Genomic DNA, 57,671 nt, shown 5'->3' with positions numbered 1-57,671 from the left:
ATAAAGCTAAAAATGCAGCTCAAGCACGCTGGAATAAATCTGCAAGTAATGCTCAAGCATCAACTATGCAACGAAAAGTAAATGCTCAAGCAGCTCTAGAGAAGAGCCTGAGTATTACTCAAGTCATGCTTGAACCATGCCCTTCATCTGGCTTTGTTGCACAAACCTAGCCTATAAGGTTTATTCAGTCCTATAATTTCAAAATGAATAAACCTACTCCTAAAACTTATCGTACAACCAACTGGTCTTCCTATAATCGCGCTCTCATTAATCGGGGCAACATTTCCATTTGGTTTGATCCAAACACTCAGTGGTATGCACAACCACAAAACAAGCAAGGTCGAAATCAAACTTACTCCGATACGGCTATTCAATGCTGTTTAATGATCAAATCTTTATTTAGACTCTCTTTACGCATGGTCACGGGTTTTGTTCAAAGTCTGATTAAACTTTGTGGATTAAATTGGACCGCACCAGATTACAGTACGCTTTGTCGAAGACAAAAACATATTGATATTGCGATTAGCTATCAAAAAAGTAGTGATGGGCTACATCTACTCGTCGACTCAACTGGCTTAAAGTTTCTAGGTGAAGGTGAGTGGAAACGTAAGAAACATGGACCTGAATATCGTCGCCAATGGCGTAAGCTTCATATTGGCATCGATGCTGAAACCTTGCAAATACGTGCAGTACAGCTTACTACAAATAATGTGAGCGATTCGCAAGTACTCGGTGATTTACTTGCTCAAATTCCCTTAGATGAACGAATTGATTCGGTCTATACCGATGGTGCTTATGACACGAAGCACTGCAGACAAGTCATTCTAGATCGAGATGGCTTTGTTGCATAAATATGTAAGCATCTGATTTAAATAGATTTAATTTTGAATCAAAAAACAATCAGAACTTTTAAAATCATATAGTTATGAAATCTTTGTGCAACAAAGCAGTTATGCGTAAAACATTAGAAAAAATTGCAAAACAAAAAAAGGTATTGGCTAAATCTGTTTTATCAGCTGCAAAACAACTTGGTTTGACACAGGACCAGCTTGCTATCGTTCTCAATTTAGATTCAGTGGAAACTTTAAATTCGCTTGAGTTAGATCCCGATTCAAGTCAGGGAGAACTCGCAATTATTTTAATTCGTATTGCGATATCATTAGATGCTCTAACAGGTGGAGAGGCTAAATGGATGCAACATTTTATGAATGTCACCCAATAAATTGTTGAGTTGTATTCCAATAGAACAGATTCAGAACCCTCAGGGATTGACCTCTGTTTTACAATTGGTGGAAGGCCTTCAGACTAAACTTTAAGATAAGCAAAGTATTACAGAAAAATTTGAAAGTGATAGTCCTCTCCAATAATTCAAATGCGAGGTATAAGAATCCCCTCTTCTTTTCAAGATGTATATGTCTGACCTAATTCCGTCAATAATACAGTCAGCAAAGCTGAATGGCCTAGATCCGTATGCCTATTTAAATGATGTGCTGAAAAGGCCGCCGACACATAAATGACCCAAATAGAAGAATTACTAACACACCGCTGGAAACCTGAACCGAATTAAAAAATAGCTATGGGGTTCAGCGGACGCTTACGTATTAGATTCCTTTAGATTTTAAATATCTAATTAGACTTCTTTAATCTAATAGGATCTAATCAGCCCATTAAGCACCTCATTACCGATCAACTAGCACAGTTAATAACTCCATTATTTTGTAGTTTAATACGTATATATAGACATAAGATACAATATTATGGATTTAAAATTCAAAAAACCTGAAGAGGTTGTTACTTCATTATGTGAAAGGCTTCGCAAAGAACGACTTTATCTGGAAATGACTCAGGCAGACGTCGCTACACGTGCTGGTGTTAGTGTGAATACAGTATCTAATCTGGAAGCTGGTCGAAATGTTTCATTTGAAAATTTAGTACGTGTTGCCATGGTATTAGGCCGATTAAAAGATTTAGAGGAACTCTTTAAACCTCATTTAAACAGTGTAAATGACATTCTCCGCTATGAGAGCAATACGGCTCGCCAACGTATCAAAAGGAAATAAGTCCATGCTCAAAAAACTTAATGTTTACTACAATGGATGGGGTGAATATTGGCTTTGGGGTACACTGGTCTCCTCAACCGCAATCACAGGTCGGCCATTAATCGCCTTTGAATACAGTGCAGAAGCGATCAGTAAAGGTTTAGAACTTTCCTCTTACCTACTCCCGTTAAAAGGTGACCCATTAAGAACGAACTTTCCTGCACATCAAATGGGATTGCCAGGTCCTATATATGATGCCTTGCCCGATGGTTGGGGCATGCTTCTTATGGATCGCTTATTTAAAAAAAATGGATTTAATCCTGCACGGATTGGGCCATTAGAAAGACTCACGTATATTAATACACATGCGATGGGAGCATTATCCTTTGAACCTTCAGCAACTGAGTTAGCATTAACTGAAAATATCCCACTGATTAAACTCGCTCAAGAAGTTCAGGAAGTTCTCAAAGGAGAAGGTGCAGAATTTTTACAGCATTTATTAATTATGGGTGGATCTCCACAAGGTGCAAGGCCAAAAGCGCTCATCTATCGTGATCCTGTCACCAATGAATTCTCAACAGTTAGCTCACATCAACATGAAGCTTGGCTGATCAAATTTCCCGCTCAGCAAGAGCATCCTGAAGTTTGTGCAATTGAAGCTGTTTATGCAGAATGTTTGCGTCATTGTCATATTGATACCCCTGACACTCAATATTTTACTCTTCCGAATGGATTAACCGCATTTGCATCAAAGAGATTTGACCGCCACGATGGCATGCGTATCCCTATGCAAAGTTTAGCGGCCTTCACCGGAGCTGATTTTAAATCACCAGGGAGTTTAGACTACAGTAACTTTCTTCGCGCTGCACACTTTTGCACCAATGATGTTCGCGAAAAAGCAATTGCATTCAAGCGAGCTGTTTTCAATGTAGTCTTCAATAATCGAGATGATCATTGCAAAAACTTTTCATTTCTGATGTCCCAAAATGGGCAATGGAAACTCTCCCCTGCCTATGATGTTACTTTCTGTGAAGGGCCAGGTGGATATCATGGGTGAGGCACTGGATATTCCCCGACAAGCTCTTGTAAAACTTGGTACTCAGGAAGCGGAACTTTCTGCCCAAGAAGTCGATGAAATTATTAGTTCGATTTGTAAGGTTGCAATCCGATTCAGCAATATCGCTCATGATCTATTACCTGGACAAATTCAAACAGAGACTATCCAAATGATCCAAAATAGGATTGAGCATAATATCAATTTATTGCACTAAATAGCTTTTACAAAGCTGAACCGTACCGGGTTTGTCGGAGACCAAACTTTCTGAGATGAGACGCATTGCTTCGCAAGACGTAGCGAAGCGTAGTGATCCGATGAAAAACCTAAATATACCCCTGAAATCAGAGATAGAGCGGTTCAATTATTGATTGAATTTGAAAAAGATTATCCATCGAATTGGGCTGCGATTGCGCCTAAAATTGGTTGCACTCCTGAAACTTTACGAGTTTGGTATCAAAAATATTTAGATCAACAAAATTCAATTAAAGTACAGCAACTTCCATATCAAGAACGTATTAAACAGCCCGAACGTGAAAATAAAGAAGTGCAACGTGCGAATGAAATTCTCCTTAAAGCAGCCACTTTTTTCGCCCAGGTGGAGCTCGAACGCCCACACAAATAATGCTGGATTTCATCCATAACAATAAAGACTTATATGGCGTTGAGGCGATTTGTAAGATTTTTCCGATCGCAGCTTCTACCTATTAATTTAATTAAAAATGGGGGTATTACCCCTAGATCTAGTTGATGGGAAGCTTCGCTTCGCAAGGGAACATCAAACTAAGCGAGATCTACATGATTTGCATCATGCTGAATAAATTAAACGAATTTGGAAAGAAAGCTCCGGACGTTATGGCATTTTAAAAACATCAGACAGCCTATCTAAGAGATTATTTATTGGTCTACTATGATAAGACTAACCCGTTAAGCTAGGGTCTGTTGAGAATTACCGAGAGTTAATTAAACTCGCGCACAATTGAATCATGGCTTCAAAACTCGTATCTGTTTTACAACTACGCATCGCTATACGTTTAAATTCTTTTAACTTACAGAAATAGTTTTCAATGAGATGACGCCATTTATACATAATCGTATCAAATGCTCTCATTACTTTTCGATTAGATTTAGGTGGGATCACCACTTTCACTTTACGTTCATTGAGTTCTTGGATGAGCCAATCTGCATCAAATGCTTTATCAGCCAGTAATGCTTGAAAATCAACATCTTCAATTAAAGGTTTGGTTTCTACTAAATCGTGATATTGACCAGGCATTAATCGAAATTTAATAAGGTTGCCTAGACTATCCACTAAGGCAAGAATTTTACAGGTCATTCCACCTCGAGATTTACCTATAGACTGTTTGAAAGTCCCCCTTTTGCACCTTGCCCATGTCGATGAACTTTAACAATCGTTCCATCAATCATGGCGTATTCCAAATCAACATCTTCATTTACAGATGCAAAAATAGTTTCAAATACACCAGCTTTCACCCAATCACGGTATCTTTTAAAGACGGTATTCCATTTACCAAAATGAGCAGGTAGATCACGCCATGGACTGCCTGTACGGGCAATCCATAGGAATGCTTCTAAAAATAATCGATTATCTTTTCCACTACGACCTCGATCGGTCACTTTACCTAGGCAAAAAGGTTCCATTTTTGCCCATTGGGCATCAGTAAGTATGTATCTATCCATAGTACTATTATAAATTAATCAGTAGCCTTTGTTAATTCTCAACAAGCCCTAGGTGTTTAGTCCCAGATTTTAATGGTGCAATATTCTCAGATAAATGGAAGGAAGCACTATGGGACAAGTTCTACACAGCAGCGCCACAACGACACAGGCAGTGCGTCGAGCAATACAAAATAGTCAAGAGAGCTTAAGAACGCTAGCCAAGCGTTACGGCATCAATCAAAAGACCGTCGCAAAATGGAAGAAACGTACTTCAGTAGATGATCTTACAACCGGCCCAAAGAATCCTCGCTCAAGCGTGTTATCGCCTGAAGATGAGGCGGCAATTGTTGCTTTTCGAAAACGCACTTTGTTGCCGCTAGACGATTGCCTTTATGCATTGCAGCCGAGTATTCCTTATCTGACACGCTCGTCGTTACACCGCTGCTTACAGCGGCATGGTATTTCACGACTGCCTGAGGTACAAGGTGATCGCCCTGTCAGGAAGCGCTTCAAGAGCTACCCCATTGGTTACTTTCATATCGACATCGCTGAGATGCAAACAGCACAGGGTAAGCTTTATCTCTTCGTTGCCATTGATCGCACTTCCAAGTTTGCGTTCACTGAATTGCATACTAAAGCCAGTAAGATGGCAGCCGCGGAGTTCATGCGCAATCTGGTTAAGGCTGTGCCCTATAGAATCCATACGGTGCTAACAGATAACGGCATCCAGTTCACGAACCGCACCTGTGATCGCTACGCCTCTGAGCACATCTTTGATCGGGTTTGTACTGAATGTGGCATTGAACATCGTCTTACCAAGGTTAAGCATCCATGGACCAATGGACAGGTCGAGAGGATGAACCGAACGATTAAAGAAGCTACTGTCAAACGGTTCCATTACGACGATCACACTCAGCTATGCATTCACCTTGCTGATTTTATTGCTGCATACAACTTCGGCCGCAGACTCAAAACACTCAGGGGCCTGACTCCCTACGAATTCATCTGCAAACAGTGGACAGATGAACCTGAACTTTTTAAAATTGATCCGATCCATCAAATGCCGGGACTAAACACCTAGGTGGCCTAACTTAAATAAAAAAAGTCTCCGACAAACCCGGTACAGTTCAGTACTCTGGATTATGATGAAAATGATTTAATCGATTCTCCCTTGTCTCAAATTTTACAAGAGGATAATGCAAAATCAACAACTACTTGAACACCCATTCTCATTCAAGTTGGACACTTTAATAAACTTATTCAGGAATTAAAGTGTCGCTGGACAAGAATCAAAAACTTGCCTACTTCTTTACCTCTCTTTTTACGCATAGATTCACTTTCTAGATTAAAAACATGGGATCGATGAACAATGCGATCTAATAATGCCTCCCCAACCGTTTGGTTTTCAAAATGATTTAGCCATATATTTGTTTCATATTGGCTTGTGATCAGAAGTGAACCATTATCGCTATGTTTATCTATCTCACTTATTCAGAGTATCAAACTAAGCATCCAATGCAGTTTGCTTGAGATTGCATCATTGTATTTCATTCAAATTAGCAGCTCTAATTCATTCAAACAGCTGATTAACCAAAAAGTTTTAAAGATATTACATCGTGGTAGAAGTCAGATATTATAATATTGATAACTATACTAAAATTAATTTCATTAACCAGTAAAAATAGAATTGTCTTATGGAACAAAAGAGTACTGATTTCGCAGCCTCCTACTTAATGGCAAATCAAACTTTAGAAAACCAAAATCTAAGAGATGCACAGCACTCTGCTTTTGTAAATTTTTCAGATAACCAAGCACAAATAAGTGGTAATACATTTGGAGGTGCAGGTTACTTTGCTGAAACCCACCATGCAGCGAGTTATAATGTTAATCAAGCGAATCAATCAGGTGACGATGTTGCGAACTTAGTCAATAGTCGTGAGTTTGGTTCAGTCGATATTCAAACTACTTCGGGTATGGCATTTAATCCTAAATACTTTTCTACGCCTGAACAAAGCTATGCCGCTGGAGCAGAATTATTTACTGATGAATCCGGTACACTAGTCGCAAAATATGCTGGTCAGCAGATTATTGTACCAAGTGATCAGTTAGTCCAAGTCCAACAAATACATCAAACTCAAATTGATCAAGCCCAAGTCAATGGACAAATTGAACAAGTCAATGCGTTAAATCAGATTACCTTTACAGATCGTATCACTGATACCAATGGTGTTAGCTCAACGCCTCTTAGCTATACCGAAGCACAACAGGGAACAAGTGAGTTTCGTCAGGGTATGATGCCAGAATACGCTCAACAAAGTTCTACTATAGACCATACCGTAGATTTTATGGGTAATGCCTTGATGGCAACTGCTTTTGTCAGTGTATTTGAGCTTGCTCCTGCGATTACTCGTACTTTAAAACAAGTAGGTTCTGGCGAATTACAGTTAAATAATGCAGGGGCAACTTTACTTAAGGATTTAAAAAGTAATCAAACATTAACACATATTCAACAAGGGACAGGAAAAGCCGTCACCGCAGGTGGGTTAACTTTTGTGACTCATATTGATGCAGGTTTATCAGCTTTTATCGTAACCTTTACATGGGATGTGAAACAAATTTATCAGCGTTATCAAAATGGTGACATTAATCGTGAAACCATGATGTCCGCAATTAAACAAGCGGGTTTAAATCGTGGGATTTTGACTTTAGTTACGGTGGCGGCGGTATCAGTTGCAGGAACAGTCGGCATTTTAGTCCCGATTTTGGCACAATGGCTAGTAAGTAATGTTAGAGAGCGTCAGCAGTTTGAGCATGGTTTAAAAGATATTGTAAATGGATGGATGCGTAGCGTAAATGAAACAGCACAAATCACCGCACGGCAATGGCAAATTGCTTATTCAGGACATCAACTTGCAATTACACATCAGCAAGAACAACAAGGGAAAAATATGAATCATCAACAACAATTAAATCATGATATTCATGATTTTAATCACACTATTCAAAATGATGATTTTACCCAAGAAATAAAAACCATTGCTACAAATTATGAACCATTGGCACTGGATTATTTACAGGCACAAAATCTATTGATTGCTGAACAGGCAAAAAGTCACCCTGAATTACAGGACTGTATAGAACGCTTTTTGATTGAGAATCAGAATAATCGAATGGTGATTGAAAATGCCGCTTTAGATGCGATGCAATTATTGCAGTATGACAATCAAAAGGTCACTCCTTTATCATTTTTGGATAAATTAAAATTAAAAGTATTTTCACAAGATGTTCTCGAGTACCAAGCCAATGAACCGATTAGAACATTATTTACTGCTCAACTAGCTGCTTTACGCATGCTAAAAGGGTTACAAAGTGAACAACGTCTATCAGTTGAATTTATAGCATTTATTCAATCTCAATTACATGGGATTACAGACAAGCTTCTACAGCAAGAACAAACTCGTTTAAACGATCTTGAACAAGTTTATCAATCAATGTCTTTGGCTTATACCTCACTTAGACAGCGTATTATCCAACATGAAGCTCGCATTGAACGCCTAGAAAAACATGAAAAATTACAAGATTGGTTGCAGCTTTCTCATATCCAAAAAATTCAGGGACTAAGCTATAAACAAATGCCTGAATCCTTGCGTTTATGCACTGCAATCAATGAATTTATTCATAAAACCGAAGGTGTTTGGGGGTGGAAAGATTTAGAATTTTTACAGGCTTTTTTAAATCAAGTCGGTTTGGAAGATATCGACCCTCAAGACTTTATACAAGATCTCTATATGCAATCGAACTTAAAAAATAGATTGTTCCACCAATTAAAAAAAATCAATCAGAAAGATTCTTTTGCAACGGCACAACAGCCCTCAGTTTTATTATTTGATGAATTATATTCCAACAGTATTCATGATTTTAGTCTTGAGCAAATTGTTAACTTAGACAATCTCTCCCTCTTTACGACAGGTAAGCAAAGTTCTGCATGGGATCTAGCTTTACTTATATTATGGCATTTAAAAACAGCAGGAATTACCCCCTATAGACTAACCTCAATCGATAAACAAAAACAGAATTGGTTAGCTGCTTTGGGACAGCTGCAACAGTTAATAGATGAACGCATCTTATCATCAGCTTTACAACCACAAATCAATCAGGTGAAAGCTAATATTTTAACCTTTAAATTATCTGTACCTTTGATTGGGAAATTTAGTGTCGGAAAATCTACTTTGCTCAATACATGGCTAGAGCAGAATATCCAGCTTACTGATTTAGGGGCATGCACTTCGTATCCGACAGAGTTTCACTATAGTGAATATGATAAACAAAAGGTAGTTGTGGTCACCGAGCAAGACAATATAAACAATACTCACCGAGAAGAATACACCCTAGATATTTATCAGCAGTTGCTATGTAACGGCACTTTAGAACAACAAAATATTTTATGGGTCGAAATTCATTTACATAATGCTGCTTTAGCTAGACATCCAGATTTAGTTATTGTGGACACCCCTGGGCTTGAATCAAATGTTGGCTCACATGAAGAAGCTCTAATCCGTTACTCAGGCACAGCCAATAGTAGTTTTATTTTATGTGTTGCTCGTACTCATTTGGGCGAAGCTGAACGCCAATTCGTATTACGCCAATATACGATGGGGAAACCAGTTTCTTTACTCGTTTGTCAGGAAGATTTAATCAGTAGCCAAGAACGGTTAGCAGTTCGACAAGCTATTGCGCAACAGTCAGCGATTGATGAAGAATATTCACTAGTTCGTGGCTGTTCCGCCCATGAAAATGATTTAAAAGGTTTAGTTGATTTATTCAATCATATTGAGGAACAAAAAGAAGAGCTGTTTGAGCAAAGTTTAAAACATCAAGTTCAAACTTTAATTTTTTTAGCAAAACAGAATCTGGAACAACAATTAGCTACAGATACATCAAGAGAAACTTTATACCAACAAAAACAAGCTATACATGACTCACAACAACGAGTGAGAGAAGAGTATGAACGAGAAAAAGTAGTGTTATTACGTTTAGTTGAAAGTCATATCCGTACCGAGGTGATCAGCACTATAGATACTATGTTGAATGCACGTAAACCACACTATTATAGTGTTGCACAAAGTGGAGAAAGCACATTACAAGCTTTAATTCAGGCAGATGTACAAAATACCTTTCAACTGGCGACTGAGCAATCTTTATATCCGGTAATAGAGCGCTCTGCAAAAAAACTCAATGCGACTATTCCAATTAATCAGAATACTTCACTTGTATCTTATTTACCGAATATACATGCAACGGATGAGAGTAATACTAACACAGCAATGGTTGTCGGTGGTGCAACTGGTATCGTTGCGTCTATGGCATTAGGATTGACATTACCTTTCTTAATCATTCCTGGTATTTTTGGTGGTATGTTCTTTGCAGAAAAACGTAAGCAAGAGCAATTACGTTTTGAGATCGATAATGTTATTGCCAATGTACTAAATAATCTAAATCAACAAGTAGCTATACAGTTACGAGAGATCGTAGAGAGTCATCTTGAAAAAATTCATCAAACGATTCAAGAGCGTTTACAGGCAGAGTCAGACAATATCATCAAAATTGAACAGCAACTTGAAACAGATACTGTCACACGTCTTAAATTACAAAAACGAGTTACTGAAGTCTGTAAGCAATTAGAAATTTTATTTAAGGGAAAATAAAATTCTTGAATATCAAATAATTTTAATATTTTTTTTTAATCATTAAGGCTTATTAAATTTTAGTGATTTAACAAGCCTTAATTTAAAAACACTAAGAACATTATAGTTTTATAAAATAGATCAATCGTAGTAAAATGGCTCCATAATTTGTTCCTTGTTTGGAATATTTAGATTATTAATAAAATTACTATTATTTATGCATGATAGTATATTAACATTATTAATATCGAAACTTATTTCACCACCCATCCCTGTTGTTATTCCATATAATTTATTATTTTCAGGTCCAAAATACCCAAACATAAATCCAATAGAATACCCTTCAATTTCTTCATTATAATTGTATTTAATAAAATTACTATCAGTATTATTTTTATAATTTTTATTATAATCTACCAAAATAGTATCATTTTTATATATATTTATTTTATATGTATCTTTGTTTCTTGAAATTTTCATAAATCCTGCTGGGCTTGTATTACACAATAATAATATCTGATCATTATTTTTAACCGATTGTAGATAAGAAATTTTAGCTTGTTCTTCTGTGTGATTCATATTTATTTTATCTGATAATATCTCAGCATTTATGGGGTCAATATTTCTCATTTTTTTTAACCAATAGTCCATTTTTTTGAATTCTTTTATTTTTTCGTAATAACTTATTAAGAATTTTATAGAATCAATATTTCCTAAATGAGCTGATTTTTTATACCAAAGAAGTGCATTATTTACATCTTTTAACGCATAGTATGAATTTGCTATATCAATAATATATTGGGCATACTGTTCATTTACTGGCTTTTTATATAAATCAAAAGCTTTTTTCTCATTACCTTTTATTTCATAATAAGAAGCTAAAGTAATTTGTGCAAAAATATCACCTTTTTCTTCAGCTTTAATTAACCATAAGACTTTATTTTCAAAATCATTCTTATATTTTTTTATATTTTCATAAATTTCATGATTTTTCTCATCCTGAACTAACTTTTGATACCAGAAAATTACATTTTTGAATTGACCTTTTTCCTTATCAATAGAAATTAATGCTTTAATAGCTTCCTTATTATCTTTATTAGCTAATTTGATATATAAAGTAATAGCTTGTTCAAGCAGATTGTTATCATTTTTAGCTTTATAGATTTTTGCTAAAGCAAACATTGCTTCAGAATTATCCATATCAACTAATTTTTTATACCAATATATTGCTTTATCCATAGATAAGCTATCTGCTTTCAGTTCATAATATTTCCCTAAAGCCAACATTGCATCAATATTACCTTGAGAAGCAGATTTTTCATACCAATATTCATGGAAAAGAGTGTATTTACCAAGATTATATTGAACTTTTTGATTTGAAAAAGTTGAAATAAAAATATATGTAGCTAAAATTATGAATATAAATCCAATAATTATATTAAAATACTTTAATTTAAACTCTGCATCCTTTTGTCTATAATCAAGTAGAATTGGATCTATAAATACCCTAAAATATAATATTTTTCTCAATTTATTAATATTGTTTTCTGTTTTATTTTTTTTAATAAATTGAATAACATTTTTATTATGTATACCTTGATTAAAATAATCAATAACTGCTTTATTATAGATAGAGTTTCCAGTATTAGTATTACAATAAAACTTATAAGCCTTTTCATAATCAATACTTATACCATAACCAAAAGTATAACAAATTGCTAATAAATATTGGGCATCTTCGTTTTTTTCACTAATAGCTTGCGATTGTAAAAAATTTAAGAATCTCAGGTCATTGTTATAACGGATAGCGTTATAACAATAGTTAAATACATTACTTGCATCTTTTACCTTCCCAATTTTGAGTAATTCTGTAATTTTAAATTGTGCTTCAATATTGAGTTTTTCAGCATATCTAATTAACCAGTCATATGCTAAATTAAAATCATCTGTTGCTGAAAAATACATGTAATCGATTGCAGATTCAATCTCCTGATTTTTTTCTAAAAAGAGAGCATACTTATACTGTAATACTTTTGATTTAGAGCGGTCAGTCAACTGTTTGAATTCATTTTTTACATACTCTACCCCTATTAAAGATTGCGTGTATAACCATTCTAAAGAACGTGAACCTACGGTATGAGGATTAAGTAGTAAATAAATATTTTCGTTCGTATTTTGGGAATCAGAATTCTTTAATAAATGCTCTATAAGCATTACATGATATTGAGTAGAATGCTCTATATCTTGAAATAAATTTTCTGATATTTTAGCCATTTCACTTAACAATTCAGTATGTAAAGTAATTGTAATATTTTTATTAAGTTCCTTTTCTTCAATAATATCGTTTAGTTGGGTTATGTCTTTTTGTTTATTTTTAACATTATTTAAAAGATCAACTTCTATTTTCAAGTTTTTAGTTTTACTCTCATTATTAGAAAGTATGGTCTGTATTAAATTGTCTAAGTTTTCCAAAACATAGTAATGTATAGGTTTATTTATTTCATTTAACCACTGCTGAATATTATCACCTGCAATACGTTCTCCCTCTAACTTCATTATCGGTGCAGCCCATGCCATAAGTCCCGCAATTTTAATATTTCTACTTTTTAAATTTTTTCTAACACTTTTTAATATCGGTTCAATATCACTGCGATTGACCAAATCCGACTGGGTAAGTACAACAAAAATAGGTTCTTTTGGTGTGATTTTTTGCAAGAACTGTAAATCTTCATCACGAATCGTACCATTCTTAGCATTGACCAACCATATAAGATAATCTGCTTTACTTAACTGATTGATTGCCAATTTCTCATCACTATGATGATGATGTTCTGCATCTGCCTTGCTATAACCAGGAGTATCCAAAAAAGCGATATGTTCCCATTTTAGTTGTGAAATCCCCAAATGAACATATTGGATCAATTCAGCGAGTTGAATGTCATTTTGCGTACGATTATCCCCGACAAAATGGCGTAACTGCCCTAGTTGTTCAGATTTCAAACTGATATGGTGATTCAATAAATTAAGGGCATGCGTCTGCTCTTGCTGGCTAGCACTCAGATAAGTTGCAACTGCTGTACATGGCTCCAAAGCTTCGGGTAGAGCTTCAATTGCAAGCAAGCTATTAATAAATCTAGATTTTCCAGCACTAAAACCACCACCTACACCAATAATAGTTTTCTCTGTGATTTGTTTTTGTTGTGTTTTTTGTTCAATCTGCTGTATTAAGAGTATTATCTCTTGATAATAATCAAGATAATTTATAGGGTCGAGTTGAGCAATCAATGGCAATAATTTTTTAATCTCTACTCTAATATTTTGTTTAGGTGTAGTCGATGCCGATAATAACGTATAAATGGTTTCTAAGGTGTGGTGTTGCATTGTAAATTCCTAAGCTTCCAATTTATACAGATTCAGTGTTTAAAGTATTTTCAAAATTTTGAGTAAATTTTTCAAATTGCTTAATTTTGTTTTTTAACAGGGTGATTTCTTTACGGCTATTTGCTTGTAATTCAGCAATCATCTTGAGTTCAGATGCATTAAATTTTTCATCATCAAGTAAAGTTTGTGTGAGTAATGACAATTGCTGTTTCAATTCATCAAGATGTTTTTGTCCATTTGATTGAGTACGCTTGAACAATTGTTTGAGTTGATCATTAGGGTGTTGTAATGCAATCTGTGTATCAGTCTGCTGTAATTGTTGATTTAACTGGGAATAAGATAAATTTGATGGCAAGTTGGTGTTTTGCTGCAATAAAACCGTATTCTTCCATATCCAAGTTGGTAAGCCGATTTCTAAAGTGATTAAACTAGCTAAATCAACCTTGATATTCTTTTTTCCAATTAACATTTTTTCAAGACTGGTTAAATCATCAATCTCTAAGGAAATACGCGTATGGAAATTATTTACAGCCACTAAGCTAAATTGATCTCGATAACCAATGATGTAAGGGATTTTTGTACAAAGTTGTAATAAAGTTTGCCATTCAGATAAATGAGTATCTATTTTTAAATTATTCAAAAGTTGTTCTATTTCATTTTGAGGTAATGCATCTAAACTTAGAGCTTTACACTTAGAGAAATCAGGATAACGAATCGCCCATTGATAAGAACTTATAATATTTTGTAACTGTTGATATTCTGCTTGAATCACAGATTTTCTGCTAAACATTGCTAGCCATAATAGAAACTCTCTTTCAAGTTGTTCTGATAACTTTTCTAGAAAGAAAACATTTTCATTATCACTGCGCCTTAATAATTTTTTTATTAGTCCTAAAATCGCTTGTTCATCCGAGTTTAAAGGTTTTTGCTGTGTAGAATTCTCAATTTCAGAAAAATCAAAATTAAAATCAAATGTCATAAAATATCCACCCCTGAACTGCTTATTTTTATAAAGAAAAAAGTAATATCCTCGAAATTATGGCATATTAACATAACTGTTAAACCCATAGCCATCATATGAGAATGGTTTATATAAACCTTATAAGGGTTTAAGTGGATATTAGGACAAGACAATGCAATCATCGACAATTGAACCATTACTAACACTTATTCAAAATTATCAGTCAGTACTCTTTACTTCAGATAGTCAAAAATATTTTTCAGAATTGTCTAATATAGCGAAGACGCTAGATACAAACTTGTTAGTAGCTCAGGAAGAAGGTCGAAATTTACGTATCGCAATTGTCGGACAGATGAAAGCAGGAAAATCATCATTCTTAAATGCTTTATTATTTCCAATCGATGTTCTACCTAAAGCTGCGACTCCAATGACTGCAGCTTTAACTCGCATTGGTTATGCTGAAAAGCCATATGCCGAAATCGAGTTTTATAGTGTTAATGATTGGGATAGCATTAATCAAGCTGCTGAAGAATATCATATTCAATATCGAGCAATTGAACAGCAGTTATCCCAAGAAGCACCAGAAAGTCTGCCTAAAAGTCTGTTTGGTAATATAAAGAAAATAGTACCGAACAAACCTAAAAATATTGACCCTGCCATTATTCAAAGCAAAATTAGCGAAGAATTGCGCTCTTGTCGTGAGCTAGTTGATATGGCTCGTCAACTCAATTTACAACAATATTTAGGTACAAAAAAGCGGATCGAGGCTACGTCATTAGTCGAATTAGCAAATGAGTTAAAAAATTATGTTGGTAGTCAAGGTAAATTTACAGCGATTACTAAAATGTTCTCTATTTACATCAATGATGAACGTTTGCATGGTATAGAGATTTATGACACCCCAGGATTTAATGACCCTGTTATTTCTCGTGGACAACAGACCAGAACATTTTTAGGTCAATGTGATGTCGTGTTTTTATTGTCAATTGTCAGTCAATTTTTAACAGTTTCAGATTTAAGATTATTACGAGAACAATTAACAGCATCGGGTATCGACAGTAAAGCAGTATTTTTAGTGGGTTCGCAGCGTGACTTAGTCTTTCGTATGGATAGACAAATTTTGACTGATGCAAAATTATTAGCTCAACGATATCCTGTTGAAGTCCGCCCCCAAGCCACTATTTCAGCAATGATGCAATTACTTGATAAAAAAATTCAACAAATGACTGAAACCCAAATCAAGCAACATTTAAACAATCCTGATCTAGATGAAGCTTCTAAATCTCTATTAACGGTCATTCAAAGTACAAAACCCCATTTAATTTCTGCTTTAACGTGGCGAATTGCTGAAGATCTACCAAATTTATCGAGTGAATTGCAGGAACAGTATGATGCGCTGTGTTTTGATACTAGTTTTAATTTTAATGTAGAACAGCTTAAGCAGTTTTCAAATATCATTGAATTACGTCAGGTTATTGAACAGCAAAAAGAACGTAAACAGGAACTAACTCAAGCGAAAGCAGCCTTATTATTAGAAGGTGTGCAACAACGTACTCAAGCGATTCAGCAAGAGGTATTAAAGTTAGTTGATGACAAAATTGACTTATTAGACAATCAAAGTATTGAACAATTAAATGCTCAAAAGCAACTTATTGAAAAAAATATGAAAAATGGGCGTTCTAAACTTGAGTATACTATTCATCAAGAATCTAAAGCAGTTAATCATCAAGTGCGAGGATTATCCCTACAACTACAATCAGAGCGTCAAGCTTTTCTATCTATCAGTATCTCGGAAGAGAGAAAAATTGAATATGAACAATACGAAAAAAGCGGTTTTTGGTCTGGAGTGGCTAGATTCTTTGGCGTAGGTGGGATTGGAACACGAGAGAAAGTCATTGTTACACCTTATGCTCAGGTTCAGGATAGTATTGAACAGATTGAAACTTTTGGACGTACAGCTATAGGGCAATTACAACGTAGCTTAAATAGCATTATTGATATGCATAAACTTAGAAAAAATATCGTGATGGCTGCAATCAACCTATTTGACACCAGTGACCCTGATTTTGATGTGGATTTTTTTAAACTCCAAGTTAGCCAGTGTTTAGAAAGTTATGAACCCCCAAGGCTTAATCTTGATATAAGCCAAGTTGTTGATCGTATTGTGGATAAATTTGGTTTAGGAAAGGTAACCAATAGTGAAATTCAGCAGTTAAAGCAGGCACATCACCAAGCAATCGCTACGCTTTCTGAACATGTTGTGCAATTAACCAAACAGGCTGAACATGACCTTGAGCAGTATTTTGAGAGTATGCAACAAATCTTGGTCAATCAAATTATTGGTGAAATTCAAAATAATTTGCAAGATTTGATTGAACAGATTGAACAGAAAGAAAATACTTTAGAGAATCTACATCAGTTTAGACTAACACTATCTTCTTTAAATATTACTTCGTAATTCTTGAATTTATATCTAAACTTAATTAGCGTCCAAGTAAAGTAAGAACAGGTGTTCAAGTGTATATAAGAATGCCTGTTCAAATTAATGAGAATATGCAGTAAACCAAAATGGTACTTCTACGGTATGGGATGAAACTGAACCGTACCGGGTTTGTCGGAGACCAAACTTTCTGAGATGAGACGCATTGCTTCGCAAGACGTAGCGAAGCGTAGTGATCCGATGAAAAACCTAAATATACCCCTGAAATCAGAGATAGAGCGGTTCAATTATTGATTGAATTTGAAAAAGATTATCCATCGAATTGGGCTGCGATTGCGCCTAAAATTGGTTGCACTCCTGAAACTTTACGAGTTTGGTATCAAAAATATTTAGATCAACAAAATTCAATTAAAGTACAGCAACTTCCATATCAAGAACGTATTAAACAGCCCGAACGTGAAAATAAAGAAGTGCAACGTGCGAATGAAATTCTCCTTAAAGCAGCCACTTTTTTCGCCCAGGTGGAGCTCGAACGCCCACACAAATAATGCTGGATTTCATCCATAACAATAAAGACTTATATGGCGTTGAGGCGATTTGTAAGATTTTTCCGATCGCAGCTTCTACCTATTAATTTAATTAAAAATGGGGGTATTACCCCTAGATCTAGTTGATGGGAAGCTTCGCTTCGCAAGGGAACATCAAACTAAGCGAGATCTACATGATTTGCATCATGCTGAATAAATTAAACGAATTTGGAAAGAAAGCTCCGGGCGTTATAGCATTTTAAAAACATCAGACAGCCTATCTAAGAGATTATTTATTGGTCTACTATGATAAGACTAACCCGTTAAGCTAGGTGGCCTAACTTAAATAAAAAAGTCTCCGACAAACCCGGTACAGTTCACCAAACTAAAATTTCTCAAACAAGTTCATCACGTCATTTTCCGTCAGTTTCGCTTCGCCCTCATGATCGGTACTTAGAATAGACTGTGCCAGTTCTGCTTTATTTTGCTGTAAGGCAAGAATTTTTTCTTCTATGCTTTTATTGGTAATCAGCTTATACACAAATACTGGCTTGTCCTGTCCAATCCGCCATGCACGATCTGAAGCTTGATCTTCAGCAGCAGGGTTCCACCATGGATCATAGTGAATGACCGTATCTGCGGCAGTTAGGTTCAGACCGACCCCTCCTGCTTTCAGACTGATTAAAAATATCGGCACTTGTCCAGACTGAAATGCTGTAATGACTTCATCTCGCTTTTTGGTCTTTCCAGTCAGCTTCACATAGCCAATTTCTGCGTGATGGAGGTGTTGCTCAATCAGTTCCAACATTGAGGTAAACTGAGAGAAGATAAGAATTTTTCGCCCCTCCTCCACCATTGGAACGACCATATCCATCAACTGTTCAAGTTTGGCAGAGTTTGCCTGCCCAATTTTCACTGAATCCAGCTTTAGTAAGCTAGGATGGCAGCACACCTGACGTAGCTTCAGTAAGGCATCTAAAATTTGAATTTGACTACGTTTAAAGCCTTTTTCTGCCACAATTTTCTGAATATTTTCCTGCATCGTGGCGCGAACAGCCTCATATAACTTGGATTGCTGGTCATTCATATCAATATTGACTTCAATCGTGGTTTTTTCTGGCAATTCTTTGGCTACGTCAGTTTTCAAGCGACGTAAAATGAAGGGCTTAATCCGGTTGACCAGCTTTTGCCTTAACTGCTGATCACCGCGTTTTTCAATCGGATGACGGTACTTTTTATTAAAAATTTCTTGTGAATATAAAAATCCTGGCATCAGGAAATAAAATAGTGCCCACAGTTCACCCAAATGATTTTCCATCGGGGTACCTGTTAGACACAAACGATGTCGTGCTTTTAATTGCCGTACTACCTGTGCAGCTTTGGCACGCGGATTTTTAATATTCTGCGCCTCATCTAAAATGAGTTGATGATATTCATATTGCTTTAATTGTTCTTCATCTCTCGCTAGAAGCGGATAGGTGGTTAACACAATATCATAGTGCGGAATCTGCTCAAAATTCTGATGGCGGTCGGGCCCCTGTAGCAGCAATACCTTCAGCTGAGGGGTAAATTTCTCCGCTTCTTTGAACCAGTTATGCATCAGCGATGTGGGTGCAACAATTAAGGCGGGACTGTCCTGCAAATATCCAGCCTGCTTTTCCATGAGTAAATGGGCTAAAGTTTGTGCTGTTTTCCCCAAGCCCATATCATCTGCCAGAATCCCGCCATGCTGGGTTTCCCTTAAAAACTGTAACCAGCCTAAGCCCTGCTGCTGGTATGGACGCAACTCCCCCTGAAAACCTTGTGGTGTCGGCAGTTGTTGCTGATAGCCTTGTTTGAATTTCTGTACAAATTGCTGCAGGCGATCACTGACCTGCCATGTCATCCCAAGATTATGCTGCAATTCTAATAATTGACTCGCATCATAGCGATCAATACTGCGCTCTTCTTGCTGTAAAATGCTCTGCAGATGCAACAATACCGGCTTAATATCCCTAGCGGATAGAGCCAAATCAGGTTGATCAACTGCAGTTTTCACGGTGAAAATTTGACTGTCATGCAGATGAATAAACGTCCGCGGATCAAGTAAATCAGGATTTACTCGCACCAAAGCTACGAGCGCATCAAGCAAATTATAAGAATTGCCTGCACTGTCTTGAACCGTCGCCCCGATATTGAACCAGTCCTGCTGGCCTTCAGATTCAGTGATAGAAATATTTAAATTTTCAACATATTGCAGATTAAAGGGGCTGTTATTCAGATGCTCTATCTGCCAGCCCATCAACTCAATTTGATTGATGGGCATCAGCTGTTTGATCCAATCTCCATAGAAAGCAAAAACCATAGAATCAAGACGTTGTTTATTCAGTTTTAATTGATGGTCATAACTAAGATCTTTCACCCACTTCAGTGATTCGACCAATAGCTGTAAACGTTGGATTGACTGTTGTTCCTGAACTAAGTCCCGAAGCTGTCGTACCATTTTGTCATGCAGCTCACCAATAAAACTGTCGCCTGATGTACCTGCTTTTATTCTTCCGCCTGCATAGGAGAATTCAATTTCAGCACAAACAGACTCTTCCCATTTCCAATCAAATTTATCTAAAACACCGAAGCGTAAAATTGGCTGGGGACTACCCTCAAGGACATCAATATGCTGAATAGACTCGGGCTGAGGCAGATTTTTCACGTCTGAATATTGATGAGTCAGTTTCTCAAACTCTGGCAAGAGCATAGATGGAAGATCAGGCATCTGTAAAAAATGGTACAGAAGATTTGCCGTATATTCACCATATAACTGGCCCACCGTGTTCTGTTGAATATCCACATAACATGGTGGATGACTCGCGAGAATCTGAATATGTGGATTTGATTTCAAATCGAGTCGAATATCACCATTGACCAATTCAATGTTTAAATGCTCTGTCTGTTTGTTTACACCTTGTTGCCAGATCAGTTCGATGTGATAGCCTTGTTCTGACCATTGAAGTGCAGTATGGCTCTTTTTTTGCCAGTACACATCGCCACTTTGAATAAAAGATTTGAAATGCTCCAATAAAATTCCGGAGATATCAAGATTGCTTTGATAAAATCGTTCGTCACTGTTTATTTTGGCATAATAATAAATCTGGTTAAATAATTGTCGTTTTTGTTCAGGTAAAGTCAGATGCTTTCTGGTGATATTTTCATATTGGGTATAATAACTTTCCCCCGCAATTGAGCCGTTTTTATTGCGTCTGGCCTTCTGAACATCAACTGTCAATTTCTTTAAGCTGACAGACTGATCTAGCAGGTAAATTAAATAATTGTTTGTTTTGACAGATTGCTCTGGTTCAGTCTGTTGTAAATACCGTTTAAAATCATTCAACCAGCGCTGTGCCTGATCATCCCCCCGTAGGCGTTTTGCGATTCCCTGCGGGGATTGAGAGTCAACATAACGCTGCTGAAATTCCTGGCGATATTCCTGAAAGAATAACCGCGCTAAAGCAGCAGCATGTTTACAGTTATATCCAACCGGACAAGTGCAGTCGTTATCGATTAAACGGTCTTTTTTAAGATTATAGGTAATCGCGGTATCGTAATAATCTGTCCCTTCAATTTGAGCATACATCGTGACATCTTCATTTTCCTCAAAGAACTCAATTGTTTCCCTATCAATGTGTTTAGCATAGCTCAGACTGCGCTGAAGAGTTGCAGTACTAAAGCGAGATAGAAAATTGATCAATGAGGACATAATTACCAGAAACCAAAAATGTTTATACAATTATAACGGACAAAGCTGTCATTTCAGAACAGTATTGCTCGCCAATGTATTAAAAGGAAATAAATCCATGCTCAAAAACTTAATGTTTACTACAATGGATGGGGTGAATATTGGCTTTGGGGTACATTGGTCTCCTCAACCGCAATCACAGGTCGGCCATTAATCGCCTTTGAATACAGTGCAGAAGCGATCAGTAAAGGTTTAGAACTTTCCTGCACATCAAATGGATATCATGGGTGAGGCATTGGATATTCCTCGACAAGCTCTTGTGAAACTTGGTACTCAGGAAGCGGAACTTTGTGTCCAAGAAGTCGATGAAATTATTGGCTCGATTTGTAAGGTTGCAATCCGATTCAGCAATATCGCTCATGACCTATTACCTGGACAAATTCAAGCAGAGACTCCAACTGATCCAAAATAGGATTGAGCATAATATTCATTTATTGCACTAAATAGCTTTCATAAAGCTCCTATGAAGGGCTTATTCTAACCGTTGTTTTATCACGGCATAAGCTACACCAGTCACCACACTTCCAATCGCAATCGCCAATAAATATTTTAATGGATAATTCATCGCATTCGGAATGATCAGTACCATTACACCGCCATGAGGAGTGACTAGTTCACATTTAAATAATGCAACCAAAGCCCCAGTTACAGCACCACCTGCGATCGCGCATGGAAGCACTCGAATCGGGTCTTTGGCAGCAAACGGAATAGCCCCTTCCGAAATGAAACATAGGCCCAGAACTACAGCAGCCTTCCCCGCATCTTGCTCAGGTTTGGCAAATTTATGCTTTGCCAGAAAAGTTGCAATTGCCATACCCAACGGTGGTACCATACCCGCAGCCATGGTAATCGCCATCGGTCCGTATGTTTGTGACGTAAGTAAGCCCACCGTAAAGGCATAAGCCGCTTTATTTATTGGCCCCCCAACATCAATACACATCATACTCCCAAGGATAACCCCCATGATCATGGCATTGGTCGTCCCCATATTGGCAAGGAAGTGTGTGAGTAATTCAAACAATTGTGCAACAGGCTGTCCAACCACATAAATCATGATTAAACCAACAGCTAAACTGGCCAATAGTGGAATAATCAAAATTGGTTTTAATGCTTCTAGGCTACTTGGGAGTTTAAGCTGTTTCGATAAAAATAACGCAATATAACCTGCAATAAAACCTGCAACTAATCCACCGAGAAAGCCTGCCTCTAATTGTGTTGCAAGTAAACCGCCGATCAAACCTGGAGTTAAACCCGGACGATCCGCAATAGAATAAGCAATGTAACCTGCCAGCATAGGTACCATAAGAGTAAATGCTGCAGCACCTATTTGCTTTAAGGATGCGGCAAAGCTTCCTTCAACAGGATTGAGGCCAAACATAAACGAGATGGCAATGATCAAACCGCCCGCCACCACCATCGGCAGCATGAAAGACACCCCTGTTAAAAGGTGTTTATAAATTCCAGTTTTTTCTTTGTTTTCATTTTCAGTCTTAGTGGCTGTTTGCTTACCCGTTTCAAGCACTTTGGCTTCAGCAATTGCATTTGCAAAAGTCTTATCCGTTTGCTTAAGGGCAAATCCTGTACTGCAGCGATATACACGTTTGCCTACAAAGCGATCTGTATTGACCTCAATATCCGTTGCTAAGATCACCACATCTGCTTTGGCAATACTTTCTGCCGATAAAACATTTTTAGCCCCAACCGATCCTTGGGTTTCAACATCAATCTGATAACCGTGCTTTACTGCACCTTGTTGTAAGGCTTCGGCTGCCATAAACGTATGCGCAACACCAGTTGGACATGCTGTAATGGCGACAAACCGTGTAACCCCTACATTGGCTGCAATAGGTTCATCTAAAGCATCTGAATGCTCAAGAACCTGTTGCAAAAGCATGATCGCATCGTGTTGTGCGTTATTCAAACCAATGACTTTCACAACCTTGTCACGCAGTTGATCCGCTTCTGCCGGCTTCTGTCCAACAAAAACAACAGTATCAATCACATTTGATAAATCGAGATGCTCAACTGATGTCGCCACATCATTGGAAATACCAAGTGCTGTTGCTGCTTTGGACAGTTTTTTGGCCAAAATCACTGCATTAATCGGCTGCTCGGGACTATGTGGCACAAATAAAATATGTTTTATCTCTTGCATCGTATTAACTCAATGATTGGACTGAGATTTGCGATTTCAAATCTTCAATAACAGCAAAGTCTGGAAGGGCAAACCCAATTTGGGTCACAGCATTGCTCGCAATTGCGGTTGCTGTTTTCAATGTTTCTTCTGGGGAAGTTGAACTCAACAAGCCATGAATCATAGCTGCCAGCAAGGAATCTCCCGCACCCACCGTACTTTGGACGGTGACCTTCGGTGCAGTAGCATGCAGGGGTTGCGTGCGGTGAAGCCAGTTCACCCCGTTTTCACCCATCGAGACCACAATATGTTCGATCTGACTATTTAAACTGGCAAAAAGATGCTGCTGTTCTGCAAACGTTTCTGCTGGCAAATGGTAGGTTTCCGTCAACTCATCTGTATTCGGCTTAATCAACCAAGGATGGGCAGCAATTGCTGCTTTCAACGCAACACCACTGGTATCTACTGCGACTTTTTTACCCGCAGACTGTAACCATAGAATCAGTGTTGAAAGCTCTTCTGCAGAAAAACCTTGTGGCAAACTACCTGCAATCACAATCACATCAACCTCTAAAATCAGTTGAGATAGGCGTTCACGTAGTTGTTGTTTTGCTGAGGTATCTACAAAAAAGCCCTTGCCATTGATGTCAGTCATCTGACCAGAAGCTTCTGCAACTTTAATGTTTTGTCGTGTTTCACCTGCAACATAAATAAATTGGTTATCAAATTGCTCTTGCTGGATATGATGGTCAAAAATTTGACGGTTTTCTTGCCCCAAAAAGCCACTCACAATCAGTTCATGTCCCAAATCCTTAAGGACCTGTGCCACGTTTAAGCCTTTACCGGCTGCATGGCTTTGGGCCGTTAACTGACGATTGACCTCGCCAACTTTTAGTTGATCCAATTGCACGGTGAGGTCAATTGCAGGATTCAGAGTAATGCTTAATATCTTAGCCATTCGTAATTACTCCACCAATGCACGTACGGCAGACGCACTGTCACAACTTAAGGCTTGCTGTGCGACCTGTTGGCAATTTATATAGTTCAAACCACGAATTTGCGCCTTCACCAATGGAATACTGGTACTCGACATACTCAACTCATCCACGCCCAAGCCTATCAATACAGGCACAGCTTTTGGATCAGCAGCCAATTCACCACAAATGCCCACCCATTTACCATGCTGATGTGCTGCCCGAACAGTTTGATCAATCAATAGCAAAATACTCGGATGTAAGCCATCAGCTTCAGCAGACAACAGTGGATGACCACGGTCAATCGCCAGAGTATATTGAGTCAAGTCATTGGTTCCAATACTAAAAAAATCAACTTCTTGAGCAAGAATTGGAGCCAACAATGCTGCCGCAGGAACCTCAATCATAATACCGACTTGTAAGTTTTCACATGGATGCTGTATGCGAACCTCATCTAATATTGCTTTTGCTGCTCGCCATTCTTCAACCCGCCCAATCATCGGAAACATAATTCTTAATGGGCGATTATCCGCTGCTTTAAGTAAAGCAACCAATTGCTGACGTAACAACTCTGGCTTACGTAAAGTCAGACGAATACCACGTAAGCCCAAGAATGGATTTTCTTCCTTTTCAATAGGCAAATACGGTAAAGGTTTGTCCCCGCCCACATCAAGTGTACGTACCACCAATGGACGACCCGCTAAAGCATCTAACACCACCCGATAATCAGCTTCCTGTGTAGCCTCATCAGGCGCACTGCTGTGTGACATAAAGACCAATTCTGTGCGTAGCAAACCAATTGCTTCTGCCCCATCGGCCACAGCCTGTATCGTAGTGCCTACTTTGCCAATATTGGCTGCGATTTCAACTTGATGTTGATCCAGTGTGATGGCAGGCTCTAAACAATGCTGTTCCGCTTGTTTTCGCAACTCACGCTGGCGTTGGCGCTCTGCAATGGCATGATCAATCTGACTTTGCTCGGGTGAGACCACATACTCACCAGTATCCCCATTAATTAGCACTGTGGCATGGTTCTCAATATTTAAAACAGCTACACCCGCACCTACGACTGCTGGAATAGCCAGAGCACGTGCCACAATGGCACTATGGGCACTCGCTCCACCAACCGCGGTCAAAATGCCTGCAACACGATCTTTATTCAGACGTGCGACATCACTCGGACCAACATCATGCATAATTAAAATATAAGGTTGCTCGGGTTCTGTGACATCGGCCACACCACACAAAGCAGCCAAAACACGCTCACCAATATCCCTTAAATCAGCCGCACGCTCTGCCAGTAAACGATCGCTAAGTGCAGCCTGTGCGGTAGCAGCCACTTCAATATGATCATGCCAAGCTGCAGCAGCAGACAACCCCTGTTTTAAACCGCGTTGTACACTTTGGAGGAGGTCTGGATCATCCAGCATTTCCAAATGTGCCATGAATATCTGCTTAATGGCAGTAGATTCAGTATGTGCAATGAATTGACGTAAGCTGTTTTTCACCTGATGAAGCGCAATTTCAAGCTTTTCATTCTCAGCTTTAAAACTCTGTCCGCGACGTTCATAACTAAATTCACGTGGCTTCACCACATGTGCAGGACCAAAAGCAAGGCCAGTTGATGCCGCAATACCGCAGCTACCCGTATCGCCATGTGATTCAAAAGGCATTAATTCCAAAGTATTTACGACTGGGTCACTACTACTATGCTGATGAGATACAAGGTCAACAGCTTCAACTTCTTCTCCTAAGCCCTGTTGAACTGCATCAATAATCTGTTCTAAGCCTGCTACAGCATCGGTATCAGGTTGTGCAATAAAAGTCAGAGTTTGACCACGACGGCATCCCATGGCTAATAATTTGGTTAAACTTTTTGCCGAAACGTAAGCCCCCTCATCTACAGCAACGAGAATATCCCCTGCAAATTTCTTGGTCATATTGACCAAGTGTGTCGCGGGACGCGCATGTAGACCATGAGCGTTAGCTAAGACAATACGACGAGATGGCCAATCAGGAATCAGTTCAGCACCGATTAACTGCGCCAACTGGTGACTATCTTGCTCTTGGTTAAGGTTATGAACTTGTTCAGTATCAAACAAAATATCCATTAACCGTTGAAACCGTTGCATATCCAGTTGCTCATTACTGGCAATACACACCAAAGTCTTGAGCATTTCCTGCTGATGGCTTAAAACCTGTTCCGCTTTTACCAAACTTACAGCTGGGCTCAAAACATGCTGGTTTGAAGTGATCGACCAGACCCCCTCCCCTAAATGAATCATGCTGTTTAGGTTTAAACCCGACAGAAAACCACACTCCACCATTTTTTGCTGTTTCAGCAACTGTGTTGCCTGCCAAATTAAATCTTCTACATCAAGTGCGGGAACTTGGGTGGCGATTAAATTTTCATGCAATGCCAAAGATGCGGGTTGGGCTTGTAATAATGCAATAATTTGCTCTGCAGAGTGAGACTGTTTCACTTGATCAGCGACATCATTAATTAAAGCCCGCGTCAAAATTTGTAAGACTTGCAAATGCTCATCTGATTTCGCAGCAATCACTACTGCTAAATAAATTTTATTTTCACCGTCCCAAACAACTCCTTCAGGAAAGTGCGCCAGACGAATACCAGTTTTTAAAATACATTGGCGAGACTGAGGCGTCCCATGAGGAATGGCAATTCCTTGCCCTAAATACGTTGCACTTTGTTGTTCGCGCCCGGTCAACCCATGAATATAATCAGGTGTAACCAATTGGTCTTCAACCAAGATATCGACTAGACATTGCAACGCTTGTGCCTTATCAGTGGCCTGTTGTTTCATTCGAACATGTTGTATATCTAGCGCGAGCATAAAACGTCCTTGCAAAGCAGCATAGTGAGAAGATGCTTTTTTACTGCAGAAAAAATAAGTCGAATTTTACTCAGGATTTACACAAAAATCTGTATTTTTTGATTTTATCTTCATGATCATCATTACAACGTAATTAAGAAACGACGAGATTCTTCAGAATTCAGCGTTGCGATAGTTGGATTTAATCCTAATTGAACCGTAGCCTCAGGCAACACCCCTCTCATCATAAAATTATACCAGTCAGTAAAATATCCTTAGATTAAGCATATGTATGTTGGTTATTATTGTTGATTATCACAATAAATTAGTGACCAAAAATCAAAGTACCCCATCCCACCTTAAATTACGTCATACAAAATAAAAACTCTATATAACTGTTATATATAGAGTTTATTAACATACAAATTATGTTATTTAGTGTATTTTATGTCGGTGACTCTTGCCAAGGTTGGGGTCGCGAGTTCGAGTCTCGTTTCCCGCTCCAAATTCAAAAAAGCCCTCATCGAAAGATGGGGGCTTTTTTATGCATTTCTGAATCTTACTCAAATTAGCAATACTAACTCAGACAATCAAAAATGCTGAATTGAGACCTCGAACCAACGAGGGATGTCTAAAAATAGAGCATCCCTCGTTGTAAGAATCCATCCTAATACTGCTGCTATACAATGAACTTGGAATTAGCTTGTTCTTATTTGGAAACTCATCTCACGCCTCCAAACAAATTAAAACTTCACCAAGTCCCCTTTCAATGCTACGCCTGCGAGTGCCGTACCTTTGGCGCATTGATAAGTCGTCGTACTCCGTGTTTCATTCGACTTATAGAAACTCACTAGATTGGTCACGGCATTTGCACCATTAGCTTTGGCTGTATTTTGAAATTGAATCAATGCCGAACGAAGTACGTGATCACATGAACTTTCCGCAGATTTGGCAAAACCATTGGTCTTTTTATTGGTCACTAAGCCTTTTTCAATCACCTTACCGCCCGACTTGGTTCCAGCCAAATAAAATTTTACTGAGCCATCTAGCACGCCATCTGCAACAGCACGGTTTACAGCTTCTTGAAATTTAAAATCATACATTTTGTCAGCCGCTTGAGCCGATGCAATCGCTCCTAAAGACAACACAGCGACTGCACAAATATTTTTGAATAACATCGTTCTACCCTTATCTTATTAGATACGTTTAAAAATCAAGGAGGTATTAATCCCCCCAAAAGCAAAATTGTTGCTCATCACCATTTGCGTTTCTGCTGAACGCATATCTGAAACAATATAATCCAGATCGCCACAAGCACTGTCAATCTGATCTAAATTTAAAGTCGGCACCAACTGATTACGTCGCATCATTTCGATACTCAACCATGCCTCAATTGCTCCACATGCCCCGAGCGTATGCCCAAAATAACTTTTTAATGAGCTGATCGGTTTTTTACCCAAGATCCGTGCAGTGGCTTGTGATTCAGCAATATCCCCCTGATCGGTCGAAGTGCCATGTGCATTGACATAATCAATATCCGCAGCAGTGAGCTGTGCATCTTTCAGTGCCAACTGCATACAACGGCCCATCATTTCAGAATCAGGTCGAGTTACATGCTGACCATCGGTATTGCTACCATAACCGACAATCTCAGCATAAATGGTGGCCCCGCGCGCTTGAGCATGTTCATATTCTTCTAAAATCAAACAGCCTGCGCCCTCACCCACCACCAAACCATCCCGGTCTGCATCAAACGGGCGTGGCGTTGTCTCAGGTCGATCATTTTGCACACTGGTCGCCAACAGCACATCAAACACGGCAGAACCGGCAGCACTGAGCTCTTCTGCTCCGCCTGCGATCATTACGGTTTGTTTACCATATTTGATCGCTTCATAAGCTTGACCAATAGCCATAGAACCTGAAGTACAGGCACTTGAAGTCGGCAGCGTTAAACCTTTTAGGCCAAAATATACCGTCATATTGACTGCACTGGTATGCGACATCATACGAATGTAGGTTGTGGCATTGAGTTGACTCATATTGTGCTCAATCAACATCGAGCCAAACTCACGTACGGCATCCACACTGCCTGCAGAGGAACCAAAAGCCACGCCTGCATCGCCACTTTTTAAGATATCAGCATGTAGTAAACCTGCATCTTCCAATGCTTTTTCAGCACATACAGCAGACATTAAAGCAACACGCCCCATGCCACGGGTCACCTTACGGTTAAAGTGCTTCGGTACAGTAAATGACTCTACTGGACCAGCCAATTTACTGCGTAAATCAGGATAAATTTCCCAGTCAGGCATATAGCGAATACCGCTTTTCCCTTGTGCAAACTGCTCAAAAATTTGCTCTGCGGTTTCCCCCAAAGAGGTAATCCCAGACATGCCTGTCACAACAACACGTTTCATTAGATCAAGCCTCCATTGACTGAAATCACTTGGCGGGTGATATAACTGGCATCATCACTGCATAAAAACTTCACCGCTTTGGCGACTTCTTCCACCTGCCCCATGCGTTGCATCGGGATCATTTTCAAGCCGTGTTCTTTCACTTCTTCGGTGACCATTTCTGTTTCAATCAAGCCCGGAGCCACACAATTCACCGTGATTTTGCGTTTGGCCAATTCCAGTGCCAATGCTTTGGTCGCACCAATCAAGCCTGCTTTGGCAGCACTATAGTTCACCTGACCACGATTACCCATGATTCCAGACACTGAAGACAAGGTCACAATACGTCCGCCCTTTTTCAAGCGAATCATCGGCATCATCAAGGGTTTCAGCACATTATAAAAACCGTTCAACGAAGTAGAAACGACGTCATCCCAGTCTTCATCGGTCAGTGCGGGAAAAGCACCATCACGGGTTAATCCTGCATTCAGCACAGCACCGTAAAAAGCGCCATGCTGTGCTATATCTTGCTCTAAAATGGCGGCAATCTTTTCACGCTCATTCACATCGAACATCAGTACATGGCTGGCCTGCCCAAGCGCTTGAATTTTCTGAGCCACTGCTTCGGCCTCAGACTGTCTTGAACGAGCATGGACCGTGACATCAAAGCCTGCCTTTGCCAACTCCAAAGCAATCGCTTTACCTATTCCACGACTCGAACCCGTGACTAAAATTCTTCTGTTCACACTAATTTTCCAATGATTTCATTCATATTTTCAGGCTCAAATACGCTCAACATGGCGCTGAACCGATGTTCTTGATATTCAATTTCACAATTAAACTGCCCCAAACCTTCGTGCAGATAACTTTGTTCTACTCGAATCCGCACGGTTGTACCCAAACTAAAATAGGCACAGGGTAACTGCATTTTACGCGTTCCCAATAAAAAGCCAATTTTCGGTGGCAAGCCCTGAGTTTGTCCTTTATAACCGGCATAGATGCTAATGGTTTGCGCCATCAGTTCAATACTGCTCCATGTCGGCAAGCCTTCTGGCTCACAAAACATCAAATCAGATGTGATGTGAAGTTCTGCAATCGCAAACGTATCATTGGCTTCAATCAAATGACTCACGAAAACCATCGGTTTCGCATGCGGAATAAACTGTACTGCATCCATCATGGCAAAGCTGTCCCGAAAATTAAACTGATATTGCTGCCGCCAAAAGCAAAAGAATTACTCATTGCATAGCGAATTGGCATATTCAAATGCGGTGTAAGCACATAATTTTGCTCAGCCAAAGCATCGTCCAATTCGCCTGCATGATGCAGCGGCAGCCAAGATTGATCTAATAAAACCTGCTGGCAAATAAAGGCTTCAATTGCACCCGCTGCCCCCAGACAATGTCCCGTTTTATGTTTAGTGCTGCTCAAGACCACAGCTGCATCTGAAAAAACGGTCTGTACCGCCTTAATCTCCATCGCATCATTTTGCGGTGTGGATGTTCCATGCAAATTTAAATAACCAATATCGCCTGCTTGAAGCTGTGCCATATCTAACGCTTTTTGCATCGCCTCCGCCGCCCCTTTCCCTTCTGGATGCGGCGCTGAAATATGCCATGCATCCATTGACTCGCCGCTCGACAGTAACATCACAGGGGCAGGCGCTTTAGAGAGTAAAAACAGTCCTGCGGCTTCACCAATATTAATGCCGTCACGGTTGGCACCACAGGGCTGGCAAATTCCGTTCGATAAGCTTTCTAAACTATCAAAACCATTTAAGGTCAGCTTGCATAGGGTGTCGACTCCACCCACTAAAACAGCATCAGCCAAATCGGCATTCAGCAGACGTTGCCCCGCAGCCATCGCTTTAGCCGCAGAGGAACAGGCAGTAGAAATGGTATAGGCAGGCCCTTCCCAGCCCAAATACTGTTGTAGGGCTTTCGCTAAACTGCCCATTTCTTGCTTTTGGTGCTGTACAGACTGCAGCGCTGGCTGTTGAAACTGCGCTTTTAAAGTAGGCTCATTATCCGCGATGCCTGAGGTTGACGTGCCAATAATCACAGCGAGACGTTGTTTAGGGAACTGTGCAGTATAGGCACGAATCTCGGTTTCAATGTGTGTCAAAGCCGTCAGGGTAAAGCGTAAATTCCGTGAGTCTGCACTGCTTAAGCTTGCAGGAACTGCTTGAAGCAAGGCTTGGTCAGATGCACCGACCCAGACCGTTCGCCCCGCGATCAGATCCTCTCGTGGTGACAGGGTATTTTCGGTGCTTGTTAAGGCATGTTTAAGCTCAGCGGTATTTTGTCCCAAAGCCGACAGCGCCGCACTGAACTGAATACCAACGGCTGAAACAGGTTGTACATTTTTAGTCATGATGGTCACCTTGATCATCTTCTAAAGTATTACTCACTGCACTGATCACCATTTGATATGGCACTTGCAAATTATCCAGCTCAATTGCCCCCTCATTTTGCTGAATTTTCAACACAGGCTGCTGCTGTATATAAATGGTATCGGCTTTCTGCACGACCGCATTTCGAGCAGCATGTAATGCAGCAAAATTCGGATAGGTCGCATACAAAATATCGCGTACCACATAATCAAAAGGCAATAACCTCATCGGCTCAATCCGCTGTTCAACGTCTACCTTTTGACCATCAAAACTGAGCTTGAATAACTGCTGTCCTGTAAGGCTAAGTGCCAGCATGTCAAGCGACTGTCCTCGTTGCTGTTGATACAGTAAAAAACTGAAACTCTGGCTTTTCCACTGCACTTCAATTTGGTCTTGGCGCTGGTAATTTTGCGCAGCCCACTGCGGGGTCGCGAGTCCTTGCGCTTTAGGAATCCAGCTTTGGCAGGCGCTACAGAGCAGAGCGCTGGCTAAAACCCAACTGACAGTTTTCAAGCGCAGCTTAAGTTTCATCAGTCAGCGACTCTTTTTGGGGGTGTTCTTCCCGGCAATATTCGGCCAAAGTACTTAAGCGTTGCTTGGCATTACGATGAATCGGGTTAGTCGTGTCCCATGCATAACCTGCCAATAAAGATGCAATCATACGGCGGATTTTCTCATCTTGATTTTTTGAAAACACCACATCCTGAAATTCACCCGAATACCATGATTCGACATAGGCACGGAACACTTGAATACCTTTGCGCAGTGGCTTTTCATATTGCTCCATCCAGTCGACTGCCTGACCTTGCAACACTTGCTCGACCAATGGCACCGCTAGACTGGAAGATTTTAAGGCAATGGTGACCCCCGAAGAAAAGACAGGATCGAGGAATTCACCAGCATTGCCGAGTAGTGCATAGTTTTCAGATGCCAAATGTTTCACATCGGCAGAGTAGCCCACCAAAGTGCGTACAGGCGTGTCATGTTTGGCGTGACGTAACACATGCGACAAGCTGGCATCATCGGCCAAAATACGTTTCTGCAAGGCTTCTAAGTCATAATCTGCACTGCCGTCATAACCGTATTTTTCAAAGAAATCTTGCTCCGCCACGATGCCAAATGAAGAGCGCCCATCGGCAAAGGGAATTAGCCAATACCATGCACGGTGGTCTTTTTCATGCACGGTAATTAAGATTTTCTCGCGGTCAAATTCAGGATCATCCAACAAACCATCTTCGATATGGGTAAAGACTGCACGGCGCACGGGAAAGTCCGACGGACTTTCTAAATCGAGAAACTTCGGCAATATGCGGCCAAAACCGCTGGCATCTAAGAGGAACTTGCCTTGAATTTGATAGCTGTCACCTTGCGCACCTTCCACCGTCAAAATCGGCTGTGTGGATGCCACATCGACCGCCAAGACTTCATGGCAAAAACGGATGTCCGCGCCCATTTTTTCGGCTTGCTGCGCCAAAAGTTGGTCAAAGTTGGCACGCCGTACCTGCCATGTGGTCCCCGGTCCTTCACTAAACTTTTGGGTAAAGTCATAAAAACTGCGCTGTGTGCCTCTTAAAAAGGACGCACCATTTTTAAACTGAAAGGCATATTCGTCGGCATGCGCACGCACCGTTTCCAATAAACCCGCTTCTTCTAAAAACACCATACACTGCGGCAATAAAGACTCGCCGATGGAAAAACGCGGAAAAAATTGCTTTTCGATGACCGTGACTTGGTAACCTTTTTGACGCAGCAAAGCTGCAGCCGAGCTGCCTGATGGTCCCGCCCCAATAATTAAAACATCTGTCTGTTGCATGGTGCTCATTGCACTGTACCCTTTGACTCAGCTCTTTGGCTGATATTGTTGAACCACAACATGTTTTGCATCGGAAGATGTAAAAAGTGTGGCATAAAGAAATGAAAAAATAACGCCCAATAAAACTGTTAAGCCAAAACTGTGAATGGCATAAGTATGACTAAACGACAATAAGCCAAACCCAAAGAAAGTCGACATCATACACAGGAACAAAGCCATGCCCACCACCTGCGGGTGATCATGTCCGTGGCGGTAGAAAATCGCATAGTCCACCCCAATTCCAATGATCAGGAAGGTACCCATAATGCTGAATAAATTAATCTCGACACCCAGCCATGCTTGAATCGCAAACGTGGTCATTAGAGCCATACTGACAGGCAACACCAAAGGCAGAATGGATTTTTTACCATACAGTGCCCCTAAGCCAATGGCTAAAATCAGCAAAGCGCTCAGCAATAGCCACTGTGCCTGCTCACGGTGTTGTTTAAACAATTCAGACAGTTGATGAACGGGGCGTAACAGTTGTACATCCGCATTTTCAAGCTGTTGCACGGCTTTGACGTCATGCACATTTTGCAGCATTACCAAACGTTGCGTCGGACTCATCTGCAAAAAATGCAAGGGATGATCTTTAAAGACGGCTTCGGTCAGCAACGGTTGGTCTTTTAAATGCGCTTGCCAGTTTAAAACATCGGCGGTATTGAGCTGTAACGCTTGCGCGTATTCCACCAAAGCGGATTGAGGAATCGCCTGTAACATTGCGATATTGTGTTTTTGCTGTTCAAGCGAGGGAATCCACTGCCCTAAAGCTTGTACAGCATCTAGCTTGCCAGCCTGCTGCAAGGGCGTAAGCTCTGCTAGTAGTTGCTGTTCATGCCGCTCTAATTCTGCTGGGGTTCTGCCCTGTACCACAAAATATTCGCTGCTTTGCTGTTGCATAAAACGCGAACGAATATATTGATCTTCCTGCTTTAAGGTGGCATCCATACTTTGCAGATTGCGGATGTCATCATTGCTTTTCAGGAAGACGAGACTATTACCCGTTACCAGTAGAATCAGTGAAATCATGCCATAGCGCAGCGTATTTCGACTCTGCACATAACTGCGTGCTTTGCCAATAAAGCCCAAAGCACGTATCGCAGGTTCCGCATTCAGCGTAGGCAAACGTGGCAGCAGTAAAATACTGGTTACCCATGCGGCACTCAGTCCAACCATGGAAAAGACTGCAATCTGTTTAAAGCCCGGAAATGGAGTAAAACTCAGCACCACATAGGCCAACAGCGTGGTCATTAGCCCCACAAATAAACTCGGCAATAATGGTTTTAAAACAGCAAATCCATCAATCTGTCGGTGCTGAGACTGCATGGCCATAAAGTAAAATGAAAAATCGACACAGACCCCAATCAAACTGGCGCCAAAGACCAGTGTCATCAAGTGAATTTCGCCGAACACGCAATACGTCACCGCAAAGGCCACCAAGCTGCCTGTGCCGACCGCAACCATTTCCGTCAGCATCGGTCGTATCGAACGGAAGCCAAACCAGACCAGAAGCAAAATCCCGATGGTCGAACCCACGCCAATAGTGGAAATTTCCTCTTTGGCAGAGTTGGTGCCGAACTGTGCAAACAGCAGTGTACCTGTCCAGTGCGGTTTGACCTGCAACTGGCTGAACAGCTGATTGATGTGTTGAATAAACGCAGCAGTCTGCTCTTGGTAGGCAATGTTATAAGGGCTGTTGTTGAGCTGAAGTACTATCAGGCGCGAGATACCTTGCTCATCACGAATCGTGGCAAAGCCCTGTTCTAAATTGATATCGGCATTATTTTGTAAAGTACTTAAACCCACTGCATAGCGCGGAAATAGTAGCAAGGGATCTTGTTTGAGCATTTCAGCCGTAATCGGCATGCCCGGACTCATCAGTTGTAATAAGCCTTGCTCCATCAACGCGGCATCATCTTGCTCTTGCAAAATCTGCTGATCAGTCTTGGATAACAGCCCCGCCTTGTGTTGATACAGCGCTTGGGCAAATTGATCAGGATCAAGCTGCGGACGAACAGGTAAAAACAGCTGACTTTGATCGGCTTGGGTTTTGAGTGCTTGCGTTGCTTGTTCGAGTTGCTGATCCGTTTTGGCATCCAATACCACAAAAACTTTGTCATTTAACTGCTGACTCACATATTGCTGTGCTTGTTCCAGATGAACATCCTGATGTGCCTCAGGCAGCAAAGCAAAAATATTGGTCTCAATCTTAATACCTTTATTCAGCCAAGCCACGCCCAGTGCCAAAGCAATGACACACAGCACTAACAGCCAAAGGGCGCTAAATTTATTTTGCCAATTGGAAAAGCGCATTTTCCGCAGCCGTTAAAGTTTGAGGTTGAGCCGTTTGCTGGCTAAAACGAATGATGGTGCGGTTATTGGCTTGTTCCAAAATGGTAATACGGTCCACATAACGCTGACCTTGCGCATCGACTTGAACAAAAAGCTTTTTAAATAGACTGCTTTTAGGCGTTAAGCTGACATTCCACTGCGTCGGACTGTAATTGGCAGACACCACATTAAAGTTTTTAGCGAGCGCCGCTTCGTTGCCCGACATTAACTGTAAAAACATCGTCGCTACAGAGCCATAGGGGGTCTTATCGACTTCGATTTGACTGGACGTTCGCTGCGTCTTTTGTACCAACTTACGCGGTGTCACCACCAAATCGGCTTTGACTGGACTTTGAATCTGCCACAGCACGCCTTGGTTTTTGCTGAACAGCACCGTGCCTTTGGACACATAAGTTTTGTTCAAAGCGGCCAGTTTTTTCTGCTGCTCAAATTGGGCACGCACCACAGGCGTTGCACCGAGCTGAGCAAACACCTGCTTCAATTCAGTATTTTGTGCACTCACTGCGGGAGCAAGTAAAGTCATCACACTGGCTGCACACGCAACGACAATCGGCTTAAAAAATTTGTATCGAATCATGCTTGCATTACTCCGCTTTAAATTCAGGCCATGCATTTAAACAGTCCAGCAACACCTGTGGCGACTGGAAGCACATTTCACGTTTTTCAATGTGTACCGCCACTTGTGAGGTATAACCCTTGGTCAACTTTCTGTCCGAAACCGCATCGAAAATCAGATATTCAATTTTCAAACGGTTTTCCCATTCTTTTAAAATGGCACGCACGCGAATTTTTTGTTCAAACTCGATGCCTTGTACATAACGGACATGACTTTCAATCACCGGCCATGCGTAGCCCGAGTCGCGCATTTGATTATAGTTGTAATGAAATTGATCCAGCAGTTTGCAACGCGCAATTTCAAAATATTTTAAATAATGGCCGTGCCACACCACATTCATGGTATCGACATCATGAAAAGGCACCTCAATCATTACATCAGCATGCATGCTCATTTCCTATGAATATTGAACAGCAACGCTGTTTAACAGTTCTAAATGTTCAAAGCGATTAACCAGCGCCTGAAGCTCATGTTGCAAAGGACGATCTTCCTCTACATAGGTGAAACTCTGAAGCACCCAATGTTGAAATGCTGTTAAAACAGGGCTGAGTTCTGTATCTACATCTTTGAGTTTAACCGCCTGAACCGCTGCACAACTGAGTGCTGCAATCACTTGCTCGGTTAAGGTAATGATACGGCTAGCATCACGCGCGGCAATAGTGCCCATACTGACTTTGTCTTGATTATGACATTCGGTTGAGCGTGAGAAAATCGATGCAGCAAGTGTCTGTTTTAAGGCTTCTGCCGTCCACGCTGAAACCGCGATTTGCACCGCTTTAAAACCATGATTCAACGGCAAGCGCTCAGGACTAGAACCCGTTAAATTGCGTGGCAAACCATTGTTCATTTTATAGTCCACCAACTGTGCCAACTGACGATCCATCAGGTCAGCAATATTGGCAATCATAATTTTCAGGCTGTCCATGGCTTGGGCAATATGTCCACCATAGAAATGTCCACCATGCAGTACACGCAGGTTCACAGGATCAATCAATGGATTATCATTGCTTGAGTTCAGCTCATTTTCAATAAACTGACGCAGCCACAGTTTAGAGTCTTCAAACACCCCAATCACATGCGGTGCACAGCGCAATGAATAACGGTCTTGCAAGCGTGAACTTTGGTGTTCAGTTTGTACTTCACTGTTTAACCAGTCACGTAACTGAGCTGCAATATGTTGCTGTCCCGGATGTGGTTTTTGTGCAAACAGCACTTCATCAAAATGGCTTGGATTCCCTTCTAAAGCCAAAACATTCAGTGCGGTAATCAAAGTACTGGCAAAAGAAATCTGTTCGGCTTTTTTATAGTTCAGGCAAGCGATGGCCGTCATGACCGCTGTACCATTCATCAGGGCCAAACCTTCTTTAGGACGCATCACCAAAGGCTGTAAGCCTTTCTCGGCATACACTTGTGCAATCGGTACGATCTGGCCTTGATAGTACACATCACGCTCACCAACCAATGCCCCAGCAATATAAGACAAAGGCGTCAGATCCCCACTGGCACCCACCGAACCTTCCGAGGGAATCACAGGAATCACATCTTCATTCAGCATCCAGACCAAACGCTGCAACAAGGCATGGGAGACACCCGAATAACCGCGTGCCAAAGAACATAAACGCACCACCACGACAGCACGTGCGGTAATTAAGTCTAAGTTTTGCCCCATGCCACAGCCATGAAAACGCGACAAATGCAGCGGTAGTTCATGCACTTGGTGGGCTGGAATTTCAACTAAGCACGAGTCGCCATAACCCGTGGTCACGCCATAAATCACGCCTTCGTCTTGCAACAGCTGATCAAGGAAATCTGCGCCGCGTTGAATCAATGCTGTCCATTCAGCAGAGGTAGGCAATGCCACCTGTTTTTCTTTACGCGCTACAGCCACAACATCTTCAATACTGAGCGGAGTTTCCCCAACAATTAACACAAGACTTATCCTTTATTCCAAAAATTATAAAAATTAAACCATTGATAGGGTGCGCGTATGCAATGCTGTTCCAACAGTTCCACATACTGCCGTGTGGTCTGTTGCATGGCCTGTAAACGCTCTTTACGTGGCCAATTTAACTGCTCCGCCACTGGGTGAATATGCACTTCAAAATGTGTATCAACTCGATAGCAAAACACTGCCAATACAGGAGCTTTCAACAAACTGGCCAAAATCCATGCACCCTGCGGCCACAGCGCTTGCTCGCCTAAAAAAGCAACTGATTGTACCCGATCTGACTGCACGGGTACGCGGTCTGCTGCCACAATCACCCATTCACCCTGATCGAGTTTATCCTGCAAAATCAGTGCTGTTTCGATTCCTAGCTCATCCACCGAAACCAAATTAACATCGGCATGTTCATTCAGTTTTTTTAAAAATTCATTGAATTTGGTGGCATGTTTTTGATAGACCAACACATTAATTTTCTGCGGATGCTCTGCTTTGATGGCGCGAAGCAATTCAATATTGCCAAAATGCGACACCACAATTACCGCACCTTTTTGATAGTGCGAACGAAAGTGCGCATGACCATGCAGCTTTAAGTTTTGCTCAGGAATATGCCCGAGCCAACCTTCAATTTTATCTAAAATACATTCGCCAAATTGCATCAAATGCGTATAGCTATGCCACAGCTGTGGCTCAGCCTGAAACGGCGACTGTGAACCTGCAAAATGATGCAGTTTTTTTAAGTACAACAGTGACGCCTGACGCGCGGTATTGGAAAAGAGCCAATACCATAAAATCACAAAGTATAAGATGACTCGGCACAGCCAGCGCCCACCCAAACGGTAGAAACCCAGCATCAGCATCAGCGGTAACATCCCGCCCCGCTCTTTCACGGCGCTCCATTTCTGCATATGCTTCTCTGACCGCCTTAGCCTTTGACTTTCTGAAAAATCAATTTGGGGAAGCGCAGCAGCATGCCACCCAATAAGCGACTATGCGCGCGTGCCATGCCCAGATTGTCCCGCCAAACATCGAAATGTGAAATGCCACCTTCAGGATAAATCACATGCGTGGGCAGATTGATAAACGGCACATAGTCCCATTTCAAACGCACCAAAATTTCCGAGTCAAAGCCCATCCGCGGTTGAAACTTGGCTGTATTTAAAATGTTTACCGTCTGCGCCAAAGGATAAACGCGAAAGCCACACATGCTGTCTTTAATGTCAAAAGACAGGCTGTTAATCCACACCCAAATATGCGTTGCATAACGGCCATAGAGACGTTTTTTCGGAACAGTCGCATCAAAGATCGGCTGACCAATAATCATGGCTTCGGGATGCTGGATGGAGGTGTCTAAAAAGCGTTGCACATCCTGCCAGTCATGTTGTCCATCGGCATCTAATTGCAAGGCATGACTATAACCACATTGAAAGGCATGCTTGAGACCCGTGATCACCGCCTGCCCCTTACCTTGATTGTGTGTATGTTCAACCAAATCGACCCTTGAGTAGTCATGCGCGAGCTGATGTAACACTGCCGTACAAGCAGCATCACTGCCATCGTTCACCATAATGATAGGTAACTCAAAAGAGGCTAAATGTGACAATAACGCAGACAAATAATGCGGATGGTTATACACAGGAATCACAAAGCAGTGTTTCATTTTTGTCTCTCGGCTTAAACGTCTGAAGGGACAGCAAACAGCAAACGTCCTGATGCCAATATTTTGTCATGATTTTTCAGCTCAAAACTGACCTTATGCGCTTTACGGCTGAGCACCAGTTCCACCGTTTGATAGGGTTGGATCAGTCCTTGAAATTTTAACTGTTCAAAACCATTGCACCACAGTAAATCCGCCCAGTTTTGTTTGGCAAAATGCTGGATAAAACCAATTTGCCCTACGCCCGGATAAATCGGGAAGTTCGGGAAATGTCCTTTAAAGCACTCCAGCTCAGGAATAAATTCCAAAGCATAATTGATCTGCGTATCCTGAGATTGCTGCGTCAATACCACAGGCAAGATCATCGGTTGAAAGAGTGATTTTAAATACTGTTTATTCAGCTTCGATTGTGCATTTTGTGGCATTTGCGTTAAGAACCGCCACTGCCGCGGAATCGCGATACTTTCCAGCTTCTGTTGTAATTGTTTTTTCAATTGTGCGGTAAATGCAGCTTTGCCCTTTTCGATGAGAACCGCCCGAGCATCCTCGGTCAGCACCGCTACCACCGCCAAAATCTGACGCTGTTCTTTTTCATGAATTAAAACATGGCACTGCTGTATTTCGACCAACTCAGCGATTTTCGCTTCTATTGCATCGAGACTTAAACGCTTTTCTTCGAGTTTGACAATGCGATCCAAACGCCCCAATAACTGAAATGGACTTTTGGGATTCTGTACATCTGCAACCTGCACTTTATCCCCAGTTAAAATCCAATCCGCGCTAAAAGCATGATTAGTTTTAACGGCTAATTCTTGCTGTTCGGCGCAGTTAATTTCGACATTGGCAAAGGGGGTCCATAGCGCATCATCTGCCTGACGGTGAGCGATCCCGCCTGTTTCAGAACTACCAAACACTTCCGTAATCGGACGGTTCAGCAAAGGACGCACACCCGCATCCAACTTTCCACCAGAGGAATAGACCATCTGACAGTCTTGCAATACCACATCTGTGGTCCAGCGCTTCAACAAAGCGGGGCTGGAAATTACATAATTGGGCAACTGCACATGGGCAATTTTCTTTTGAAGATCGACCACATCCTCAGGAAAAGCCAGTTGTTTTTGATAGAAACTGCGCCCACTGGCTAAGGGCCACAACAGCTTAAACAACAAACCATAAATATGTTGATGGCTCACCGTGGCAATGGCTACCGCCTGCTCAGGTAAATCAAAACTGGCTTCCAAACCACAGACTTCATTGAACAACTGTTGCAAGCTGCGCGGAATTTTTTTCGGCTGCCCAGTTGAGCCCGAAGTGTAAAAATACAGCTGGGCCTGATTGAAAAAGGCAGCATCAAATTGAAGCTCGAAGGTTGACGCTACTGTCGACGGCAAACGTTTTAAAAAATAAATCTGCTGTTCAGCCAGTTCTTTTTCTAAGTCGCTGACCCGATGCGGCGGCAACAGCACTTGCTTACCTGCTTGCAAGGCCGCAAACAACAACACTAAAAACTCGTAACTGTCTTCTTGCCAAAGTGCCCATACAGGCTGTTCCAACAGCTGAATTTGCGCAGCCTGTTCAGCCACATCCAGCCAAAAAATGTGAAAGGACACAAAACTAGAGTCCGCCTGAATACACAAGGGACGCGATGAATTCAGATGGTGTTGAAAATGACAAGACATATAATTTGTTTTTAAAACCGTATTTCTAATCGCTATAGTTCGAGGCACCGTTTAAGTTGCCCTGATGGAAATGCTGTTATTTCTGTGCCTGATGCAGCCGCTGTTGACGTTTACGTAAGATAAACTCACCCAGTAACAATCCACCCATCAAGACATAAGAGATCAAGCCGTTATACAGCACCCAAATCTTCATTGGTGCGAAAAAAACAGTGATCAAGGCAATGACCGCATTGATGCAGAAAAATCCACACCAAACTTTGGTCACTTGACGGGTCCATTCTACCCCTTCTTCGGGCAAATTAGGCTCTGCCAAACGTGCAAAACGTTCAATCATCGAAGGCGGTCGAATCAAGGTGCTGGCAAATATAAACAACGCCCCGAGACTCATAAAGACAGGATAGAGTTTAAGCCACGCATGATCTTTTAAAATCAAACTCAGCCCGCCACATAAAATGGCAAAACCTGTCAATGGCCACAGCAGGGCATTGCCCCTACTGAATAGACGCAAGACGCCCAGTGCAATCAATACCGCACTGACCCAGACATACTGTCCATGCGCTAAAGCATAAGCCACAAAAAAAGGATAGAGGATCAATCCGACCCCTGCTATCCCTTTTAAAATGTTGTTCATGCAGCCGACATATTCTGAATCACGAGCACCACATCTTGAACGGTACGCACGTTTTTAAAGTCTTCAGGATTAACTTGTTTACCTGTCAGCTCTTTAATTTTTACGACCAAATCAATGGCATCAATACTGTCGACATCGAGGTCTGAAGCTAAGTTTGATTCTAACTGCACATCTTCAGGCGCAATTTCAAACAGCTCTTCCATCCACTCACGTAATTTTTCTAACACGGTTTCTTGTGCAAGCATAGCAACCTCTTATGCTGTTTTCTGTGCTTCAACCAAAGCCACTAAGCTTTGAATTGATTTAAAATGTTCTTTGGTTTCTGCAGACTCTGCATTTAGATGAATGCCATAGCGCTTTTTCAATGCCAAACCCAGTTCTAAAGCATCAATCGAGTCCAAACCCAGACCATCACCAAACAAAGGCGCGTCTGTATCAATATCTTCAATACGGATGTCTTCAAGGGCGAGGACATCAATAATCATTTGCTTTAATTCATCAGCAAGATTGCTCATTTACGGATAACTCTTGGTTAAAAACCACTGTAATTGTTGATTTAATTGACGCACATTTTTGGGATTGACCGTTACATCATCCAATACGTCTTCCACTCGGATCGCATCCAACACTTTCACATGGATATGAAAAGGCTGTTCTGGAATGTGATACCACTTTTCATTTTTAGTCAAGGTCGATGGCGTGCAGCTAATTAGCACGGGGCGAATCGGCACACCAGCACGCAGGGCAATATTGGCCGCACCACGCTGAAAATCATTCAGTTGCTCACCTTTTGCTGTCCGCGTCCCTTCAGGAAAGATCAACAAGGACGCCGCATGATCCTGCTGTAATTTGTGTACACAGTCCTGAATAAATTGTTCAGAACCTGCATTTAAAATATAACCTGCGCTTTGCACAGGGCCTTTGGTAAATGGATTCGACCACAGCGCCTGCTTGACCACGCAGTTTGCTTGTTCCATTAAACCAATTAAAACCACCACGTCAATCAGTGTCGGATGATTGGCAATCACCAACTCTTGTTGACTGTGCTGTAGTTTGTCTAAACCTTCAACCGTATAGGTCATAATGCCCAGTTTCACCATCATTTCGGTGAAACCTTTAAAACTGTGTTTAATCACCTTTTGAGTACGCTGCTTTCGCAGCTCAGGGTCTGCTGAACTCAGCTTGACCAGAGGTGCAATCAAACCACCAATCGCCACACCGCCCAAGCCAAAACTGGCAAAACTAAACCCTGTCGCGCCTACGCGCCAGACATAATTGGCTTTTTGCTTAATTCGATTTAAGTTCAGCATTTCGTCCACGCTTCAGATTCAGTTTGCTCAGGATTAGCCCAAAATGCGTTAAATGCCAAAGCCTGCTGATAGGCTGGCGTTGCATCCGTATGCTTTGGCGTCAACATCAAATTGGCAGGCGCTAATGAAATCATCGCTGCCATCGCAAAAGCAGCAAATGGTTGATGCTCGATATAAATGTCTGGCAAGGCTTCATCATAATACACCAGCAAAACCTGACGAGCTTCAGGCATTGTTTTTAGCCACGCATAGGCTTCAATCAACCCGTCATTCCACGAACCCGCCAAACTGGTCGCAGGGGTCGCATCCTGACATAAAATGGAATAAAGTCCGGAAATTGCATTATGCACCGAGGTTGAAAACTGCGTCGGTGAAGGCGTTTGCTCGCTTAATACATCTTCTAAAATATTTAGTGTTTTTGCTTCATCGCCATATTGCGACACCCACACAATATAATCGACTTTGTGGGTATTTAAAGTCTGCATTACGCTATTCAAAGCCAGCTTTGCAAGACGCGATAAGCGTCGGCGTTGCATCGCAGGAATGTGTTCTATAGCTGATAATTCTTGATCAACCAAGCTCATATTCAAGCGGGATACGTGGAGTTGCATCATCATGATCAGTGTTTAAAAGTTGATAAATTATCAGGCGCGCAATTATAGCACTGAGCCACATTTTTCACAAAAAATAACAAGCGCTGATAGGTTCAAAAAAGGAGGATGCAGCAACACTGATCCTCCTCCTTAAAACAAGAGCAACTAGATATAATATTGCGTTCTTTTCTTGGCAAATTTATCCAGTTGTTTTAAAAAGCCTTCGAAATAATCCTTCTCTTTTTCCTCAGTACGATAGCCTGCATAAAGAGTACGACGCAAACCTTCAGGTGCTACGCAGTCCAAACGCCGCGAAGTCACCCAACCCTTCTGTTCATATTCGTTCACCACCCAATCGGGTAATGCCCCAATACCACGCCCACTTGCCACCAGTTGAATCAGCATTTGAGTGAGGTCGGTGGTACGGATCTGTTTCGGCAGAATATTGGCTGGAATAAACAGACGCGACATAATGTCTAAACGGTGCTTATCCACTGGATAGGTCACCAAGGTTTCTTCTGCAAGTTCTTGCACGGTAATGTCTTTGGCACGAACCAAAGGGTGGGTATTGGATAGAACCAAACGCGATTCATACTCAAAAATCGGGAAATACTCCACCCCTTTTAACGCAATCGGGTCGGCCGTAATCAATAAATCAAATTCACCCGTCTGCAATAACTCATGCGGATTGGCCTCAAAACCTGAAGCGAAGTCCAGATCAACATCGGGATACTGTTGGCGATATTGATTTAACAACGGCATTAACCAATCGAAACAGCTATGACACTCTGAGGAAAAAGTAATACGTCCAGTTTGACCATGCACAATACGGGTGATGTCGCTTTGTGCAATTTGTACCTGCGGCAATACTTCATCAGCCAGTTTTAACAAACGCTGTCCCACATTAGAAAAGCTAACGGGACGGCTACGACGGTTCACCACCTCCACCCCAAACCACTGGTCTAACTCACGCAACTGGTGCGACAAAGCTGAAGGCGTTAAGCATAGGTCTCCCGCAGCAGCCACCAATGAGCCATGCTCTCTTAAAGCGGTTAAGGTTTTTAAATGGCGGAGTTCTAACATCTGGCACGGCCCAATTTTTTAATCTTGATGAATACGGTATAGCTTAACCTATAAAAGTGACATTTGATTATTTTTTCTCACCTTATTTTATACTTAATTAGTTTATTTCACTTTAATATTTATGATCTACAACGAAAATATTCGCCCCATTTACAGAGAATGAAAAAATTTAAGCATTCAAATTCATAATCTTCATGATCCATGCATGAACGCTAATCGAAGTAAGGCTTTGTTTTATAACTATAGGTGCCTTCAAAGCTATCTCTTGGTCATGCGTAGATTGAAGCATAATTCCTTCAGTTTTTGAGAGGTACAACGACCGAATCCAGCCCACCAACCGTACTACTTAATCGTGACCATGCATTGAACTCTTGTGATATATCTACGTTGATATAGCAAAATCATGTGACAGCAAGCAGTATGCTCTTGTACCTGAGTTAAATTCAGTTCAAATATTGAGAACTGATGATTCTGATCTTCTATTCAAATTGAGCTGGCTAAAGCGCTGAAAAAACATAAAGCTCTGGCGAGTAAAACTTCGTATAGCCCTAGCCTCCAGGCTTTTTTATGTTCCACGTGAAGCATTATGTAAGCATCGAATAAAAGTCGCTTGTCTCTCAAACTGGTGCGATGCCAAACAGAACATGTAAAAAACAAAAAAGCTTCCAAAATAGGAAGCTTTTTTAAATCTTATAGGACTTACGCGCTGTTATTTATAGACTCTCTGTGGTAGCAGATGATTTTTATCGAGAATAAAGTCATCAATGAAGTTTTTGATCATTGGTCTAAATAACTTCTTCTGCCAACGATATACATTTTCAAAGATCCGCTCAAACTGGTTCTTTTGTATCTCAACATAGGCCATCAAGGCTGAAAAAATATGATTCGAAATCAGTTTAGATCGTCTTACTTGAAACTTTTCAATATGACAAACCTGTTTAATCACTCGGTGATATTGTTCTATTTTCCAATGACTTGAATGTAATTCATGAAAACCCTCAAAGGACAATAAATCATCTTCATCTTGATGCACAATATAAAACCTCTGCTGTTCTTTTAACTGAGTCTTAAATAATTGTACAAAGCCAAAATCTTTGAGCCAGACCACTTGACCCTGATGGAAATTTGGCAATAAACGCAGTTGAAACCATTGTCCTTTTTCTGGGGAAACCTTACGGTTACAGTCGATACCAAACATAAATCGAATACCATATTTTCTTATGGTTTTTAGATTTCCAGTCGATGAATACCAACTATCACCTGTAATAAATTGAATCTTTGCACCCCAACTGAGTACTTCACTTAACATATCCATAAAGTAATCATTCTTGGTTTTACTTTCAGATTTGTCATAAATTCGGAAATTAATTGGAATATTTTGACCATTCTGATCTGTCGCATACAAGGTAATGAGATTAATACCCTTGACGGATCGGTGGTGTTTGCCTGACCAAAAATAGCTAACCAAGTCCATATGTTGACTATAGGGTTTATCTAAAACAGTATCATCAATACTGACTATAAGTTTATTATTATCAATATGTTGAATTGCTTCTTGATATAGGTCGTGAGGTGTGTAGTCTTCACGTTCTAGAAAGCGATTTACACTATCATGCGAGATGTTATAAGTCTCGGCAAGTTGTGTGCAGCTAATAGAGTTCGGTTCTGTCATGAGAAAGCCCATATAAATGGGTAGAGTACAAGTTGCTGTAGAAGCATTTTTAATTCGTCTGATCACAGATACTTTATAAAGTATTTTAATACTTTTTTGAATCCGTCAATGCGTAAGTCCTATCTTAGATTTAACCATCAATAGTGAGCTTTAAAATCTCAGCTTTGGTATAACCCCGTTCTTTTAAAAGATGTTGAATGGCTTTTTTCTCATCTTGATCTTCAAGGAATTTACAGCGTTGGATCAAACGCATATCGGTCTCATACTGAAAGTTATGACGACACTCCAATTCCTTATTAGAAGGCGTAGTAAAAAAATGAAGCACAGCTAGATACTCTCTTTCTTGCTGTTGAAGTGGCCCGCCTTCAACGAATACCTATCTAACACAACTGTTAAACACCCTTTGTGTAAATGATGACGAATCTCGTTCCATTATGCAAGTTTGGGCCTCTCAAATGTTCTCTCTCTACTCATCTACAGCGCTCAAAGTAGGTCTTCATCATCTACCAAAGTCGATTTTAATCATGAAAATTCATCAGCTCATCCTGAGAATTCTTCATCCAATCGCCGTTGATCCACTCGTTAGACGTTTTAAACTGTCTGGTTTAAATAGATAAAAACCATTCAATATGTCGAAGCTCGAACGTCAGAAACTTAGCCTCCCCACAGGTCATGACAAACTGCTCTTGCATTCCTGCTGTGCACCTTGCTCAGGTGAAGTCATGGAAACCCTGATTGAATCAGGTATCAATTTCTCCATCTTTTTTTACAATCCCAACATTCACCCCGTGAAGGAATATCTAATTCGCAAAGAAGAAAATATTCGATTTGCAGAAAAACATCACATTCCTTTTATTGACTGTGATTACAACACAGACAACTGGTTTGCACGTGCCAAAGGTATGGAAAATGAGCCAGAGAAAGGGATCCGTTGCACCATGTGTTTTGATATGCGGTTTGAACGGACAGCATTATATGCGGCAGAACATGGCTTTAGCCTGATCAGCAGCTCTCTCGGTATTTCCCGTTGGAAGAATATGCAGCAGATCAATGAGTGTGGCCACCGTTCTGCTTCACATTATGCAGGCATTTACTACTGGGACTACAACTGGCGCAAACATGGCGGTGCGGTACGCATGCTGGACATCAGCAAACGTGAAGAGTTTTATCAACAAGAGTACTGCGGCTGTGTGTATTCACTGCGGGATAGCAACCGTTGGCGCATGAGCCAAGGCCGTGAACGCATCAAACTCGGACAAAAGTTCTATTCCAATGCCATGGATCAGGACAGCTGATTTCAGCTAGCAGCCTCCACATACCAATTTTTCCAAGAGCTGGTTCCACGCACCGCAATCGACACGGTCGGAATCAGTTTTTCTTTTAATATCTTTGTTTGTCCAACGGCTTTGGCTAAGCGTGCTTTGACGGAGTGAATACATTCACGGTCACCAAATTCACAGCGGTCTAAGCTTGTTCCACCACAGGGCCCATTGGCCAAGCCTTTGGGGCAAGTTTCAGGGCAAATATACAGAGTCTCACCTAAACGGCATTGACCACAACTCTCACAGCCCACCACCGCATGTTTACTCAAATGTTCTGTTTTCAGTAATGCTTGTTTGGCACGCGAGCGATCCCAAACATTGAAATTAAAAATAAACCGCCCCACCCCTTTGGCCAATTTAGATTCAAATAAAGCATCATGCATCAAATGCAGATGTTGATACTTAATAATCTGACTCGATGTCGCAGGCCGTGAATAATAAGCCAGCTTCGGATGAAACTCTGTACCGGTTTGCACCTGCCAAAGCGTATTCCAAAGTCGTTCACACTCAGCAAAACTCAAGTGCCTATATTCTTCAATATAGCTTTCCAGTAAGCTTTGTTCTTCAGGCTGATGGCAAGCTGATAAATGCACCCCCGCAAAACCCAAATGTCGACACATTAGAATCTGTAATGCGCAGCGCACATAAACGCGATCACTTAAACCCTGTTCTTTTTCCTGTTGCAACACCTGCAACATATGCGGGGTGATCACAATGCCGGCCACTTCATGTTTCAACATAAACTTGGTCCGCGCCAAGGTTAGTGGCATGACACAGGCTAAAATTTTCTGAGCATACTGATGCCGCGCTAAAAATGCATGCGCATCCTGTAAAGCAGCCATGTCATAGCCCAATTGGGTAATCACATAATCAGCCCCTGCTTTCATCTTTTTATGCAGTTTTAAATATTGCGCCTCTTTTTCCGCTTCAGCATATTTAAACGGATTAAACGCGACACCAATATGAAAACCGCCTTGGCGTTTGGCTTCCATGACAGCATTCACGGACTCTAAATAACGTGTTCGGGGTTCTAGATCATGGCTATAGTGGTGCTGTTTTAATTTATCACCCGTTAAGAGCAACAAGTTCTTTTGACCCTGTGTTTTTGCATCTTGTAAAAACTGCTCAAAGTCTTGTATATCCCGTGCCTTCCCCGAAAAGTGAATGACTTTTTCAATCTCTTGTGGATACTGTTTGGCGACTTGCAAAGGCGCTTCATCATCATCCGCATGCACCCGATCAGCCAGAGTCATAGCCGCAGGAAAACCTGCAAATTGAGCTTTCACAGGCCACTGGGCTTGGTGCGAGCTTAAGTATTCAACCAATACGCAAAATTGTTGCTGTGCAAAATATTGAGCAAGTAGGGACATCACAGAAGAAATAATCCAGAGGATTAAAAAAGAAGAATTATAGTACAAATCAAAAATAGATGACGAATCGTCTGATTATTCACTCGGCATATTCAATATTTTTTGACTCATCCTCCACCCGATGAGTGAACGCAAATATCCACCCCGGTCTGATTCATTAGTTGCAGTACCCTGCTAAAACTGAACCTGATGGTCAAATTCAAAAAAGAAGGTACTCCAACGCTCAACCACACGCCGCCCATAGCACAACATTTGTCTAGACCACCTATTCACTAAGCCGATTGATCTATTTTCGATAAGATTGTTCTTTTTTATGCTTTTCAATCGCTTAAAGACTAAGCACATTTCAGCTTTTTAAAATAAAGGCATCTTTTCAAGCTGGGGCTGACTGTGTATAACAATGGACGACTCAAGGAAATGATTCGCACATAGGCAAAAGCCTGAAAAAAGCTTAAACTATGTGCCAATGAAAACAAATGATATGTCGTCCATGGCGACAACGATGAAGGTGAAGGTTGATGCCGCTCAATACCGTTGAAGAGCTAGTTGCAGATATCCGTGCAGGTAAAATGGTCATCCTGATGGATGACGAAGATCGTGAAAATGAAGGTGATTTAGTTATCGCAGCGACCCATGTTCGCGCAGAAGACATCAACTTTATGATCACCCACGCACGTGGTTTGGTGTGCTTAACGCTCAGCCGTGATCGCTGTAAACAATTGAATCTTCCATTGATGGTCGATGCCAATGGCGCACAACATGGCACCAACTTCACGCTCTCCATTGAAGCGGCAGAAGGTATTTCTACAGGGATTTCACCTGCGGAACGTGCGCATACCATTCAAACGGCTGTAGCGGCACATGCAAAACCATCAGATATCGTTCAACCAGGACATATTTTCCCATTGATGGCGCAGCCTGGTGGCGTTCTACACCGCGCAGGTCATACCGAAGCAGGTTGTGATTTATCTCGCCTAGCGGGTCTAGAGCCTGCATCGGTCATCTGTGAAATCATCAATGAAGATGGCACGATGGCGCGCCGTGCCGATCTTGAAATTTTTGCTGAAAAGCATAGTTTAAAAATTGGCACTATCGCGGATCTGATTCACTATCGTATGACCAACGAGCAAACAGTTGAACGTATTGATCAGCAAAGCATTGATACCGAATATGGGACATTTGACTTATATCGTTACCGCGAATTAGGCAATCCAGATATTCACTTGGCCTTGGTGAAAGGTGAACCAAAAGAAGGGGTAACCACCGTTCGTGTCCATGGTTTCAACCCTGTTCGTGACCTGCTCAAGCTCAACAAAAAAGACGGTGAGCCAGCATGGAATCTCGACAAGGCCCTGCAAGAAATCGCAAGTAGCGATCGTGGTGTTTTAGTCTGGATTGGTCAGCGTCATTTACAAGACTTAGGCCCAGCCCTAGACAGCCTTACAGCACCAAAACCAACCAAATCCAATGCTGCTTTATCTCAGCAGTACCAAACAATTGGGGTGGGCGCACAAATTTTACGTGATTTAGGCGTAGAAAAGATGAAGCTTTTGAGCTCACCTTTACGCTTTAATGCACTTTCTGGGTTTAATTTAGAAGTGGTGGAATATATCACCGCACATCAAATAACTTAAAAAATCATCGAGGTTGCTATGGCAATTCGCCGTATTGAAGGTATGTTACATCTCGCTAGCGAAGGCCGTTATGCGATTTTAGTGGGTCGTTTTAATAGTTTTGTTGTCGAACATCTATTAGAAGGTGCAATTGATACATTGAAACGTCATGGTGTATCAGAGGATAATATCACTGTTGTTCATGCACCAGGCGCGTGGGAACTTCCTGTCGTGGCTAAAAAATTAGTGGCGTCTGAACGCTTCGATGCCATCATTGCACTAGGTGCTGTGATTCGTGGTAGCACACCGCACTTCGATTTTGTTGCAGGTGAATGTGCCAAAGGTTTAGGCGTGGTTGGCCTAGAATCTGGTCTTCCAGTGATTAATGGTGTATTGACTACGGACAGTATTGAACAAGCGATTGAACGCTCGGGTACAAAAGCAGGTAATAAAGGCGGCGAAGCTGCTCTTACTGCAATTGAAATGGTTAACTTGTTAAAGGCTATTTAACGCTATGTCGCAAACATTGCAAGCAACTTATGCAGCAAAACGTAAAGCACGTCGCTTTGCTGTACAAGGAATTTACGAATGGCAAATGAGCCACAATCCAGTCCATGAGATCGAAGCACGTACGCGTGTGGAAAATGCCATGCACAAAGTGGATCTGAGCTATTATCATGAATTGTTAACCCAAGTGGTTGCCAATCATGAAGCATTGGATGCGCTCTTAATTCCTGTGCTTGATCGCGAAGTTTCTGCGCTTGACGGCGTTGAACTTGCGACCCTCCGTTTAGGCGCATATGAACTCAAGGAACACCTTGAAATTCCATATCGCGTGGTTTTAGACGAAGCGATCGAGCTTGCTAAACATTTTGGCGGTGCAGACAGCCATAAATACATCAATGGTGTATTAGATCGTTTAGCAACAACTTTACGTGCAGCAGAAAAGCAACAAGCGAACTCACAGTAGTAGATTTGTTGTATGGCTGAGTTTTCGATCATTGATACCTATTTTAATCGTAAGAGTCCTCATTCTGTCGATTTAGGCGTCGGTGACGACTCAGCCTTGCTCACCCCGCCACCGCAGCAACAATTGGTCATTTGTGCCGATACCTTGGTTGCTGGACGTCACTTCCCGCTTGATACCAGCCCCCATGCGATTGGCTGGAAATCTGTCGCGGTCAATTTATCTGATATCGCCGCAATGGGTGCGAAACCTCAGAGTATTTTATTGGCCTTGAGCTTACCCCAAATTGATCATGACTGGCTCAAAGGTTTTAGTCAGGGTTTATATGATTGCTGTGATCAATTTGGCGTGAGTTTAATTGGTGGAGACACCACCCAAAGCCCACATCTCACCATTTCCGTGACTGCACTGGGCTGGGTCGATATCGGTCAAGCCGTTACTCGCTCTGCCGCTCAAGTGGGTGATTTGATTTGTGTCAGTGGCACTGTCGGCGATGCTGCTTTTGCCTTGCAACACTTGGGGCACCCTCTCCAACGACGTTTAGACTACCCCACCCCACGCTGTGAACTGGGTCAAGCACTCAAAGGTTTGGCGCATAGTATGATTGATGTGTCAGATGGCTTAGCACAAGATCTCGGTCATATCTTAAAAGCATCCCATGTGGGCGCGACCCTACAACTTGATCAATTGCCAATCAATACTGCTCTACAAGATGTAACACGAGAACAACAATGGCAATATGCTTTGGCGGGTGGCGATGACTATGAGTTATGCTTTACAATAAGCCCGCAGAATTATGAAAAACTTTTGCAACAACAAAACCATAGCAGCATCAGTGTGATTGGAAAAATTGATGCCGAAAGTGGTCTGCGTTTTCAACAAAATGGCTTAGACCATTCCTTGCAATTTAATGGATATCAACACTTTGCATAAGCCCCCTATCCTCTTTCGTCAGATGTCTTGGTATGACCGTTTCATCGTGTTTTGCGGTGTAGGGTTTGGCTCAGGGTTAGCACCCAAAGCACCGGGTACCTTTGGTTCTGCCTTCGCGCTGCTGTTCGTCCCGATTTGGCTTGCAATTGGCTTATCGAACACCATTATTGCCATCATCCTCATGTCTCTGATTGGCATTTATATCTGTGGGCATACTGCCAAAGTGATGGGCGTACATGATGATGGGCGTATTGTCTGGGATGAGTTTGCTGGCCAGTCCATCACCTTTTTGCCTGTCCTGTATTTAGGGCAAATGAATTGGCTCTGGCTGCTGCTGGGTTTTATTTTATTTCGTATTTTTGATGTGTGGAAACCGTGGCCGATTCGTGTCATTGACCAAAAAGTCGAAGGTGGTTTTGGCATTATGCTCGACGACCTGATTGCAGGACTATGGGCTGCACTTTGTATTTGGATTTATTTTTATTTCACTGTGGCTTAGGCCATTTTTAGGATTACAACATGTCAACGACTGTTATTATTCTTGCTGCAGGTAAAGGAACACGTATGCGTTCTTCTTTACCCAAAGTACTACAACCACTTGCAGGACGTCCTTTACTTGGTCATGTCATCGACACTGCAAAAAAATTAAATGCAGCCAATATTATTACAATTTATGGCCACGGCGGTGCACGAGTTCAAGAAACGTTTACTCATGAAAAGATTGAATGGGTGGAACAAGCTGAGCAACTCGGAACAGGTCATGCAGTGCAAATGACACTCCCAGTCCTTCCGCAGGAAGGCAGCTCACTGATTTTATCAGGCGATGTACCTTGCATCTCTCAAAACACACTACAAAAATTACTCAATGCAACTGCCGAGACAGGCATTGGTCTAGTGACTTTAACTTTAGCCGATGCAACAGGTTATGGGCGTATAGTTCGTGAGAATGGTCAGATTCAGGCGATTGTTGAACATAAGGATGCGACCACAGAGCAGCATCAGATTAAAGAAATTAATACAGGTATTTACTGTGTTAGCAATGCCAAATTGCACGAATGGTTACCTAAACTCAGCAATAACAATGCGCAAGGTGAATATTACCTGACTGATATTGTAGCAATGGCCTTAGCTGATGGGATGCAAGTCGCATCGGTGGAGCCTGAACAAGCCTTCGAAGTTGAAGGAGTGAATGATCGTATTCAGCTCGCCGCATTAGAACGCCAATTCCAAACCGATCAAGCCAAAAAGCTCATGCAGCAAGGTGTGCATTTAATTGATCCTAGTCGCTTTGACCTTCGTGGAAATTTAACCGTTGGGCAAGACGTACGCATCGACATCAATGTGATTATTGAAGGCGAATGTGAATTCGGCGACCATGTAGAAATTGGTGCAGGTTGTATCATCAAAAACACCAAGATCGCAGCAGGTACAAAAGTTCAGCCGTATAGCATCTTTGATAATGCTATGGTTGGTGAAGATGCGCAGATTGGTCCTTTTGCTCGTTTACGCCCAGGTGCAAAACTGGCGGCTGAAGTGCATATTGGTAACTTCGTTGAAGTCAAAAACACCAGCATTGGCTTCGGTTCAAAAGCCAACCACTTTACCTATTTAGGTGATGCTGAAATTGGTGCAGGCTCGAACATTGGTGCTGGGACCATTACCTGTAATTATGATGGTGCAAATAAATTTAAAACTATCATTGGTGATGCTGCATTTATTGGTTCCAACAGCTCATTGGTTGCACCTGTCACGATTGGCAATGGGGCAACCGTCGGCGCAGGTTCAACCATTACCCGTGATGTTGCAGAGAATAGTTTAGCGGTAGAACGCTCTAAGCAAGTTGAAAAAGAAAACTATCAACGTCCACAAAAGATGAAGAAATAAGAGGATTAAATTATGTGCGGTATTGTCGGTGGCGTTGCAGAACGTAGTATTACCAATATTTTAATTGAAGGTTTAAAGCGCCTTGAATATCGCGGCTATGACTCTGCGGGTTTAGCGCTGGTCAATCAAGGTCAAGTTTTACGCGAAAGACGTGTCGGTAAAGTTTCAAATTTAGAAGAAGCCGTTAATCAATCCAATATTATCGGTTCTCTGGGTATTGCGCATACCCGCTGGGCAACCCATGGTAAACCCACTGAAGATAATGCACATCCGCACATTTCAGGCGATGTTGCTGTAGTCCATAATGGCATTATTGAAAACTATCAAGAACTTAAAGATGATCTTGAAGCTTTAGGCTATGTATTTACCTCACAGACCGATACTGAAGTGGTCGCTCACTTGGTGAAGGATGCTTTAAAGTCAACTCCAAGCTTGCTGGAAGCTGTGCAACAAGTCGTGCCTCAGCTTAAAGGGGCTTATGCACTAGGTATTGTACATACTGACCATCCCGATGAACTGATTACCGTGCGTGAAGGTTCACCTTTGGTCATTGGCGTCGGTATTGGCGAAAACTTTATCAGTTCAGATCAATTGGCTTTACTACCTATTACCAATCGTTTTATTTACCTTGAAGAAGGTGATATTGCTCGTTTAACCCGCAATAGCATTGAAGTTTTTGTCGCTGGTCAACGGGTCGAGCGCCCAATCAAAGAATTAGATGCTGCCGTCAGCAATGCATCTAAAGGTGAATATAAGCATTACATGCTCAAAGAAATTTATGAGCAACCCGAAGCGATTCAACAAACCATTTCTCAAGCTCTAGATGGCAATGCACTGCGTGAAGATTTTCTTGCCAATGCAGTCGCTGATTTCCAAAAAATTCAGCAAATCCAAATCATTGCCTGTGGGACCAGCTACCATGCAGGGATGATTGCCAAATATTGGTTTGAACAACTGATTGATTTACCGTGCCAAGTAGAAATTGCGAGCGAATTCCGCTATCGCAGCCCTGTCATTGTCAATCACACGCTTTATGTCTGCATTTCACAGTCTGGTGAAACCGCTGATACTTTAGCCGCACTGCGTGATACCCAAAAGCGTGCTGCAGCAAAAGGTGCTGACATCACCACCATGACTATTTGTAATGTCGCAACATCATCTATGGTACGTGAGACCAATCATAGCTTGCTTACACTGGCGGGTCCTGAGATTGGTGTAGCATCGACCAAGGCGTTTACCACGCAGCTTGCAGCACTGATGTTATTGGTCCTAAAAATCGGTACAGTCAAGAAGAGCATTTCTGTACAGCATGTGGCTGATATTACGGCTGAACTTTGGCATACCCCTAAAGTAATTTTAGATACCTTACGTAATGACCCTGAAATTTTACGTTTATCTGAACTCTTCGTAGAGAAGCAGCACTGCTTATTCTTAGGTCGTGGCACGAATTTCCCGATCGCACTTGAAGGGGCGTTAAAACTCAAAGAGATTTCATATATCCATGCTGAAGGCTATGCCGCAGGTGAACTTAAACATGGTCCGCTCGCTTTAGTCGACAATGACATGCCTGTGGTCATTCTCGCACCGAAAGATGACATGCTCGATAAACTCAAATCCAATATGGAAGAGGTTCAAGCCCGTGGTGGTGAACTCTTTGTCTTTGCCGATGAAAATAGTGGCATTAAAGCCAAAGACCGTCAGCATGTGGTTTATGTACCAAGCATCAGTCCAATACTAGCTCCAATTGTTTATAGCGTGCCTGTACAATTGCTGTCTTATCATGTTGCGGTTCTTCGTGGTACGGATGTCGACCAACCTCGAAACCTCGCTAAATCGGTCACTGTAGAATAATTATTTAAATAAAGGCTGGTGTTGTTGTTTTTGAGTAATAAAGTTAAATACTAGGTAATAAATAATCATACTTAGT

At 41.3% G+C, this 57,671-nt stretch carries 41 protein-coding genes, 11 pseudogenes and 2 other annotated features (1 of these 54 running past the window's edge); of the genes and pseudogenes, 20 read left to right on the top strand and 32 right to left on the bottom strand.

Translation table 11 applies throughout. The annotated features are described in order from the left end of the window. The 7 genes and pseudogenes from AC4CVD_RS00260 to AC4CVD_RS00230 form a co-directional block, all read left to right on the top strand. Positions 1 to 170: the 3' end of a DUF1376 domain-containing protein gene (locus AC4CVD_RS00260; protein ID WP_201707048.1), read on the top strand. 310 nt of this gene lie to the left of the window's left edge; only the last 170 of its 480 coding nucleotides appear in the window; its start codon lies off the left edge, out of view; it ends in the stop codon at positions 168 to 170. Between the two features lie 33 nt (positions 171 to 203). After that, positions 204 to 833: pseudogene (locus AC4CVD_RS00255) on the top strand (IS5-like element ISAha2 family transposase); the annotation flags it as partial. 119 nt (positions 834 to 952) lie between these two features. After that, positions 953 to 1,316: pseudogene (locus tag AC4CVD_RS00250) on the top strand (antitoxin Xre/MbcA/ParS toxin-binding domain-containing protein). A gap of 108 nt (positions 1,317 to 1,424) precedes the next feature. Further along, a pseudogene (locus AC4CVD_RS00245) lies at positions 1,425 to 1,567 on the top strand (transposase domain-containing protein); the annotation flags it as partial. Between the two features lie 190 nt (positions 1,568 to 1,757). Further along, complete coding sequence (locus AC4CVD_RS00240; protein ID WP_004684350.1) at positions 1,758 to 2,060, top strand: helix-turn-helix transcriptional regulator; 303 nt, start codon at positions 1,758 to 1,760, stop codon at positions 2,058 to 2,060. A gap of 4 nt (positions 2,061 to 2,064) precedes the next feature. After that, positions 2,065 to 3,310 (top strand): annotated as a pseudogene (locus tag AC4CVD_RS00235) (type II toxin-antitoxin system HipA family toxin). 126 nt (positions 3,311 to 3,436) lie between these two features. Further along, positions 3,437 to 3,995 (top strand): annotated as a pseudogene (locus tag AC4CVD_RS00230) (transposase); the annotation flags it as partial. Next, positions 3,676 to 3,792 (top strand) — a sequence feature (AL1L pseudoknot). It overlaps the preceding pseudogene by 117 nt. A 47-nt stretch (positions 3,996 to 4,042) precedes the next feature. Here the strand turns inward: AC4CVD_RS00230 and AC4CVD_RS00225 are convergent. After that, positions 4,043 to 4,794, bottom strand: a pseudogene (locus AC4CVD_RS00225) (IS5 family transposase). 109 nt (positions 4,795 to 4,903) lie between these two features. Here AC4CVD_RS00225 and AC4CVD_RS00220 point away from each other — a divergent pair. Then, positions 4,904 to 5,854 (top strand): IS481 family transposase, encoded by a 951-nt coding sequence (locus AC4CVD_RS00220; RefSeq protein WP_006582413.1) that lies wholly within the window; start codon positions 4,904 to 4,906, stop codon positions 5,852 to 5,854. Positions 5,855 to 6,033: 179 nt separating this feature from the next. Here the strand turns inward: AC4CVD_RS00220 and AC4CVD_RS00215 are convergent, their stop codons facing one another. After that, the gene (locus AC4CVD_RS00215) at positions 6,034 to 6,255 is read right to left on the bottom strand and encodes an ATP-binding protein (RefSeq protein ID WP_490753485.1); all 222 of its coding nucleotides are present in this window, start codon (positions 6,253 to 6,255) and stop codon (positions 6,034 to 6,036) included. 212 nt (positions 6,256 to 6,467) lie between these two features. Here AC4CVD_RS00215 and AC4CVD_RS00210 point away from each other — a divergent pair, with 212 nt between their 5' ends. Next, the gene (locus AC4CVD_RS00210) at positions 6,468 to 10,478 is read left to right on the top strand and encodes a dynamin family protein (protein WP_490751667.1); all 4,011 of its coding nucleotides are present in this window, start codon (positions 6,468 to 6,470) and stop codon (positions 10,476 to 10,478) included. A gap of 120 nt (positions 10,479 to 10,598) precedes the next feature. Here the strand turns inward: AC4CVD_RS00210 and AC4CVD_RS00205 are convergent, their stop codons facing one another. Further along, positions 10,599 to 13,838 (bottom strand): dynamin family protein, encoded by a 3,240-nt coding sequence (locus AC4CVD_RS00205; protein WP_490751665.1) that lies wholly within the window; start codon positions 13,836 to 13,838, stop codon positions 10,599 to 10,601. Between the two features lie 22 nt (positions 13,839 to 13,860). Next, the gene (locus tag AC4CVD_RS00200; protein ID WP_490751663.1) at positions 13,861 to 14,817 is read right to left on the bottom strand and encodes a hypothetical protein; all 957 of its coding nucleotides are present in this window, start codon (positions 14,815 to 14,817) and stop codon (positions 13,861 to 13,863) included. Between the two features lie 154 nt (positions 14,818 to 14,971). On the opposite strand from AC4CVD_RS00200, the gene AC4CVD_RS00195 reads away from it, so the two are divergent. Continuing rightward, the gene (locus tag AC4CVD_RS00195) at positions 14,972 to 17,257 is read left to right on the top strand and encodes a dynamin family protein (protein WP_490751661.1); all 2,286 of its coding nucleotides are present in this window, start codon (positions 14,972 to 14,974) and stop codon (positions 17,255 to 17,257) included. A 248-nt stretch (positions 17,258 to 17,505) separates the two neighbouring features. Then, positions 17,506 to 18,064 (top strand): annotated as a pseudogene (locus tag AC4CVD_RS00190) (transposase); the annotation flags it as partial. Further along, positions 17,745 to 17,861, top strand: a sequence feature (AL1L pseudoknot). (Overlaps the previous pseudogene by 117 nt.) An 87-nt stretch (positions 18,065 to 18,151) precedes the next feature. On the opposite strand, the gene AC4CVD_RS00185 reads toward AC4CVD_RS00190, so the two are convergent. Continuing rightward, entirely contained in the window at positions 18,152 to 21,499 is a 3,348-nt protein-coding gene (locus AC4CVD_RS00185; protein WP_180081541.1) for a DEAD/DEAH box helicase, read from the bottom strand. A gap of 247 nt (positions 21,500 to 21,746) precedes the next feature. Here AC4CVD_RS00185 and AC4CVD_RS00180 point away from each other — a divergent pair. Further along, positions 21,747 to 21,981, top strand: a pseudogene (locus AC4CVD_RS00180) (hypothetical protein); the annotation flags it as partial. Positions 21,982 to 22,010: 29 nt separating this feature from the next. Here the strand turns inward: AC4CVD_RS00180 and AC4CVD_RS00175 are convergent. The 26 genes and pseudogenes from AC4CVD_RS00175 to AC4CVD_RS00050 all read right to left on the bottom strand — a co-directional run bounded on the left by AC4CVD_RS00175 (position 22,011) and on the right by AC4CVD_RS00050 (position 47,908). After that, the gene (locus AC4CVD_RS00175) at positions 22,011 to 23,693 is read right to left on the bottom strand and encodes a fructose-specific PTS transporter subunit EIIC (protein ID WP_490751658.1); all 1,683 of its coding nucleotides are present in this window, start codon (positions 23,691 to 23,693) and stop codon (positions 22,011 to 22,013) included. A gap of 4 nt (positions 23,694 to 23,697) precedes the next feature. Beyond that, entirely contained in the window at positions 23,698 to 24,630 is a 933-nt protein-coding gene (pfkB, locus tag AC4CVD_RS00170) for a 1-phosphofructokinase (RefSeq protein ID WP_490751656.1), read from the bottom strand. Between the two features lie 6 nt (positions 24,631 to 24,636). Continuing rightward, positions 24,637 to 26,883 (bottom strand): annotated as a pseudogene (gene ptsP / locus AC4CVD_RS00165) (phosphoenolpyruvate--protein phosphotransferase); the annotation flags it as partial. Positions 26,884 to 27,144: 261 nt separating this feature from the next. Beyond that, a pseudogene (locus AC4CVD_RS00160) lies at positions 27,145 to 27,471 on the bottom strand (PTS mannitol transporter subunit IIA); the annotation flags it as partial. A gap of 752 nt (positions 27,472 to 28,223) precedes the next feature. Further along, positions 28,224 to 28,658, bottom strand: coding sequence for an excinuclease (locus AC4CVD_RS00155; protein ID WP_114836473.1), 435 nt, complete (start codon positions 28,656 to 28,658; stop codon positions 28,224 to 28,226). 18 nt (positions 28,659 to 28,676) lie between these two features. After that, entirely contained in the window at positions 28,677 to 29,897 is a 1,221-nt protein-coding gene (locus AC4CVD_RS00150; protein ID WP_279043601.1) for a beta-ketoacyl-ACP synthase, read from the bottom strand. Then, the gene (locus AC4CVD_RS00145) at positions 29,897 to 30,622 is read right to left on the bottom strand and encodes a 3-ketoacyl-ACP reductase FabG2 (protein WP_114836471.1); all 726 of its coding nucleotides are present in this window, start codon (positions 30,620 to 30,622) and stop codon (positions 29,897 to 29,899) included. Before AC4CVD_RS00145 ends, AC4CVD_RS00150 begins: the two co-directional genes overlap by 1 nt. After that, positions 30,619 to 31,056, bottom strand: a complete 438-nt coding sequence (locus tag AC4CVD_RS00140) for a hotdog family protein (protein WP_114836470.1) — start codon at positions 31,054 to 31,056, stop codon at positions 30,619 to 30,621. The genes AC4CVD_RS00145 and AC4CVD_RS00140 overlap by 4 nt, the downstream gene beginning before the upstream one ends. Next, entirely contained in the window at positions 31,053 to 32,249 is a 1,197-nt protein-coding gene (locus tag AC4CVD_RS00135; RefSeq protein ID WP_114836469.1) for a beta-ketoacyl-[acyl-carrier-protein] synthase family protein, read from the bottom strand. The genes AC4CVD_RS00140 and AC4CVD_RS00135 overlap by 4 nt, the downstream gene beginning before the upstream one ends. After that, a complete protein-coding gene (locus AC4CVD_RS00130) occupies positions 32,242 to 32,799 on the bottom strand; it encodes a DUF3261 domain-containing protein (protein ID WP_114836468.1) in 558 nt (185 codons plus the stop codon). The genes AC4CVD_RS00135 and AC4CVD_RS00130 overlap by 8 nt, the downstream gene beginning before the upstream one ends. Next, entirely contained in the window at positions 32,789 to 34,090 is a 1,302-nt protein-coding gene (locus AC4CVD_RS00125; protein ID WP_146857151.1) for an NAD(P)/FAD-dependent oxidoreductase, read from the bottom strand. Before AC4CVD_RS00125 ends, AC4CVD_RS00130 begins: the two co-directional genes overlap by 11 nt. 18 nt (positions 34,091 to 34,108) lie before the next feature. Continuing rightward, complete coding sequence (locus AC4CVD_RS00120) at positions 34,109 to 36,433, bottom strand: MMPL family transporter (RefSeq protein WP_114836466.1); 2,325 nt, start codon at positions 36,431 to 36,433, stop codon at positions 34,109 to 34,111. Beyond that, complete coding sequence (locus AC4CVD_RS00115) at positions 36,408 to 36,995, bottom strand: outer membrane lipoprotein carrier protein LolA (protein ID WP_171262513.1); 588 nt, start codon at positions 36,993 to 36,995, stop codon at positions 36,408 to 36,410. The genes AC4CVD_RS00120 and AC4CVD_RS00115 overlap by 26 nt, the downstream gene beginning before the upstream one ends. Positions 36,996 to 37,056: 61 nt before the next feature. Continuing rightward, positions 37,057 to 37,476 carry an acyl-CoA thioesterase gene (locus AC4CVD_RS00110; RefSeq protein ID WP_078426098.1) on the bottom strand — a complete coding sequence of 140 codons (420 nt, stop codon included), beginning with the start codon at positions 37,474 to 37,476 and terminating at the stop codon, positions 37,057 to 37,059. Positions 37,477 to 37,485: 9 nt separating this feature from the next. After that, positions 37,486 to 39,018 (bottom strand): HAL/PAL/TAL family ammonia-lyase, encoded by a 1,533-nt coding sequence (locus AC4CVD_RS00105; RefSeq protein WP_114836465.1) that lies wholly within the window; start codon positions 39,016 to 39,018, stop codon positions 37,486 to 37,488. A gap of 5 nt (positions 39,019 to 39,023) precedes the next feature. Further along, the gene (locus AC4CVD_RS00100; RefSeq protein WP_114836464.1) at positions 39,024 to 39,938 is read right to left on the bottom strand and encodes a lysophospholipid acyltransferase family protein; all 915 of its coding nucleotides are present in this window, start codon (positions 39,936 to 39,938) and stop codon (positions 39,024 to 39,026) included. Between the two features lie 17 nt (positions 39,939 to 39,955). Further along, positions 39,956 to 40,690: a glycosyltransferase family 2 protein gene (locus AC4CVD_RS00095; RefSeq protein WP_114836463.1), complete on the bottom strand. Its 735-nt coding sequence runs from the start codon at positions 40,688 to 40,690 to the stop codon at positions 39,956 to 39,958. Between the two features lie 14 nt (positions 40,691 to 40,704). Beyond that, on the bottom strand, positions 40,705 to 42,366 hold the full coding sequence (locus AC4CVD_RS00090) for an ApeI family dehydratase (RefSeq protein ID WP_114836462.1): 1,662 nt from the start codon (positions 42,364 to 42,366) through the stop codon (positions 40,705 to 40,707). Between the two features lie 76 nt (positions 42,367 to 42,442). Next, positions 42,443 to 42,997 (bottom strand): COG4648 family protein, encoded by a 555-nt coding sequence (locus AC4CVD_RS00085; RefSeq protein ID WP_114836461.1) that lies wholly within the window; start codon positions 42,995 to 42,997, stop codon positions 42,443 to 42,445. After that, complete coding sequence (locus tag AC4CVD_RS00080) at positions 42,994 to 43,242, bottom strand: acyl carrier protein (protein WP_004684310.1); 249 nt, start codon at positions 43,240 to 43,242, stop codon at positions 42,994 to 42,996. The genes AC4CVD_RS00085 and AC4CVD_RS00080 overlap by 4 nt, the downstream gene beginning before the upstream one ends. A 9-nt stretch (positions 43,243 to 43,251) precedes the next feature. Beyond that, a complete protein-coding gene (locus AC4CVD_RS00075; protein ID WP_005012584.1) occupies positions 43,252 to 43,512 on the bottom strand; it encodes a phosphopantetheine-binding protein in 261 nt (86 codons plus the stop codon). Further along, positions 43,496 to 44,307 (bottom strand): annotated as a pseudogene (locus AC4CVD_RS00070) (lysophospholipid acyltransferase family protein). Before AC4CVD_RS00070 ends, AC4CVD_RS00075 begins: the two are co-directional and overlap by 17 nt. Beyond that, a complete protein-coding gene (locus AC4CVD_RS00065; RefSeq protein WP_279043620.1) occupies positions 44,301 to 44,921 on the bottom strand; it encodes a beta-ketoacyl synthase chain length factor in 621 nt (206 codons plus the stop codon). Before AC4CVD_RS00065 ends, AC4CVD_RS00070 begins: the two are co-directional and overlap by 7 nt. Before the next feature lie 144 nt (positions 44,922 to 45,065). Continuing rightward, positions 45,066 to 45,983 carry a LysR family transcriptional regulator gene (locus AC4CVD_RS00060; protein ID WP_004684302.1) on the bottom strand — a complete coding sequence of 306 codons (918 nt, stop codon included), beginning with the start codon at positions 45,981 to 45,983 and terminating at the stop codon, positions 45,066 to 45,068. Positions 45,984 to 46,692: 709 nt separating this feature from the next. Next, a complete protein-coding gene (locus AC4CVD_RS00055; RefSeq protein WP_490751649.1) occupies positions 46,693 to 47,721 on the bottom strand; it encodes an IS701 family transposase in 1,029 nt (342 codons plus the stop codon). Positions 47,722 to 47,785: 64 nt separating this feature from the next. After that, complete coding sequence (locus AC4CVD_RS00050; protein WP_004684300.1) at positions 47,786 to 47,908, bottom strand: hypothetical protein; 123 nt, start codon at positions 47,906 to 47,908, stop codon at positions 47,786 to 47,788. A 376-nt stretch (positions 47,909 to 48,284) separates the two neighbouring features. Between AC4CVD_RS00050 and AC4CVD_RS00045 the strand changes: the two genes are divergently transcribed. Further along, positions 48,285 to 48,950, top strand: coding sequence for an epoxyqueuosine reductase QueH (locus AC4CVD_RS00045; protein ID WP_279045233.1), 666 nt, complete (start codon positions 48,285 to 48,287; stop codon positions 48,948 to 48,950). A gap of 2 nt (positions 48,951 to 48,952) precedes the next feature. Here the strand turns inward: AC4CVD_RS00045 and AC4CVD_RS00040 are convergent, their stop codons facing one another. After that, entirely contained in the window at positions 48,953 to 50,347 is a 1,395-nt protein-coding gene (locus tag AC4CVD_RS00040) for a methylenetetrahydrofolate reductase C-terminal domain-containing protein (RefSeq protein ID WP_279045234.1), read from the bottom strand. Positions 50,348 to 50,865: 518 nt separating this feature from the next. On the opposite strand from AC4CVD_RS00040, the gene ribBA reads away from it, so the two are divergent. The 7 genes from ribBA to glmS are packed head-to-tail and all read left to right on the top strand — an operon-like array spanning position 50,866 to position 57,595. After that, complete coding sequence (gene ribBA / locus AC4CVD_RS00035; protein ID WP_490751646.1) at positions 50,866 to 51,981, top strand: bifunctional 3,4-dihydroxy-2-butanone-4-phosphate synthase/GTP cyclohydrolase II; 1,116 nt, start codon at positions 50,866 to 50,868, stop codon at positions 51,979 to 51,981. A gap of 18 nt (positions 51,982 to 51,999) precedes the next feature. Further along, positions 52,000 to 52,470 carry a 6,7-dimethyl-8-ribityllumazine synthase gene (ribH, locus tag AC4CVD_RS00030; protein ID WP_004684294.1) on the top strand — a complete coding sequence of 157 codons (471 nt, stop codon included), beginning with the start codon at positions 52,000 to 52,002 and terminating at the stop codon, positions 52,468 to 52,470. Positions 52,471 to 52,474: 4 nt separating this feature from the next. Next, complete coding sequence (nusB, locus tag AC4CVD_RS00025; protein ID WP_004983920.1) at positions 52,475 to 52,930, top strand: transcription antitermination factor NusB; 456 nt, start codon at positions 52,475 to 52,477, stop codon at positions 52,928 to 52,930. 12 nt (positions 52,931 to 52,942) lie between these two features. Then, positions 52,943 to 53,860 (top strand): thiamine-phosphate kinase, encoded by a 918-nt coding sequence (gene thiL, locus AC4CVD_RS00020; protein ID WP_078389412.1) that lies wholly within the window; start codon positions 52,943 to 52,945, stop codon positions 53,858 to 53,860. Beyond that, entirely contained in the window at positions 53,838 to 54,359 is a 522-nt protein-coding gene (locus AC4CVD_RS00015; protein ID WP_004983912.1) for a phosphatidylglycerophosphatase A family protein, read from the top strand. The genes thiL and AC4CVD_RS00015 overlap by 23 nt, the downstream gene beginning before the upstream one ends. A gap of 20 nt (positions 54,360 to 54,379) precedes the next feature. Next, positions 54,380 to 55,744 (top strand): bifunctional UDP-N-acetylglucosamine diphosphorylase/glucosamine-1-phosphate N-acetyltransferase GlmU, encoded by a 1,365-nt coding sequence (glmU, locus tag AC4CVD_RS00010; RefSeq protein ID WP_490751644.1) that lies wholly within the window; start codon positions 54,380 to 54,382, stop codon positions 55,742 to 55,744. A 12-nt stretch (positions 55,745 to 55,756) separates the two neighbouring features. Then, positions 55,757 to 57,595, top strand: a complete 1,839-nt coding sequence (glmS, locus tag AC4CVD_RS00005; RefSeq protein ID WP_490751643.1) for a glutamine--fructose-6-phosphate transaminase (isomerizing) — start codon at positions 55,757 to 55,759, stop codon at positions 57,593 to 57,595. Positions 57,596 to 57,671: the final 76 nt, after the last annotated feature.

The organism is Acinetobacter sp. LipI_23, from assembly GCF_058243045.1.
This window is presented reverse-complemented; position numbering and strand designations above follow the sequence as displayed.

Coding starts and splice junctions, on each gene's coding strand:
- glmS (WP_490751643.1), top strand. CDS start 55,757: ATGTGCGGTATTGTCGGTGGCGTTGCAGAACGTAGTATTACCAATATT.
- AC4CVD_RS00220 (WP_006582413.1), top strand. CDS start 4,904: ATGGGACAAGTTCTACACAGCAGCGCCACAACGACACAGGCAGTGCGT.
- AC4CVD_RS00100 (WP_114836464.1), bottom strand. CDS start 39,938: ATGCAGAAATGGAGCGCCGTGAAAGAGCGGGGCGGGATGTTACCGCTG.
- AC4CVD_RS00085 (WP_114836461.1), bottom strand. CDS start 42,997: ATGAACAACATTTTAAAAGGGATAGCAGGGGTCGGATTGATCCTCTAT.
- AC4CVD_RS00090 (WP_114836462.1), bottom strand. CDS start 42,366: ATGTCTTGTCATTTTCAACACCATCTGAATTCATCGCGTCCCTTGTGT.
- AC4CVD_RS00095 (WP_114836463.1), bottom strand. CDS start 40,690: ATGAAACACTGCTTTGTGATTCCTGTGTATAACCATCCGCATTATTTG.
- pfkB (WP_490751656.1), bottom strand. CDS start 24,630: ATGGCTAAGATATTAAGCATTACTCTGAATCCTGCAATTGACCTCACC.
- AC4CVD_RS00060 (WP_004684302.1), bottom strand. CDS start 45,983: ATGTTAGAACTCCGCCATTTAAAAACCTTAACCGCTTTAAGAGAGCAT.
- AC4CVD_RS00155 (WP_114836473.1), bottom strand. CDS start 28,658: ATGTTATTCAAAAATATTTGTGCAGTCGCTGTGTTGTCTTTAGGAGCG.
- AC4CVD_RS00210 (WP_490751667.1), top strand. CDS start 6,468: ATGGAACAAAAGAGTACTGATTTCGCAGCCTCCTACTTAATGGCAAAT.
- ribBA (WP_490751646.1), top strand. CDS start 50,866: ATGCCGCTCAATACCGTTGAAGAGCTAGTTGCAGATATCCGTGCAGGT.
- thiL (WP_078389412.1), top strand. CDS start 52,943: ATGGCTGAGTTTTCGATCATTGATACCTATTTTAATCGTAAGAGTCCT.
- AC4CVD_RS00050 (WP_004684300.1), bottom strand. CDS start 47,908: ATGCGTTTGATCCAACGCTGTAAATTCCTTGAAGATCAAGATGAGAAA.
- AC4CVD_RS00125 (WP_146857151.1), bottom strand. CDS start 34,090: ATGAGCACCATGCAACAGACAGATGTTTTAATTATTGGGGCGGGACCA.
- AC4CVD_RS00175 (WP_490751658.1), bottom strand. CDS start 23,693: ATGCAAGAGATAAAACATATTTTATTTGTGCCACATAGTCCCGAGCAG.
- AC4CVD_RS00120 (WP_114836466.1), bottom strand. CDS start 36,433: ATGCGCTTTTCCAATTGGCAAAATAAATTTAGCGCCCTTTGGCTGTTA.
- AC4CVD_RS00065 (WP_279043620.1), bottom strand. CDS start 44,921: ATGATGCAACTCCACGTATCCCGCTTGAATATGAGCTTGGTTGATCAA.
- AC4CVD_RS00140 (WP_114836470.1), bottom strand. CDS start 31,056: ATGATGGATGCAGTACAGTTTATTCCGCATGCGAAACCGATGGTTTTC.
- AC4CVD_RS00185 (WP_180081541.1), bottom strand. CDS start 21,499: ATGTCCTCATTGATCAATTTTCTATCTCGCTTTAGTACTGCAACTCTT.
- AC4CVD_RS00130 (WP_114836468.1), bottom strand. CDS start 32,799: ATGAAACTTAAGCTGCGCTTGAAAACTGTCAGTTGGGTTTTAGCCAGC.
- nusB (WP_004983920.1), top strand. CDS start 52,475: ATGTCGCAAACATTGCAAGCAACTTATGCAGCAAAACGTAAAGCACGT.
- AC4CVD_RS00015 (WP_004983912.1), top strand. CDS start 53,838: ATGGATATCAACACTTTGCATAAGCCCCCTATCCTCTTTCGTCAGATG.
- AC4CVD_RS00080 (WP_004684310.1), bottom strand. CDS start 43,242: ATGCTTGCACAAGAAACCGTGTTAGAAAAATTACGTGAGTGGATGGAA.
- AC4CVD_RS00150 (WP_279043601.1), bottom strand. CDS start 29,897: ATGAAACGTGTTGTTGTGACAGGCATGTCTGGGATTACCTCTTTGGGG.
- AC4CVD_RS00200 (WP_490751663.1), bottom strand. CDS start 14,817: ATGACATTTGATTTTAATTTTGATTTTTCTGAAATTGAGAATTCTACA.
- AC4CVD_RS00045 (WP_279045233.1), top strand. CDS start 48,285: ATGTCGAAGCTCGAACGTCAGAAACTTAGCCTCCCCACAGGTCATGAC.
- AC4CVD_RS00040 (WP_279045234.1), bottom strand. CDS start 50,347: ATGTCCCTACTTGCTCAATATTTTGCACAGCAACAATTTTGCGTATTG.
- AC4CVD_RS00075 (WP_005012584.1), bottom strand. CDS start 43,512: ATGAGCAATCTTGCTGATGAATTAAAGCAAATGATTATTGATGTCCTC.
- AC4CVD_RS00115 (WP_171262513.1), bottom strand. CDS start 36,995: ATGACTTTACTTGCTCCCGCAGTGAGTGCACAAAATACTGAATTGAAG.
- AC4CVD_RS00240 (WP_004684350.1), top strand. CDS start 1,758: ATGGATTTAAAATTCAAAAAACCTGAAGAGGTTGTTACTTCATTATGT.
- ribH (WP_004684294.1), top strand. CDS start 52,000: ATGGCAATTCGCCGTATTGAAGGTATGTTACATCTCGCTAGCGAAGGC.
- AC4CVD_RS00135 (WP_114836469.1), bottom strand. CDS start 32,249: ATGACTAAAAATGTACAACCTGTTTCAGCCGTTGGTATTCAGTTCAGT.
- AC4CVD_RS00195 (WP_490751661.1), top strand. CDS start 14,972: ATGCAATCATCGACAATTGAACCATTACTAACACTTATTCAAAATTAT.
- AC4CVD_RS00205 (WP_490751665.1), bottom strand. CDS start 13,838: ATGCAACACCACACCTTAGAAACCATTTATACGTTATTATCGGCATCG.
- glmU (WP_490751644.1), top strand. CDS start 54,380: ATGTCAACGACTGTTATTATTCTTGCTGCAGGTAAAGGAACACGTATG.
- AC4CVD_RS00110 (WP_078426098.1), bottom strand. CDS start 37,476: ATGCATGCTGATGTAATGATTGAGGTGCCTTTTCATGATGTCGATACC.